This window comes from Shimia abyssi (genome assembly GCF_003014475.1).
GTDB lineage: Bacteria > Pseudomonadota > Alphaproteobacteria > Rhodobacterales > Rhodobacteraceae > Shimia > Shimia abyssi.
The window spans coordinates 115,344-173,014 of the sequence record NZ_PYGJ01000007.1; the positions used below are offsets into that span (position 1 = coordinate 115,344).

The following is a 57,671-nucleotide window of genomic DNA, read 5'->3' on the forward strand; positions in this document are numbered from 1 at the left end:
CGATTTGGCCGTCTGCAGCAAGCGTCGCGAGAAGGTCACTGTTATACTGGCGTTCGCCAAACACACAGTTGACCGCCTCGCGCTCCATCTCTTCTGTCAACTCAGCCACACGTCCCGCGCTGGCTGCCGTGCCATCGCCTTGCAGTAGGGAGCCTGTGAGGCTGAGGTCAAAGCGCCTTTCGAAATACTGATACGCATCGTGCATCACGAGGAACCGGGCATCTTGCACCGGGGCAAGGGTGGTTTCGATCTTATGTGTCAGGGCTTGCAAGTCCGCGAGGAGTGTTACGGCGTTTGTGTCGTAAATTGTCGCGTTTGATGGGTCCATTTCGGATATTTGCATTGCAATCGCCTGAACCCAGACCTGAGCATTGACCGGATCGAGCCACGCGTGCGGATCGATACCATCATGATCATGGCCGTGTTCGTCGTGATCCGCATGATCGTCATGCTCTGCGTGATCGTCATGCTCTGCGTGATCGTCATGCTTTGCGTGATCGTCATGCTTTGCGTGATCGGCGTGGTCGTCATGCTCTGCATGGTCGTCATGCTCTGCATGGTCGTCGTGATCGGCGTGGTCGTCGTGATCGGCGTCGTGGTTTTCGTGTTCATCGACACCTGCGAAGACTGCGCCTTCGCGGAATTGATAGGTGGTTGTTTCAGGAACGGCCAACAATTCCATGTGAGTCGCATCTGGCGCGATCGACTCGAATGAATCGACCAGACCAGGCGTGAGCTCTGGCCCGATGAACACCACCAGATCGGCAGTTTGCAGCGCGCGCGCTTGAGAAGGGCGCATGGAGTAGTGGTGCGGCGAGATCCCCGGTTCGATCATCAGTTCGGGCGTGGCGACGCCCTGCATGATACTGGCGACCAGTGAATGAACGGGCGCGATGTCGGTGACAACTTTGGGCGGCTCGGCAAATGCGGCCGCAGGGATCATTGTCGCGGACAACAGGAAAGGGAAGCTTCTTTTCATCTCGGGGTCTCTCGATGCAAAATTTGGATCTGGCCTTAAGTGAAATGTTATACTATATCAAGACGAAAGTGAGCAAAGGATCGACATGTCAGAGATCGGCTTTGGTAAACATGATCACAGCGCATGTATCTCGGGCGCGCTGGAAGCGGCGGAGCAGGTGTGCTCCGCGCAGGGATTGCGGCTGACCAAGGGGCGGCGGCGCGTTCTGGAGATTTTGGTTCAAGAGCACCGGGCCATGGGCGCCTATGACATATTGGCGGTGCTGAGCGATGAAGGCTTTGGCGCGCAGCCCCCGGTGGTGTATCGCGCGCTGGAGTTTTTGGTGAGCAACGGGTTTGCCCACAAGATCGAAAAGTTGAATGCGTATGTCGCATGCAGCCACCCTCAAGAGGGCGATCATGCGCCGGTTTTCCTGATCTGCAAGAGCTGTGGAATAGTGGCCGAGGGCGACGCCCCCAAGAGGAAGTCGGATTTGCAGCAGCAAGCGCAAGAAAGCGGGTTCGTGATCGAAACCACCGTGATGGAAGCAGAAGGGCTGTGCCCGACATGCGTGCCCGGAGGCGAGGCATGAGCCTTGTTTCGCTGACGGGCGTAAGCGTGGCGCATGGCGACCATCAGGCGCTGGAGAATGTCGATCTGGCGATCAGTCCGGGCGAGATTGTCACGATTGTCGGGCCAAACGGGTCGGGCAAAACCACGTTGTTGCGGTGCATCATTGGCGCCTTACGACCCAACAAAGGCCGGGTTGAGCGCGCGCGGGGCGTGCGCATCGGCTATGTGCCACAGGGGTTGTCGATTGATCCGACCCTGCCGCTGAGTGTGAAACGGTTCCTGTCCCTGCCCCGCCGCCGCCGTGACGCAGACGTCAGTGCAGCATTGGAACAGGCGGGTGTTGCCGGGTTGGAAGATCGGCAGATGTCGGCATTGTCGGGTGGCCAGTTTCAGCGCGCGCTGTTGGCGCGGGCGTTGCTGGAAAAGCCGGAGCTGCTCATTCTGGACGAGCCAACAACTGGGTTGGATCAGCCGGGTTCAGCGGATCTTTATGGGCAGATCGAACAGGTGAGGCGCGACACAGGCGCGGCGATCCTGATGGTGAGCCATGAATTGCATGTGGTAATGAGCGCGAGCGACCGGGTGGTGTGCCTGAACGGGCATGTCTGTTGCCATGGAACGCCGGAAATCGTGGCGTCGGCGCCTGAGTATCGCGCGCTGTTCGGGACCGGTACACGCGGCGCGCTGGCGCTCTATCGTCACGAGCATGATCATTCGCACAGCCATGACCATGAACATGATCACGGGCATGATCACGGGCATGACCATCACAAAGACCACCAGAAAGACCGCGGAACACATACTCATGCTTGATGATTTTTTTGTGCGCGCGATGCTGGCGGGTGTTGGCGTTGCGTTGGCTGCGGCCCCTTTGGGGTGCTTTGTCGTGTGGCGTCGAATGGCCTATTTTGGGGATGCGACGGCACATGTCACCATTTTGGGTGTGGCGTTGTCGCTGGCGCTGGGGATGTCGGTGTTTTATGGCGCGCTGGCGGTGGCGTTGGTTATGGCACTGGTGGTGTCAAACCTGACCGGGCGCGGCTATGCGATGGATACGATGCTGGGTGTGATGGCGCATTCTGCGCTGGCGTTTGGCCTCGTGGCGGTGTCGTTTCTGAGCGGGGTGCGGCTGGACCTGATGGCTTATCTGTTTGGCGACATTTTGGCCGTAGGCAAAGGTGATCTGGCGGTGATCTGGGGGGGGGCGGCGCTGGTTGTGGCGTTGATGGCGTGGCGTTGGCAGGCGTTGCTGACGGCGACATTGAACCCTGATCTGGCATGGGCCAGCGGCATTGATCCCAAGCGCGAGCAGATGGTTTTGACATTGGCGCTGGCGGTTGTCGTGGCGGTGGCGATCAAGGTTGTCGGGGCGCTGTTGATCGTTGCGTTGTTGATCATTCCGGCGGCAAGCGCGCGGGTTCTGTCGCGTGATCCTGAGACGATGGCCGTGGGTACGGCGGTGATTGGAGTGGCCTCGGCGATGGCGGGACTGTGGGTTTCGTTGCAGTATGATACGCCTGCCGGACCTTCGATTGTGTGCGCGGCGGCGTGTTTCTTTGCCGCGAGCGCGACATTTGGGCGATTTTCGCTGAGGCACTAGGCCAGCCCTACGACGGGTGTTGCGCGCGAGAGCACGGGGCGGCGCACCATCAGCCCTCGGCGGGCTTCTTCGGCATGACCCAACCGCAGCGGGTGTTGGCATAGGTGTTCTGACGATGGAATGCCGTGCATCCTGTGTCGTTGGTTTGTGGTTCTGATCCGGTGCAGACGTCAGAAACATTGGTGCGGATTGACGGCGGGTTTGTGGGACAATGCAGACGCTCGAATTTCGTGCACGAATGTCGGCTTCTGGGAACAAACTGTTGCATGTGCTACTCATTAATTTGAGCGGAAGCGTGGAAGAGTAATGATGGATAATTTCAAAAACAAGAAGGTCGTGGTTATCGGTGCCGGTATGGCTGGGCTGATGGCAGCTTCTGTACTCTCGCCATACTTCGAAGACGTAGTCATCATTGAGAAGGATAACCTTCCGAGAACGCCACACGTTCGAAAAGGCGTTCCTCAGGGCGCACATGTTCACACATTTCTCGGATACGCCGTCGAGGCAATGGAAGACTTTCTGCCAGGAATCATGGACGAACTTTATGAGGCCGGGGCGGTTCGGATACGCCGGAATCTAGACATTTGGTTCCATGATGCTGCTGGTCCGACACCAATTCGGGACGCGGGGCTTCTGACACCATCTGTGACTCGACCATTACTGGAGCATGTGACACGGCGGCGAGTTCTAGCCTTGCCGAATGTCAACATTCTTGAAGGAACCCGGTTTTCCAAGTTTTGCACCGGCAACGCTGGCGAGGTCACGGGCGTGGAAATACTAGCCAACGATGACAAGTCTTCGATCAGTACGTCCCTGGTTGTTGATTGCTCCGGCAGGGCGTCAATTCTGCCTCGAATGCTGGCTCATGAGGGCTATGGCGACGTCAAACGTCAGGAACTAGGAATAGGTATGGCGTACACGTCAGGCCTTTTCCAACCGCCTGCCGGATTGGCGAAAGACGCTTGGGCCTGCCTTATGTTGGCCATCCCGCCCAACACCCGCGCAGCTTATCTTACACCCGTCGATGGAGGCCATTGGCTTGCCACCATGTATGGTCGCGGCGGTGACATAGCACCTCGCGAAGCGGAGGGTTTCGTTGAGTGGACAAAAGGGCTCGCCCACCCCGTGATTTACGAAAAGCTGAGCCGCGCTGAGCCGGTTTCGGAATTTCGGACCTATAAAATCCCAAAAGGGATTTGGCATCGCTATGACCTGATGGGACGGTTCCCATCAGGGGTAATCCCTATGGGTGAAGCCTTCACGAGCTTCAACCCGATGTATGGTCAGGGAATCAGCTTGTCAGCAGGCCAAGCACGAGCATTGCGCTCTGCGTTGGCCGGAGGATTGGATGGGCTTGCACCGCGATATTTCGAAGGATCTAAGCCGCTCAATCAAGTTGGTTGGTCTGTCATGGAAACCCGTGACCTTGAACACTCAAGCACTGTCGGCGAACGCCCTGCAGATATAAAAAGCCGTTGGAAGATGGGAGCAGTCATCCGAGAACTGGCCGAGACGGACGCCGAGCTTCATCGGTTAAGTGTACATGTCACGCACTTGTTGGAACATCCCAGTGTGCTTTCACGACAAGACATTGTCGATCGTGCCCTAGAGCTGGGAAATTAGGATCGTATGGGTGGTAAAAGCGGCCCTTTGTAGGACGTGCAGCATTGAACAGAATGTGTTCGAAGCGGTCTTGCGACGGCGCAGCGGATCATGTTTGAACCGCGTCCCAAAAGCCGCCGTTGCTAAGGCCCAGAAGCTTCATTCTTTTCAATCAGGTGACGTGGTATCCGTTCGTTTGGCGGTTCAAAGCGGTCATCAGACGACGAGGCGCTGAACGACAGCCTTGAACCCATAGCAGCCGGATTGAAGCCGCGGATTTCGCTAATGCGGCACCAAAATCTACCAACGCAATCAGTTGCATCGCAGCAAGGAAAGCGGACCTTCGTCGCTGGTGAAGCAAAATCTTTGGAGCCTATTACCGAGTTGTGGACTGAGCGGAAATTCGCAAAAAAGTAACTTCAGAATGTAGGCCTATTCGAAAACTTTTGGCCGCCGCCGCGATTCTTCTACATAGTATGAATACAAGCTTGAGGAGTCTGGAATGCCCAAGATCAACCGCCGCAAATTTCTAGGAGCAGGACTTGCTGGTGCGACGGCCTTAACACCACTCAGCGCTGCGATTGGACAGTCCGGTTCGCTTTCTGAGTTGGGAGCAGCAATCGTACCACTTCCTGAGGTGACGGTTTACACCGCCAGAGAAATATTGACGCTTGATCCGGCAAAGCCCTCAGCTGAAGCCGTCGCCGTCGTAAATGGCCGCATCCTTTTGGTTGGTAGTCTTGAAGACGTTCAAGGCATCCTCAAAGGGCAGCGCCATAAAGTCGATACAACGTTTGCCGACCATGTCATTGTGCCTGGTTTTATCGCCCAGCATGACCACCCGTTACTGGCGGCTCTCACGATGTCTTCGGAAATCCTTTCGATCGAAGATTGGGTTTTACCCACGGGCACAGTCCCTGCGGTAAAGGACAAAAGGGATTTCACCGAACGGCTAACAAGAGCAGTCGAGCAACGTAGCGACCCATCTGAGCCAGTCGTTTCATGGGGGTATCACCCGGCCTTTTATGGGCCGCTTACGCGGGAGGATCTTGACGCAATAAGTTCGACTCAGCCGATACTGGTTTGGGCGAGGTCGTGTCATGAGATGATACTGAACAGTGCCGCACTGGAAATGGGCGGTGCCACGCAAGACGTCGTCGACGGGTTTGCAGCCACGGAGCAGGCGCAGTCCAACTTTTCGGAGGGACGGTTTTGGGAACAGGGATTGTTTGCTGTGTTGCCCTTCATCGCTTCAATAGCTGCAACGCCAGAGCGGTTGCAGTCCGGTTTGGAATTGACCCGTGACTACATGCACGCCAAAGGCATAACGTTTGGAAACGAACCCGGTGGCATTCTGGCCAAGCCGGTTCAGGATGGCATCAACGCCGTTATGTCCAGTCCTGACATGCCCTTTCGTTGGTCCTTCATGCCGGACGCTAAAACCTTGGTCGACACTTATCCCGATGATGCTCAGGTGATTGTAGAAACCGAAAAGTTAGAAAACTGGTATGGGGGCATGACCAGCCTTGCGCCCAAGCAAGCCAAGCTGTTTGCCGACGGAGCAATCTATTCGTTACTCATGCAGGTGCGCGATCCGTATCTGGATGGGCACGAAGGCGAATGGATGATGGACAAAAGCCTGTTTGATAGAGCATTCCGTATCTACTGGGATGCTGGTTACCAAATCCATGTGCACGTAAACGGAGACGCTGGGCTTGATCGCGTTCTGGACGCACTCGAAATGAATCTGAGACGCAATCCGCGCTATGACCATCGGACCGTTCTGGTTCATTTCGCGGTTAGCGCAGAAGAACAGGTGCAGAGAATTTCGGACCTTGGCGCCATCGTCAGTGGCAATCCATACTACGTCACTGCCCTTTCAGACCAATATTCTGCTGTCGGCCTCGGGCCGAAAAGAGCGGATGCGATGGTACGTCTGGGCGATGTTTCGAGGGCGGGAATCTCCTGGTCATTGCACTCGGACATGCCGATGGCACCCGCCGATCCGCTGTTCCTGATGTGGTGTGCCGTAAACAGGGTGACTGCTTCCGGTCGTGTCGCGGGACCGGATCAACGGGTCAGTGCTGAGGAAGCCCTTCGAGGTGTCACGATCGAAGCCGCTTATTCCTTGAAACTTGAAGATGAGATCGGCAGCATCGAACCGGGGAAACGCGCAAACTTTACCATTCTCGACGACAACCCGGTTGCAGTGGATCCAATGAAGATCAGGGACGTTAACGTCTGGGGAACCGTGATGGAAGGGCGGGTTTTTCCAGTTGAAAAGGCAGAGAGGAAAGCGTCGTTGATGCCTCCGGTCGGTGGAGATGGCAACATAGACGCTGACTTTGCACGAGCGACACTTGAGCATGCTCTCAAAGTTGTCCACACACATCTTTAACTCTTGTTTTTAGGCGATCAGGTGTCGGAAGAGTTTGCCCAGGATGGGCACGAAGCGGGCTTGCGGCGATGCAGCAGGTCGCATTCCTACCCGGTCCCAAAAGCGGTCAATGCGAGAATTGAAATGATCTTGCCATTGCCGCAGCTTAGCCTCCTGGGCCGACATTCGGCTTACGGAAGCCGTCTTTCGAGAAATATGAAGACCGACCGCTTAGAGCCCAATATACAAGTTGCTGCGCTCGTTTCGTATGTCCGCAAAGCTGTAGAACCCAATCCATTGGGATGGCATGGTTTTTTAAGGAGGACATTAATCGGCACGGTCGTTCGTCTGACATTTACGGCAAAAGTGCCAAAATTAGGCGATGGGCAATCGTTCCCGCGGGTCGAACCAATTGAAGGTCCTTTGCGACCGCGATCCTGTGATCAGACCAGTCTGGCACGCAGCCAATGCCTCAATCCTTGAGTGCCGCGTGCACCAGCGCCTTAAGTTGGGGCCGTGTTGGATAAGAGCTGGACGGGGAGAGCTGGGTAAAAAAGACCACCGAGAGGTCATGGACCGGGTCAATCCAGAAGAAGGTTGAGGCCATGCCACCCCAGCTAAAATCACCAACGCTGCCAACCGCCCGGGCGCGTCCCGGATCGAGCACGACAGCGCCGCCAAGGCCAAACCCCATGCCGTCCATCGGTTGCTCGGCAAAGCTGGACGGGCCCATCGAGGCGATGTCGCCGGGCAGGTGGTTGGACATCATGAAGCGGGTTGTTGACGGGCTGAGCAGGTGTGCTTCGCCCAAGGCCCCACCGCTGCGCAACATTTCGGTAAAGCGCAGGTAGTCGCCAATGGTGCCGACAAGGCCACCGCCGCCGGAATACATCGACGCGTTCAGAAAGGGCGAGTCTGTGGGCGTGTCGGTCAGACGCAGAGTGTCTGCACCGGTTTGGGCCGAATTGAGGTCAAATGCGTCACCGGCAAGCGGGGTATATAGCGCGGCGAACCGATCCTGAGTACCCGGCATGACGGAAAAGCCGGTTTCGCTCATACCAAGCGGATCGAGGATTTCGGTACGCAGGAACATGTCCAGCGACTGGCCCGAGACCACCTCGATCACGCGACCGAGGATGTCGATTCCGACGGAATATTCCCAGCGCTGTCCGGGGTGAAAGGCGAGCGGCAGGGTGGCGACCTGATTGGCCATGTCGCTGAGCGGCCCTTGGCTGGGTCCAAAAATGAGATCCTGCGCCTCCATCGCGGCGGGCAGGACACCGGGGTTAAACGGGTAGCTGAGACCGCTGGTGTGGGTGGCGAGCTGGTGCAAGGTAGGTATGGCGCAGGGTTCGGTCTGGTCGATGCGCGAGGCGTTGGGGATGAGCGCGTGGCAATCAGCGAACGCGGGGATGAAATCAGACACGGGTGCATCAAGATGGAACAGTCCACGTTCGGCCAGCATCATCAGCGCGACAGTGGTGACGGGTTTGGTCATCGAGTAGATGCGGGCCACGGTATCGCGGGCAAACGGCAGGTCAGCATCGATGTCGCGCAGGCCGGTTGCGTGGTCGAACACGATATCACCCTGTCGGGCGATCAGAACAGAGCAACCGGGATATTTACGATCCGCCACCAGCGCCCCCATCCAGTCGCGGATGCGGTTCAGGCGGTCGGGATCGAACCTATGGTGGGCTGGGCCTGCGGTGCCGATCATCTGTTGTTTCCTCGTATGATATGTCGTGCCGGGGCAAGAGTGCCCGCCGCGCGCGCGCGCGGCAAGCCGGAATTGAGGATGTCAAATTTGTAGGCCGTGCGGCGCCGGGGTTTAGGACTTTGCAATCACAAGATGCCTAAACTCTTGGAACATGCAGAGGAATTGCCACATAGTAACCTGAGTGTGTGCGAGAGGGGAACTGATGCGGTTTATCGCGATCTTGTTGGCGATGGTTCTGGGACTGAGCGGAGCGGCGCGGGCCGAGGGGCTGACGGTATATGTGTTTGGCAACAGTCTGATCCATCATTTGACAGACAGTGACGAGACAACAGCGCCGCATTGGATGGCGTATATCGCAGAGGCCGATGGGCAGCCGTTTGCCTTGGATGGGCAATGGGGGTTCCTGCGCGATTTTGCCAAAGACGAAACGCCGCAAGCCAATTGGCGGTTTCGCAACGTGCCGCGCGGCTGGACGCGGCAGTTTCGCAATTTCGAGGATGTCAGTTGGGACGTCGTGATGTTCAATCCGGCCAATTTCATTCAGTACAAGAGCGCCGCACAACCATATGACGGCACCAATGATGATGGCAGCTCGCCCTTATCAGCCAGCCTGAAGCTGATCGACCGAATGACGGCAGAGGCCACGCCGGATCGATTTGTGCTATATGAAGGCTGGGCGGACATGGGCAGTTTCGTATCGAGTTTTCCACCGAACCGGCGGCAGATGCGGCGCTATCAGCGCTATAACGCGGGAAAATACCACGATTGGTACGTGGACTATTTGGACCAGATGCGCGCCGAACGGCCCGATGTGCAGATTGACATGATCCCGGTGGCCACAATCTTGGCAGGGATGATAAATGGTGGCGTTTTGGATGGGATCGACCCGCTGGCGCTGTATTCAGATGACTCGCCGCATGGGACAGCGACGTTGTATTTTCTGGCAGGCGCGGTTGCCTATGCGGGACTTTATGAGCGGCCATTGCCCGATACCTTCGAGGTGCCAGAGAGCATTGACGTGGTGGTCAGAGAGAATTTTGCGGCCATTCGCGATGTGATCCACGAGGCGTTATTGAATGACGAACAAGCAGCTGCGGCTGCGCCAACGCCGGTTGAAGTGGCCACGGGTGATGCGCTTGAGAGCTTTCCCACCCCTGCCCCGGTGCCCGGTGCCGCCAATCGGACTCAGCAGGGCGAGGCCGGATTGGGACTGGCGGACCCGGCTTTGGCGATGGGGCTGAGCGTGGTTGCGGACTGGTCGACCCAACAGCCATTTATTGACCGGATGAAGACAGCGCGTACGTGGGTTGGGCATTTGCCGGACCGGCGTTGGGGTGGCGTGACCACGGATGATCTGTTGGATCGCGGGCTGATGGATGAAGAGGGCTGGGTCTGGGGTATTCCAGAAGATATCGACGCGGTAGAGGCGCTGTTGCTGACGGATCAGCAAGCTGAGGCTGCGGGGCTGGCGGGCCGGTATCGGGTGACATGGCAGGGTCAGGGCGAGTTGAGCGTGACCGGGCGGGCCCGCGTCATTCGGCGCGAAGAGGGCAATGTCTGGTTTGAATACACCCCCGGCGACGGGCTGGTTGGCATTCGGATCGAGAGCACCGATCCGGACGGTACGGGTGATTACATCCGCGACATTCACGTGGTGGCCGAAGCGCATGTAGCGCTGTTTGAGGCAGGGGCCATGTTTAACCCGGATTGGATAAACGTGGTTAATGATTTGCGCATGGTGCGGTTCATGGACTGGATGCGCACCAATGGATCCACGCAGGACACATGGGCCAACCGCCCGCAGGTTAGCGATTTCACCTGGACGTGGCGCGGGGTGCCGGTCGAGGTGATGGTGCAGCTGGCCAACGAGATCGGCGCGGACCCGTGGTTCAACATGCCCCATCTGGCGGATGAGATGTATGTGCGACGCTTTGCCGAATATGTGCGCGATCATCTGGATCCCGGCCTGATCGCTTATACTGAATATTCCAACGAGGTGTGGAATTGGGGGTTTTTGCAGGCGCAATACGCGATGCAGCAGGCCGAGGCAATTTGGGGCGAAGACGCAAGCCATGATGCGTGGATGCAATATGCCGGGCTTCGCGCCGCCGAGATGGGACGTATCTGGGCCGAGGTGTTTGGGCGCGAAACCGAAGACCGCGTTGTGCGGGTCGCCGCGACGCATACGGATTGGCCCGGTTTGGAAAAAGGGCTGTTGGAGGCACCTTTGGCCGTCAAAGATGGCGCGTCACCGCCACATGAGTTTTTGGATGCCTATGCCGTCTCCGGCTATTTCGGCATAGAGTTGGGCATGGATGACGGCGCGCCATTGATGATCGAACGGATCAAGGCAGCGGAGGCCAAGGCGCGCAAAGCTGGAGAAGATCAAGGCCTGCAACGCGCGGCGTTGGACGCGTATATCGACATTCATCGATATGACGGGATGCACCGGGAAACGGCCGAAGTGCTGCGCAAGGGGAGCCTGACGAGGATGCTGGAAGAGATCCTGCCCGGCCAGGTCAAGGCAGCTGGGCGGCATGGGCTTTCGCTGGTCATGTATGAAGGTGGCAGCCACGCGGTGGGTGTTGGCGAATGGGCCAACAAGGACGAACTGACCGCATATTTTGAAGATTTCAGCGCCAGTGATGAGCTGGGTACGCTTTATGATGAGCTGTTGGCGGGGTGGACGCGATTGGGCGGCGGCCCGTTCAATGCCTATTCAGATGTTGGCCCCACCAGCAAGTGGGGCAGCTGGGGGCACAAACGGCATTTGTGGGACAGCACGGCGCGATTTGAGGCGCTGATGGCCTATAACCAGCAAGGCACGCATTGGCGCAATGACCGGGCCGAGGGTGTGTTTCAGCACGGTGGCATCTTTACAGGCACAGATGGGCCGGATCGTTTGACGGGCACGCCCAAGCGCGATGATCTGTTGGGCGGGCGTGGTGACGATGTGCTGGTGGCCAATGGCCCCGGTGACAGGTTACATGGCGGGCCGGGGACGGATCAGGCGCTGTTGCCGGGGGATCGGTTTGACTACGCCTTTAACCGTCAGGGGCCGCATATCCGCGCGTTGGGGATTGTCGGCGATTACCTGTTGACCGACATTGAGACGGTTGGATTTGCCGACAACGAGGGGTTGGAGCTGTTGATTGAGGAGATGTTGTAGCCAAAGGAGGCATTGACCCGCGTTTGGCCACAGTTTCTCCTCAAAAACCGCCCCCGACTCTGATAGCTTTGCGCAAAACGGCAAGGCAGAGCACACGTGATCAGCATTATCATCCCGGCCAATAACGAAGCCGCGCATATTGGCGCGTGCCTTTCGGCTGTGCTGGCCTCAGACGGGCCGGCAGAGGCCCAGATCGTCGTGGCCGCCAATGGATGCGATGACGAAACGGTGGCAATTGCACAGGGGTTTCAGGCGACGACGCAGAGTAGGGGTTGGTCCCTGACGGTTCTGGATATGCCTGCCGTGGGCAAGATGGGCGCTCTGAATGCCGGAGACACGGCTGCAAGGTGGCCCATGCGGGCCTATCTGGATGCAGATGTCTTGGTAGATGCGGATTTGATGGCGCAGATTGCGGGCACACTGGACACAGAGGCGCCGCGTTACGCCAGCGGGCAATTGCGTTTGGCGCGCGCACAGAGCTGGGCCACACGCGCCTATGGGCGCATTTATGCGCGGGTGCCATTTGTCACCAATGGGGTGCCGGGTGCGGGGTTATTTGCCGTAAATGCAGCAGGGCGTGCACGATGGGGCGCGTTTCCCGAAATTATTTCGGATGACACCTTTGTACGACTGAGCTTTGCCCCTGAGGAACGCGTTGGCGTGGCGGCGGGCTACGACTGGCCGCTGGTCGAGGGGTTTGGCCCGCTGGTGCGCGTAAGGCGGCGGCAAAATGCTGGCGTGGACGAGTTGAACCGGCTTTATCCGGCGTTGCAGGCCAATGACGACAAGGTCGGGCTTGGGCCAGCGGGGGTACTGGGGCTGGCGGTGCGCGATCCGGTTGGTTTTTTGGTATATGCCGGCGTGGCGTTGATTGTGAAATTGTCCCCGAACCGGGGATCAGGATGGGAGCGCGGACGATGAGCCGGTTGCGTGCACTTTTGCACGGTCAGAATCTGGCGGAACGCGCGATGCGCAGTTCGGCGCTGACCGTGCTGGGCTATGGCGGCGGGCAGGCCATTCGCCTGATGTCGAACCTGATCCTGACGCGGCTGTTGTTCCCCGAGGCATTTGGGTTGATGAGCCTTGTGTGGGTATTCCTGCAAGGGCTGACCAATGTGACCGATCTGGGCATTACGCAGTCGATCCTGCAATCCAAACGCGGCGAGGAGCGCGCGTTTCTGGATACGGCCTGGACGCTGCAAGTGATCCGGGGCGCGCTGATGTGGGTCGGCACGGTGCTGCTGGCCGCACCCGTGGCGGCATTCTACGACGCGCCAGAGCTGCGCGAGTTGCTGCCTGTTGTGGGGCTGACCCTGTTTATCATGGGGCTGATCCCGACCAAACGTGACACTGCCAACCGCAAACTGGTGTTGGGGCGAATGACAGCCATCGACCTGAGCGCACAAATGAGTGGTCTGGTTGTCGGTGTGGGAGTCGCATGGGTGACAGGATCGGTCTGGGCGCTGGTGGCCAGCGCGGTGGCGGCCAACCTGGTGCACCTGTTGCTGATCGTGTTCTGCCTGCCCGGCCCGATCAATCGCCCCATGTGGGAAAAGCCCGCCGTGAGCGAGCTGGTGCATTTTGGCAAATGGATTTTCCTGTCCACCGCCGCTGGGTTCTTGCTGAGCCAAGGGGACAAGATTGTGCTGGGCAAATACCTGAGCCTGAAGGCGCTGGGGATTTACAATATCGGGTTCTTTCTGGCCTCGTTCCCGGTGTTGCTGGGTGGGATGGTGGCCCGCAAGGTCATGATCCCGGTCTACCGCGAAAAGCCCCCTAAGGAGAGTCGCGAGAACTTTGAAGCGATCCATCGGTTGCGCATGATGTTGTCGGTGGGTTTGTTTGGGTTGCTGGTTGTGTTTGCGGTGCTGGGTGTTTGGCTGGTGTCGGTGCTTTATGATCCGCGCTATGCGCTGGCGGGGGGTGTTGTTGCGCTGTTGGCGATTGTTTCGATCCCGCAGATGGTGACGCTGACCTATGATCACGCTGCGCTTGCTGCCGGGGATTCGCGCGGTTTTTTTGTGGTCACAACCATTCGGGCCGCTTTGATGATGGCGGGGCTGTTGATTGGCGCGGATCAAGCGGGGTTGACCGGGGCGCTGGTTGGCCAAGGCATTGGTATGATCCTTGCTTATTTGCCGCTGGTGCAACTGGCAAAACGGCACGGCGCGTGGGATCTGCGCCACGACGGGGTTTTCTGGGCGACAGGCGCATTGATTGCAACTGTATCATTGTGGCTCAACTGGAGCGCGATTTTAGCCCTATCCGCCCTCAATTTGCCTTGATTCTACCTTTGTGGCGCACGGTTCCAAACGTATCGTGGAAGGGATGAAAGTATAGCAGGAGTCCATCCTGCAACGTTTTGATGGCATATTGAGAGCGGGTGTTTGGCGGTGAGTGATCCGGTGGGTACGACGGTAAACGACACAGATATTGCAATTGTGGGCATGGCCGCCCACTTGCCCGGTGCGACGGGGATTGATGCCTATTGGGCAAATCTGCGCGATGGGATCGAATCCATCACCCGGTTGGATGACGCGACTCTGGAGGCCAATGGCGAGAGCCTGGCCCGGATGAAACACCGCAATTATGTGCCCGCCGCTGCCATGCTGGACGGGTTTGCCGATTTTGATGCTGATTTCTTTGGGCTGTCCCCCAAGGAAGCGGCGATCATGGACCCGCAGCACCGCCAGTTTCTGGAAGTGAGCTGGGAGGCGCTGGAGAATGCAGGGCATATGCCCGAGCATTTCAAAGGGCCGATAGGAGTTTTTGCGGGCTGCGGCATGGGCAGCTATTTCTATTTCAATATCTGTTCGAACCGCGATCTGGTGGACAGCACGGGCATGTTCCTGTTGCGCCACACCGGCAATGACAAGGATTTCCTGTCGACCCGGCTGAGCCATTTTCTGGACCTCAAGGGGCCCAGTCTGGGGTTACAGACGGCCTGTTCAACGTCACTGGTGGCGGTGCATTACGCCGCCCAGGCGATTCTGAACGGCGAATGCGACATGGCGTTGGCGGGGGGCGTGACAATCGAGCTGCCGCATGGGCGCGGTTATGTGTTCGAAGAGGGCGAAATCCTGTCGCCGGACGGGCATTGCCACGCGTTTGACCATCGCGCGCAGGGCACGGTGTTTGGATCGGGCGCGGGTGTGGTTGTGCTGCGCCGACTGGCAGATGCGATTGCCGATGGCGATCACATTTGGGCGGTGATCAAGGGATCAGCGGTGAACAATGACGGCTCGGCCAAGGCCGGATACCTCGCGCCGTCGGTGGATGGACAGGCGGCAGCGGTGGCCGATGCGCTGGCGATTGCGGATGTGACGGCGGACACCGTGGATTACGTGGAATGCCACGGCACCGGCACCTACCTGGGCGATCCGATTGAGGTGGCCGCGCTGAGCGAAGCGTTTCGTGAGACGACAGAGGCCACCGGGTTTTGCCGGATTGGATCAGTCAAAACCAACATTGGCCATCTGGACACAGCTGCCGGGGCGGCGAGCCTGATCAAGACATCGCTGGCGCTGCACCATGGGCAGATGCCGCCAACATTGGGCTATGAGGCCCCCAACCCCGCCATCGACTTTGAGACCAGCCCGTTTCGCGTCAATGACCAGCTGACCGACTGGGTCAGCCATAGCGGGCCGCGTCGGGCGGGTGTGAATTCATTGGGTGTGGGGGGCACAAACGCGCATGTGGTCGTTGAGGAGGCCCCTGCCCGCCCTGCATCAGAACAATCGGACTGGCCTTTCCAACTGCTCGTGGTCTCGGGCCGGTCCACCAAGGCGTTGGACGCGAATGCGGCCCGCCTTGCGCAACATCTGCGCACCCATCCAGAGCAATCGCTCGAGGATGTGGCGCATACGCTACTGAACGGGCGGCGCGCGTTTGAAAAGCGCCGCGTTGTTGTGGCCGAGAGCCATGAACAGGCGGCTGAGCTGCTGGAGAGCGGCAATCCGCGTCGCGTATTCAACCATGCTGCGGATACCGAAAACCCAGAAGTCGTGTTCATGTTCCCCGGCGGCGGAGCGCAATATGTGGGCATGGGGCGTGATCTTTACGAGACCGAGCCGGTGTTTCAGGACTGGATGGATCGCGGCTTTGACGTGCTGGCGGGCAAGGGTGGCGAAGAATTGCGACGCTTGTGGCTGGCACAGGGCGAGGAGGACTCGGCAGAGGCCGAGGAGCGGCTGCGCCGCCCGTCGCTGCAATTGCCGCTGATCATGATGGTCGAATATGCGCTGGCTCAGCTGTGGATCAGCTGGGGTGTGAAACCCGGCGCGCTGATCGGGCATTCCATGGGCGAAAACACCGCTGCCTGTCTGGCCGGTGTAATGTCGTTCGAGGACTGCCTAGGGCTGGTGCAACTGCGCGGGCAATTGTTTGATACAGTACCTGCGGGGGGCATGCTGAGCGTGCCGCTGCCACTGGCCGAGATTGAGACCTATCTGGGCGAGGATCACGATATTGCCTCGGTCAATGCGCCAGCTTTGACGGTGATTTCAGGACCAGACGCGGCGCTCGATGATCTTGTTGCGCGGCTGGCGGCGGACGAGATTGACACACAGCGTGTGCCAATCAACATTGCTGCCCATTCGCGCATGTTAGAGCCGATTTTGACCCGGTTTGGTGACTATCTGCGCGCGATCACATTGAATGCGCCAAGCCTGCCGATCATTTCAAACCGCACCGGTGCGGCGCTGTTGGCGGGTGAGGCAACGGACCCTGAGTACTGGGTTCAGCACCTGCGCAACACGGTGTTTTTTGCCGATGGGATCACAACGCTCGCACAGGAAAATGCGCGGGTGTATCTGGAAGTTGGCCCCGGCAAAGCGTTGTCTTCCTTGGTCAAAATGCATGGTCAGGTGAAGGCGGATAAGGTCTTGTCCGCCTTACGCCACCCGGACGACCAGATCGCTGATGACGCCTATTTCCTGACCGTGTTGGGCCAGTTGTGGGCCTGTGGTGTGGACGTGGATTTCGAACAATATTGGGGCGGCGTGCCGCGTCAACGGGTTGTTCTGCCGTCTTACGCGTTTCAGCGATCACGCTATTTCATAGAGCCGGGCGTGGCGCAGGCGGATGCGCCTGACACGGCATTAATGCGGTTGGAGGACATGGGCGACTGGACCTATGCCCCGGCCTGGACACCCAAGCTGGCCGAGTGTGAAATTGACGTCGAACACGAGCTGGGCAGTGTTGAAAAACACTGTTGGTTGATTTTTGTGGATGAGGGCGGCACGGGTGCCGCGCTGGCCGAACGTTTGCGCGGTGCGGGGCAGGATGTTGTCACTGTCACCACCGGGGACGCCTTTGCCCAGACCGGGCCGGACGCCTATGTGCTGGCTCCGGAACGCGGGCGGGATGGCTATGACGCGTTGATGCAAGAGCTGGTGGGGCACGGGCGTGTGCCGGACCGGATCGTGCATATGTGGCTGTTGACCGAGAGCGAGAGCCACCGCCCCGGATCCAGCTTTTTCCATCGCAATCAGGAACAGGGGCTGATGAGCCTGTTTTTCCTGGCCCAAGCGGTGAGTGACGAAAACCTGCCGCGCCCGTTGCATTTGACGGTGGTCAGTTCAGGCGCGGTGCAGGTGCGCGGCGAGGCGTTGCCCTATCCCGAAAAGGCGACTGTTCTGGGCGCGGTGCAGGTGATCCCGCGCGAATTACCGGGTGTGACCTGTTCATTGCTGGATGTTGAGCCGCCTGCCCGCAAAGGGCATGGGGCATTGGCGTTGCGTCTGTTGGAAGACGTGATGGCCGCGCCAAGGGATTTAATCGGCGCTTGGCGAGGTGAGAAACGGTTTGAGCGTGGCTATCGCAAGGTGGCGATGGACGCGCGGGACACACCGGTCTGGCAACAGGGCGGGACGTATTTCATCACCGGCGGCTTTGGCGGTATAGGCCTGACACTGGCCGAACGGATGATCCGCGATGCCGGGGCCAATGTGGTGCTGGTGTCGCGCGATGGATTGCCCGACCGCGAGAGCTGGGCCGATTTCCTGCGCGGACATGGGCCAATGGATCGCACCGCGCAGCGCATTCGCGCAGTAGAACGGCTGGAGAGTCTTGGTGGCGACGTGCTGTGTTTGGCGGCGGATGTCTGCAACCTGGACGAGATGCAGGAGGCCGTGGCGGACGCAACGGCGCGGTTTGGAGCGATCAACGGAGTGATCCATGCCGCTGGTGTGATTGATGACGGCCCGCTGCTGGCCAAGACAAGCGCCGGGATTGACGACGTGTTGGCCCCAAAACTGCACGGTGTGCAGGTGTTGGAGACGCTGTTCCCTGATGGCAGCCTTGATTGGCTGGTGTTGTTTGCGTCCTGCTCGACCGCGAGGGCGCCTGCGGGGCAGATCGATTATGTGGCCGCGAACGCCTATCTGAACGCGTATGCGCAGGCCAAGGCGGGCGGCAAGACGCGGGTTTTGGCCATCAACTGGGGCCTGTGGGCCGAGGTTGGCATGGCGGCCGAGGCCGTGGCAGCGCGGCGCGGGGATATACCCCAGCTGGTGTTTGAAAAGCTGGACGCGCCGTTGCTGGATGCGGCTGGATTTGACGCGCAAGGCAACCGGGTGTTTACGGCGACCTACGACACCAGTCGCTGGGTTCTGGACCAGCATCGCACCGGTGATGGTCAGGCGGTGATGCCGGGCACGGGTTATGTCGAGCTGGCGTTCGAGGCACTTGCGGTACAGGGCGAGACCTGGCCGTTTGAGATGCGCGATTTGCTGTTCCTGCGGCCTTTGCAACTGGATGACGGCGTGACGCGCGACCTGCGTGTGCGATTGATCCGCAGCGCCGAAGGCTATCGGCTGGAAGTCCAGAGTGCGTGCCTGTTTGAAGGGCGCGAAGGGTGGCAATTGCACGCTGAGGCGCGGCTGATCCCGGTGCCGGATGCGCAAAGTGATGCGTTTGATTTTGACGCGGCCAAGGCGCGATGCGAGGAGACGCAATGTGGTTGTGGTGCGGCGCTGGTGTCGCCGCAAGAGGCGCATTTGCAGTTTGGCCCACGCTGGAAAGTGCTGCGCGGCACGGCGATCGGCGCGGGCGAAGGTGTTGCCCGGCTTGAGCTGGATGAAACGTTCGCTGAAGACAGCTGTGTGTTGCACCCCGGTTTGATGGACATTGCCACTGGGTGGGCGATGTCGCTGATACCCGGCTATGGGCAGGAACATCTGTGGGTGCCGGTGGGCTATGATCGGTTGCGCATGTTGGCGCCGTTGCCAGCGGAGGTACACAGCCATGTACGGCTGGCCGCGGGCAATGCCGACGACGGCATGGCACGGTTTGATGTGACAATTGCCACTCCAGACGGTCGCGTATGTTGCGAAGTCGAAGGGCTGTCGATCCGGCAAGTGGAAACAGCGGCGGGCTTTGCGCGGGCACAGCCGCTGCGCGTGTCTGAAGTGACATTTGATGACGCCGCAAGTGATCAGGCCCCGCTGTCCGCAGCAGAGGAGCGACTGGCGCATAACCTGTCACAAGGTATTCCGCCGAAGCAGGGCGCAGAGATGTTCGAACATGCGCTGCGCTGGAACGGGGCGCAGGTGGTGATTTCGTCGCTCAACCTGCCATCGATGATCGCACAGGCCAAGGCCGGTGTGTCCGAAGACAAGGGCGATGGGCAGGCGTTTGAGCGGCCCGAGCTGGACACGGATTATGTCGAGCCGACAAATGATGTCGAGCGCACTCTGGCCGGGTTCTGGCAGGATTTGCTGGGTGTCGACAAGGTGGGCATTCGCGATAGTTTCTTTGACCTTGGCGGGCATTCCCTGATCGCGGTGCGTCTGTTTGCGATGGTCAAAAAGGCATGGCGGATCGAGTTCCCGATTTCGGTGCTGTTTGAGGCACCAACGGTTGAAAAATGCGCCGCCATGATCTCTGAGCGGCTGGGGCCGCAGGCCGAAAGCGCCGAAGAGGGCGCGACCGCGACCGAAGAGGTGCCCCCGGCACGGCGGTTCACCCATCTGGTGCCGATGCATCAGGGCGAAGGCGGCAACAAGACGCCATTCTTCCTTGTCGCCGGGATGTTTGGCAATGTGTTGAACCTGCGCCATCTAGCGCATCTGATCGGCGCGGATCGTCCATTCTACGGCCTTCAGGCGCGCGGGCTGTTTGGCGAAGACGTGCCACATGATGATCTGGTGCAGGCCGCAACGGATTACATTGCCGAGATGCGACAGGTCCAGCCGCATGGCCCCTATCTGTTGGGCGGCTTTTCGGGTGGCGGGATCACCGCCTATGAGATCGCGCGACAGTTGGAGACGGCGGGCGAGACCGTGTCGCTGGTGGCCATGCTGGACACACCTTTGCCTGTGCGCCGCCCGCTTAGCCGGGGTGACCGGATGCGCATTCAGCTGCAAGAGGTCAAGGCCAAGGGGCCTGCCTATCCAGTGATCTGGGCCAGAAACCGGATCGCCTGGGAGATGGAAAAACGCCGCGCGCCAGAAGAGACAGCGCAAGAGTCTCAAGGCCAGCAATTCCACGACGCCGAGATTGAGGCCGCGTTCCTGCGCGCTGTAGCGGACTATCCCATTCAGGGTTGGCAAGGCAACCTGGTGCTGTTCCGCCCACCGCTTGCGGGCAAGTGGGACATGGGTGACGGGCGTCTGGTGGACAAAGACCGGGCCTATGTCTTTCACGACAATGATTGGGGCACACTGGTGCCAGATGTGCGCGTGTTCGAGGTTCCTGGCGACCATGACAGCATGGTTTTGGAACCGAATGTACGTGTGTTGGCAACACGGATGAAACGAGTGATCGAGGCGGCGGAAAAATCCGCGCCACCACGAGATCACAAGGAGGCCGCAGAATGACTGTTCCCAGTCTTTTGACCATTATCCTGAACTTCAGGACGCCCGAAATGACACTTCAGTCGGCCGAGGCGGCCTTGCGCGAGATGAAGGATATCGACGGGCATGTCGTGATCGTCGACAATGACAGCGGCGACGGTTCGTTTGAGGCCATCCAACAGGAATTGTTGCGCCCTGAATGGCCGCATGAGCGGATCGAAGTGATCCAGTCGGGCCACAATGGCGGCTTTGGTGCCGGAAATAATTTTGGCATTCGCTACGGCATGGAGGAACATGCCTATGACTATGTCTATATCCTGAACTCTGACGCTTTTCCTGACGCAGGCAGCGTCTCTGCCTTGCTGGACCACATGCAGGCCAACCCCAAAACCGGGTTGGCGGGCAGTTATATCCATGGGCCAGACGGCGATCCACACCTGACTGCGTTCCGCTTTCCGTCAATCTGGGGCGAGCTGGAAGGGGCGGCGCGCGTGGGGGCGGTCAGCAAGATGCTGGAGAAACACATCGTTCCATTGCCGATCCCTGACAAAACAACGCAAGTCGATTGGCTGGCAGGCGCGTCAATGATGATCCGGCGCGAAGTGCTCGCCGAGATTGGGCTGTTTGACGAAACTTTCTTTCTCTATTTCGAGGAAACCGATCTGTGCCTGCGCGCCGCGCGCGCCGGGTGGACCACCGATTATGTACGCCATAGCGAAGTCACGCATATTGGCTCGGTTTCTACCGGTATGAAAACCTGGACCCGGATGCCGAGCTATTGGTTCGACAGCCGTCTCTACTTTTTCCGGCGCAATCACGGCGGCCTTTATGCCGGTGTTGCGACGCTGGCCCATGTGGCCGGTGCCCTGCTTTGGCGATTGCGCCGCGTGATCGGGCGCAAGCCAAAACGCGATCCGGCATGGTTCCTGCGGGACCTGATTACGCATTATTTCAAGTTCTCTCTCAAATCCCAAACGCGCGAACGTAACAGGATACCCAAGTTTCCGTTTTCAGCCGAGCCCGCCTCGGGGGGAGAAATGCTATGAGCCTAGATACAATTTCCGCAAACGCCCCGATGAACGCCGTTTTCATCGGCAATGAGAGCCTATTGATCCAGTGTGCCACCCTGTGGCGCGATACAGGCGGTGGGATCGGCGCGGTGGTAACGCGCGCGCCTGAGATTGCCGATTGGGCAACGGATGCTGGTTTGCGCGTCGTGTCTTCGGACGCGGATCTGGTTGGTGAATTGCGCGATGTGGCATTTGACTGGCTGATGTCGGTGGCCAATCTGGACATGCTGGACGAGGCCGTTTTGGCCCTGCCGCAGAAGGGTGCGGTGAATTTCCATGACGGGCCGTTGCCGCGTTATGCCGGGTTGAATGCACCGGTATGGGCGCGGGTTGCACAGGAACCGCGCCATGGCATCACGTGGCACATGATCGAGGCTGGGGCGGATACAGGCGACATTCTGGTGCAGCGTATGTTTGACGTTAGCCAAGCCGATACGGCGCTGACGCTGAACACCAAGTGTTACGCTGCCGCGATCGAGAGCTTTCCCGAGGTCATTCAGGCCCTGGCAGATGGGTTGCCAGCGCGGCGCGCGCAGGACATGTCGCAGCGCAGTTACTTTGGGCGCGGATCTATGCCTGCTGCTGCGGGGCGGCTGGATTTCCGCTGTGACGCGCAAGAGGTGGTCGCGCTGGTGCGCGCGCTGGATCACGGCGAATATTTCAACCCGATCACCGCACCCAAGCTGGTCGCGGGCGGCAGGGTTTTGCTGGTGCATGGCGCGGAGCTGGCCGAAAGTGCCGGGCGCGGAGAGCCGGGCGCGGTGTTGGGTGTGAGTGATGACAGCGTGACTATCGCCTGTGGGCGCGGCGCGGTGGTTTTGACGGGGTTGAGCGACACCGATGGTGCGACAGAAACGCCTGCGCAGGTGATCCGGGTGGGCGAGCGTCTGCCAATGACGGATCGTGCGGCGGCAGATGCATTGCGCATGGTGATGACGCAGGCCGCCGAGGCAGAAGCGTTTTGGCGCAAACGGTTGCAAAGCTATGTGCCTGCAAGCCTGCCATTGGTGCGTGCGACCGGAGATTTGCCGGACATGCGGCGCAGGGATGTAACCCTTGCGGGCGCGGACGCGATGACGGCACTGGCCCTCTGGGCTTTGCGTTCGGGCGCGCCGGAACGGTGTGATATCGCGTTTCGAAGCGCCGAAATGCCCAAGGCTGCGGGGTATCTGAACGATTGGGTGCCGCTGCGCATTGGGGCCGAAATTCTGCATGGGACGGTGCGGTCAGCCCGCGAAGAGATCTCGCAAGAGGCGATGAGCTGCACCCGAAAGGGTAGTTTTGCCCGCGATCTGGTGGCGCGTGATCCCAAGCTTTCTGCCCCTGTCCTGCCCGATATCGCGGTCAGCCATGATGGTGTGATCGAGGGCGCAGCGCTGTGTTTTGAGATCACTGCGTCGGGATGTGTTTTGCATTTTGATGCGGCGCGAGTATCCCAAGACCATGCCGCGCGGCTGACAACGCGGCTGGAGTTACTGGCCGGTGCCATGCGGGACGAGGCCGATGCCGGAACGCTGCCGATCCTGTCGGATGCGGAGCGTATAGAGATACTTGAGGCATGGAACGCCACCGAGGCGGCGTTTGACCCAGATTTCACTATGCAGGCCCAGTTTGAGGCGCAAGTGGCAAAAACGCCCGACGCGCCGGCGCTGGTGTTTGAACATGAGGTTCTGAGTTATGCTGAGCTGAATGCGCGGGCCAATCGCGCGGCACATGTGCTGCGGGACATGGGTGTGACGCGCGGATCGCTGGTTGGATTGTCGCTGCGACGCTCAACAAATCTGGTTGTTGGCGCGCTGGCGATCCTTAAGGCGGGCGGAGCATATGTGCCGCTGGATCCGGCCTATCCAGAGGATCGGATTGCTCATTACATCAAAGATTCCGGTTGTGGCGTGATCGTCACGCAGGCGGCGCTGGCCAAGGCGCTGCCTGACGCTCAGGCGCAGGTGTTGGAGCTGGACACAGACACCCGCCTGAGCGCAGCACCAGATGACACCCCCGCGCCGGTGTCGGCGGGGGGCGATCTGGCTTATCTGATTTACACCAGTGGATCGACCGGCACACCCAAAGGGGTGATGGTAGAACATGGCAATGTGGCCAATTTCTTTGCCGGCATGGACGCGCGTATTGACCATGCGCCCGGCGATACATGGCTGGCGGTCACGTCGCTGAGCTTTGATATTTCGGTGCTGGAGCTGTTCTGGACGCTGGCGCGTGGGTTCAAGCTTGTGCTGTCCGGCGACGAAACCTCGACCCAGATTTCCAACGGCCGCCTGCCTGCGGCAAGCGGTGGGATGGAGTTTTCGATCTATTATTGGGGCAACGATGACGGGCACGGCTCCAAGAAATACGAGACCTTGCTGGAGGGCGCGAAATTTGCCGACGAGCATGGTTTCTGTGCGGTCTGGACACCCGAGCGGCATTTCCATGCCTTTGGCGGCCCCTACCCTAACCCATCGGTGACGGGCGCGGCGGTGGCGGCGGTCACCAAACAGATCGGTGTGCGTGCCGGGTCTTGTGTGGCCCCGCTACACCACACTGCGCGCATCGCCGAGGAATGGGCGGTGATCGACAACCTGACCAATGGGCGCGCCGGGCTGGCGATTGCCAGTGGATGGCAGCCGGATGATTTTGTGCTGCGCCCGGAGAATACGCCGCCCCGGAATCGGGATGTGATGTTTGAGCAGATGGCCGATCTGCGCAAGCTGTGGCGCGGGGAAGAGGTGGAATTTGCGCGCAAGGAAGGCTCGATGCATTCCGTACTTACGCAACCGCGCCCGGTGTCCAAAGAGCTACCACTGTGGGTGACAACAGCGGGCAACCCCCAGACATGGAAAGACGCGGGCAGCAACGGGTGCAATGTGCTGACCCACTTGCTGGGCCAGAGTGTTGAAGAGGTGGGTGCAAAGATTGCGCTGTATCACGATGCGCTGCGCGAGGCGGGACATGACCCGGATGATTTCACCGTAACATTGATGCTGCATTCATTTCTGGCGGAAGATCGCGACACCGCGCGCGAGATCGCGCGGGAACCGATGAAGGATTACCTGCGCTCCGCCGCCGGGTTGATCAAATCTTATGCCTGGGCCTTTCCGGCGTTCAAGAAACCTGAAGGGGTGAAGAACGCGTTTGAGTTGGATCTGGGGATATTGTCAGAAGACGAGCTGGAAGAGATTCTAGATTTCGCGTTCCTGCGATATTTCGAAGAAAGCGGACTGTTTGGCACGGTTGAGGACGCGCTGGATCGGGTGGAACAGGTCAAACGCATTGGCGTGACCGAGATTGCCTGTCTGATCGACTATGGCATCGACACGAACACGGTGTTGCAGGGGCTGCGGCCCTTGGCCGAGGTGTTGCGGCGCACAAATGAGGGCGGAGAGCTGGACCCCGAGGATACGTCGATTGCGGCGCAGATGCTGCGCCACGAGGTGAGCCATCTGCAATGCACCCCGTCAATGGCGCGCATGATTGCGATGAATGACGAGGCGCGGTTTGCGTTGCAGGGTGTAAAACACCTGATGGTCGGGGGCGAGGCGCTGCCCGGTGCGTTGGTCGCGGACCTGAACGCGGCGACCCGGGCCGATGTGCAGAATATGTACGGGCCAACCGAGACGACAATCTGGTCCTCTACTGCGATGGCAGAGGCCAGCGAGGGTGTGGCCAATATTGGTGCGCCGATCGCCAACACACAGCTTTATGTGCTGAACGAGGCGGGCGCACCGGTGCCCGTGGGTGTACCCGGAGAGCTGTTCATTGGTGGCGCAGGCGTGACACGCGGCTATTGGCGGCGCGAGGCGTTGACGGCGGAACGGTTTGTCGAGAACCCGTTTGGTGAAGGGCGCATGTATCGCACCGGTGATCTGGTGCGTTGGCGCGATGATGGGCGGCTGGATTTTCTGGGTCGGGCAGACCATCAGGTCAAACTGCGCGGCTATCGTATTGAGCTGGGCGAGATCGAGACGCGGCTCGAAGAGCTGGTCGGGATTGATCAGGCGGTTGTTTTGCCGCGTGAGGATACGCCGGGTGATGTGCGCCTTGTGGCGTATCTGCGCGGTAATGCTGTGCCGGGTGACACCGATATTCGCGCAGCCCTGCGCGAGACCCTGCCAGAATTCATGCGGCCACAACATTATGTGACATTGGCCGACTTCCCGTTAACACCGAACAAAAAGGTCGACCGCAAGGCACTGCCTGCACCGGAGGCAACGCGCAAGCTGAGCAAAGCCGCGCCAGAACCGGCAGCGGTGGTTGTTGAGAGCGGAACCGATAGCGATCTGGCACAGGTGGTGGCGGATGTCTGGGCCGAGGTTCTGGGCGTGGCGCAGGTCTCGGGGACAGACAATTTCTTTGACCTTGGCGGGCATTCGCTCTTGGCGGTGCAGGCGCACCGGGCCTTGCGCGAACGCACGGCGGCCAGCGGGCTTTCGATTACTGATATATTCCGTTATCCGGTGCTGGGTGCGCTGACTTCGCGTTTGCAAGAGCTGACAGGCGGTGGGAAATCTGGTGATGCACCCGAAACGGCGTCTGCCGAGGACGTTGCAGAACGTGCATCGAGCCGCGCCGAAACAATGTCTAAACGTCGTGCCATGCGCGCGCGGCGTCGTGCAGGGGCCCAATGATGACATCAGCCAATCACCTGACCGTATTGGAAAACCAAGCCCAAAGCTGGGCGCCACAGGATGTGGGGGTTGCCGTGAGCGATCCCACGCGCCCCGCGCCGCCGGTTTGGCCACAAGAGGCGTTGACTATTGCGCGCGCAGTCCCGGCGCGCAGACGCGAGTTTGCTGCGGGGCGTGACGCGGCGCGGCGCGCGATGAACGCATTGGGGCTGGACGCCCAAGCGGTGCCCGGTGGAGCAAACCGCGCTCCACAATGGCCCGTTGGGTTAACCGGCACAATTAGCCATGACGCCACAAGCTGTGTCGCGATGGTGGCCTTGTCAGGTCAATTTCGCGGGCTGGGTGTGGATGTCGAACCCGACGCGCCCTTGCCAGAGGATCTGCTGCCGGAAATCTGTGTTCCGGCTGAACGTGCTTGGTTAGAAGCGCAACCCGCAAATGAACGGTATCGATTGGCGCGTCGGATTTTCTGCGCCAAGGAAGCGGTCTATAAGGCGCAATTCCCGGTAACGCGGCTGCTGTTTGGGTTTGACGCGGTCGAAGTGCAGCTAAATGCACAAGACAACCGGTTTGTCGCCACATTTCGCCATCATATTGGCGCGATCCGGGCAGGCAACGTGGTGTCAGGGCGTGTTGGCGCGGTGGCAGGCCATGTTCTGGCGGTGGTCGCATTGGGTGCGCAGGCAGGATCACAAAACGCGGATTTCCCCGTTTCAGCCATTGGATAACCACATTCACTCGCCACATTAAGGTGAACAGAGCGCATATAACGAGTCGCGCCAACGTCGTTTGAGGACCGGGTATGGACAAGATCCAGACACTTGCCGAATTGCTAGGCATGCTGCGCAGAAGGTTTCTTCTGTGGGCGTCGGTCATTTGTGTCGGCGTGCTCATCTCTTTGTACTACGTGCTGCAATTGCCGCAGCAATTTGAAACGTCTGCCACGATCCAGATTGAACAGCCGCCCATTCAAACCAGCGATACCTCGGCCGGGGCGCTGAATGCGGCGATGCTGCAAAAGTTGCAGATCATCGAACAACGTGTGATGGCACGGGACAATCTGTTGGCGATCATTGACAAGTTTGCGCTCTATGCAGATGCGCCGGGACTGTCCGATACGCAGAAAGTAGGGCTGTTGCGCGAGGCGTCACGTGTGAGACACATCACCAACCCCGATTTCCGCTGGCGGCAGGACATTTCCCCGTCGGCGTTGTTGGTCACGGTTCGGATGAACGACCCTGTGTTGGCGGCAAATGTGGCCAATGAACTGGTCAACAACGTGCTGGAACAAGACGAAATGCGCAGCTCTGCGCGAGTGCGCGAGACGCTGAACTTCTTTGAAAGCGAGGAGCGCCGCATTTTGAATTCAATTGCGATCCTTGAAGACGAGATTGCCGAGTTCAAACAGGAAAACGCCGAGCTACTGCCCGGCGGAGTCGAGATTCTGCGCACGCGAGTCGCCGATTTGCAGCAGATCGAGCTGGAATTACAGCGCGAGATAGTATCGATTCAAGACGGTCGCGGCAGCAACAATACGTCGGTACGCGCGCAGCAGGTACGCCGTCTTCAGGAAGAGCGCGAGCTGTACCGGCTTGAGATCGCGGAAATCAGACAGGCTATTGCGGACTCGCCGCGTGTTGAGCAGCAATACAATCGCCTGCAACGCCAGTTGCAGAAGCTGGAAGACCAGTTTGCCGCGATCACCGTGGGCAAGGCTGAGGCCGAAATGAACCACATGCTGGAAACAAGCAGCCAGGTCGATAGTTTTGCGGTGTTGGAAAAGGCGTTGCCACCCGATTGGCCTATTGCGCCATCGCGCAAGCGGGTACTGGGCATGGGCGGGTTGATGAGCGCCGTTGTAGCACTGACACTGGTGTTCTTGGCGGAACTGCGCAGCCCCGTGATCTGGACGCGATCTCAGTTCGAACGACAGCTGGGTATGCGCGCGGTTGTCGCCATTCCGGTGATCGAGCAAAAACGAGAGCGGAAATCCCGTCTGGTGCGTTCTGGGTTTTCACTGGCCGCGCTGGCCGCCGGGTTTACTGCACTGGTGGGCGTCATCTTTAAGTTCGCTCGCTGAGGACATTCTGGGCTGCGCGGCTGTTTCGTGGCGCCGTGATCTTTGTGTGCGCGTGCCTGCCATTTAGGCGGGAGGCGACACAGCGCCGCCGCCAAAGGCTCATCAAGAATTCGGCAAATTGGCTGATTCATGGATCGAATATTCAGGTCATTCATGGCGAAAAAATTCTCTCGGTCCAAATCAGCGCCAAATCGACGCCACAATTCGGCCTCAATTCGCGATTTAGCGACCTCTTTTCACCGAATCATTAGCCGATACATGTTAGTGCCGAAACTGGTCAGCCGCATGGAGTAGAAACAATCGGAGCCGTGGTGATAACACTATTTCCAGATACAGATCAGTAAAACCAACATTAACGGCTTCTTTGAACACCTTCTATTCTTTGACAAAAAATTGACACATGGTTAATTGTTATTTTTCAATATGTTACGCAAAGTCACCGTAAAAATACGGTGGATTTTTCGGAAATTGTGTCTAATGTTTGTTCTTGGGTGGGCGCTTCTTTGAGAGGAGCACCGGAGAAACGAAGTTACGACTGCTTATGCAGATGTCCCTGCTGCCAGGGTTATCATGAACAGTCAAAAAAATGGCCTCTGCAAGAAATGCAGGCGCCTTCAGGTTGGCCTATGGCCGCCAATAGTAGCTACGACTCTATTGCTGCTTTTTGAGCATTTGGGGATGACGCCAATGGCGATCTATTCGCTTAAAGATTTCGAAGAGGCGTATGCGATCATGCCGCCTCGGGAAGGTTTCTATCGCAGCTATGTCAAACGCGTGTTTGACATCGGTTTTGTTGTTGCCATCGCGCTGCCCGTCGCATTTGTTGTAGCGGTGCTGGCGCTGATTATTGCTGCGGATGGAAAATCTCCGTTTTACCTGCAAAAACGCGTGGGGCGAAACGGTAAGACATTTAACATGATCAAGCTTCGTTCGATGGTGCCGAATGCGGAAAAGGAACTCCGAGCACATCTGCGCGCCAACCCAGACTTACGTCGGGAATGGGACGAAAAGCAGAAGCTGAGCAACGATCCGCGCATCACGAGGATCGGCCGGTTCATTCGCAAATCGTCCTTGGATGAGCTACCGCAGTTCTGGAATGTGCTGCGTGGTGATATGTCTGTTGTGGGTCCGCGCCCGATGATGGTAGATCAGACCCAGCTTTATCCTGGTACGGCTTATTACGCGCTGCGCCCCGGTATCACTGGGTTTTGGCAGATTTCAGAGCGGAACGAATGCAGCTTTGCCGAGCGGGCGTTGCATGACACGCATTATCATCGCGCGCTGTCCTTTGGCACCGACCTGACAGTCGTGATGCGCACGGTGTTTGTGGTCGCTGCGGGAACCGGCGTCTGACGCAATCGGGACGGCGCGCAGATCTCGTGCGCGCCGTGATCTGGACCTCTAGCCGTCGCACTTGTGTTGCAATGCCGGCTCAGGTCAGAAATCCGGCTCCCACTTCTGCAATTGCGCCCTATAATGTGCCTATTCGGTTCGTTTCGTAAAAAGGTCGCGCCACATGCCCAACGCATTTGCAAGCCTGATGCTGTTGCTATGGCCCGTGGTCGCGTGGCGTCTGTTTGTGGCTTTGCCGCCGGGCCGGGCGCTAATCTGGTCGTTGCTGGGCGCTTATCTGCTGCTGCCGCCGCCGCCTGCCAATTTTGACTTCCCATTGATGCCAGCACTGGACAAATCCTCGCTGCCAAATCTGTCGGTGCTGCTGATCATTGTCTTTGTGCTTGGCCTGAAACCCAAGCTGTTGCCTGAGTCTTGGCCAGCGCGAGTGCTGATTTTTGTCTTTGTGCTGTCCCCAATTGTGACGGTTTTCACAAATCCAGAGCCGCTGATTTTTACGGAAACATTTATTCGCGGCTTGATCCTTCAGGATGCGATAGCCCAGCCGATCAACCAGTTCATTACGCTGATCGGCTTCATGCTGGCGCGAAATTATCTGCAAACCCGAGAGGATCAGCGCGACCTGTTGATCGCCTTGTTGATCGCCGGGTTGGTCTATTCCCTACCTGTGTTGCTGGAAGTGCGTCTGAGTCCACAGCTTAACAACTGGGTGTATGGGTATTTCCAACACCTGTTTTCCCAGACCATTCGCGGCGGTGGCTATCGCCCGATGGTGTTCCTGTATCATGGGATCTGGCTGGCTTATTTCATGCTGACGTGCCTGTTGGCGGCGATGGTTCTCGTGCGGGGGGATGACGGCGAAAACCGCATGAAATACCTGATCGCGGTGCTTTACTTGGCTGTTGTTCTGGTACTTTGCAAAACGCTCGCGACATTGGTTTATGCAGGGGCGGCGGGTTTGGTTATCATGTTGTTCAGCACAACTATGCAGATGCGGATCGCTGTCGTACTTGCCGCTATTGCCTGTCTTTATCCAGCGCTTAAATCGGCCGATCTGGTTCCGACAGACGCACTTGTGGCGCGCGCAGAAGCGGTATCGCCGGATCGCGCACATTCGTTGGCCTTTCGGTTTGAGAACGAAGACATCCTGTCAGAACGGGCATCTGAAAAGCCGTGGTTCGGGTGGGGGATCTGGGGGCGCAACCACCTGCACCACCCCAAAACGGGGGCGATTACGTCGGTGTCGGACGGGTATTGGGTGATTGCATTGGGGACATGGGGCTGGGTCGGTTTTATCGCGCGGTTCGGTTTGCTGTCGCTCCCCATTTTCCTGCTGTGGCGCCAATTGGCGTTGGAACGCAGCGACGCAAAAAAACGCTCTCGTCGCAGTGCCACCTATACAATGCGCGGCGGTGCCCATGCCAATACCGAAGCTGCATTGGTTGATGTTTCACCTTTTGTTGCGCCACTTGCGGTGATGCTTGGTTTCAATCTGTTGGACTTTTTGCCAAACGCGACGCTCACGCCGGTGACGTGGATTATTTCGGGGATGTTGCTGGGGCATGTTGAATTGTTGCAACGCCAACGGCGAGAGGCGCGCACACCCAACACGTTGCGCACGTTCATGCCGGGCAAAAAGCGCACTGTGCTGTGAATGGCCCCTATTGTGTGCGCGTACCAATCACACGCGCTGGTACACCCGCCACCACGTCTGACGGCGCGACCGATTTGGTCACAACCGCATTGGCTCCAATTTCGGCATGGTCCCCGACGTGGATCGCACCCATCACCTTGGCCCCTGCCCCGACATCGACGTGCCCGCCCAATTGCACCGGACCGGCCAGCGTCACCTGATGCATCAGCTGGCAATTGGGGCCAATCTCAGCGCTAGGATGCACGATGATGCCGTTGGGATGTGGCAGGCGCAGACCGCCGCCGATCTGACAATTGAGGTGCAGTTCAGATTGCGTCACCAGTGACCAGAACCAATGCACTGCCACCCAGTATTTAGACGCAAAACGCGCCACGAGCCCGCCACGATCACGCGCGGATTGATAACGCCGGATGGATCGCAAAAGTTTTGGCCCCGGATCCCAAAAGCGGCGCACATCTTCGCGCGACCAGTCCGGTGTGCTTGCCGATATCTGCTGTTGATCTGTCACGCGCCGCCCTGCCATCAAATTGCCCTGAAATCGTTGTCGCAAAACCTCTGTTGTTTCGCAACTTTACTCTGCATTCGGCTTACCCTTGATGCGACGCGCGCCGCGGTGTTTTGCTAAGGCGCACCATGACAGAAACAGGATAAACCGGCCCATGCGCCAGACCGCCAGCCAAAGCTCTAAGCCGTCACTGCCTGCGCCACACCGGGCAGAGATCGATGGGTTGCGCGCCATCGCCGTGCTGGCCGTGGTGCTGTATCATTTTGGTATTCCAGGGCTGCGGGGTGGTTTTGTTGGAGTGGACATCTTTTTTGTCATCTCAGGTTTCCTGATTGGCGGCATTCTGTGGCGCGAAAAGACCGCGACAGGGCGGCTGTCGCTTGGTCGGTTTTATATGCGCCGTATTCGCAGGTTGGCCCCGGCCTATGTGGCGATGTCGGTGGCGGTGCTGGTTGTAGGCTGGATGGTGTTGTTGCCGTTTGACTATCGCGAAACTGCCAAGGGTGTGATCGCGGCAACGGTCTATTTGTCGAATGTTCAGTTCTTTCGTCAGTCTGGGTATTTTGACGGCGCGGCTGAGGACAAAGTGCTGTTGCACACGTGGTCTTTATCGGTAGAGGAACAGTTCTATCTGTTCCTGCCTTTGGTCTTTCTTCTTTTTTCCAGGTCACGCCGCGCGATGATTGTTGCGCTGGTGGCACTGTTCATCGCCTCGCTGCTGAGCGCCATTCCGATGACCAGCCGATCACAAACAGCCGCATTTTACCTGTTCCCTTTCCGCGCGTGGGAGCTTTTGGCAGGTGTGTTGCTGGCCATCTGGGGGCAGGAACGCGCCAGCGACTGGCGTGTCGGACCATGGGCGAGCTGGCTAGGGCTGGTGCTGATCCTTGGCGGGATTGTGTGGATTCAACCGGGCAACGCGTTTCCGGGCTGGCAGGCAATGGTGCCGGTTCTGGGCACCGTTTTACTTTTGGTGAACGGACAAGACGACAACCCGGTGAACCGGGTTTTGTCGATGCGCGGGCCGGTGTGGATCGGCTTGATTTCTTATTCTCTCTACCTGTGGCATTGGCCCGTTTTCACGCTGTCGACCTATGTGCGCGGCGCATATGGCGTGTTGGAAACGGGCGTGTGGGTTGGTCTGAGTTTTGCGCTGGCGTGGGTGTCCTGGCGGTTCGTGGAACAACCGGTGCGCCGTGCGCGCGACCTGTCGGGCACGGTCTTGCTGGGCGGGGCGACGCTGGCTTCGCTTGTGTTGCTCGGAGCGTCGGCCTTTGTGTTTAAGGCGGACGGGGTTGATGGTCGGTTTGGGCCGGCGGCAGAGGTGCATATTGCGGCATCCAGTGATTTTCTTCAGGATTTCTCGCGCTGTTACGTGCCCGCCGAGGGCCCGTTTGAGGGTATCGAAGTTTGCCCGATTGGTCCAGAAGGACGCGCGCCGCGTGTCTTGATCTGGGGCGACAGCCATGTGCGCGCGTTTTACGAAGGCCTGGCGCAAGCTGCCAACGAGCATCAGCGGGCTGGGCTTGTGATCTGGCGGGCGGGTTGTGCGCCGGTGTTTGATTTGGAAAAGGTCGAGAACAGCGCCACAGACGTGCAAAACCGCGCCTGTCGGGCGGCAAACGACCAGATCCGCAGCGCATTGGCAGGGATGCCAGAGTTGCGCGACGTATTGTTGATTGGGCGGTGGGCCTATTACACGACTGGAACGGGCACCGGGAATGACGTTCATAACACAATTTCGCTGAGCAGTACCGCTGGGCTGGATTTTCCGCAGGATCAATTGTTTGCAGAGGCGATGGGCGCAACGGTGAACGAATTGGCGCTGCTTGATCGCAGTATATACGGCCTGCGCCAGCCACCAGAGATTGCGGCTTATAAAGCCCCTGAGATCGCCCGCGCGCTGGCCCATCGCCGGGTGCGCCCGGAAGAGGCGCGCGAGCTGGGCCGCGTGACGCTGAGCGATGCGCGAAGGCGGGCGAAAAGCGGCGATGCCGCGCTGGAACTTGGCGGGGCGCAAGTGATTGAGACCTGGGATTGGTTTTGCGACGACTTCCTATGTGACGCGGTGCAAGACGGGGTTGGGTATTACTTTGACAACAACCACGTGACAAACGCCGCCGCGCGAAACATGCGCCGGATATTTGACGCCATATTTGAGCAGGCGCGGCCATGAGTGCGCCCCAAGATCAGGTTTGGGATGTGATCGTGATCGGCACCGGGATGGGAGGTGGTACGATTGGGCGTCGCCTGACCGAACGCGGCTTGTCGGTGTTGTTTGTTGAGCGTGGACCGGCGGGTTTGCGCGCCGAGGAACATGGGCTGGATGCGGGGGTTTGGGATCCGCAGGCGCGGATTGTGCGCGGGTTTTGGCCGGATCAAGTTCACGCAAAGGTGGATGGGGTCGAGGCGCGGTTTTATGCGCCGCTTGGGGCCGGGGTTGGTGGATCGTCGGTGTTCTATGCCGCCACGCTGGAGCGCCCGGAGCCGCATGATCTGGATGACAGCCCAGGGATGCCGCACCCGACCGGAGGTTGGCCGGTATCCTATGATCAAATGCGGCCCTATTTTGAGGCAGCGGAGCGGATGTATCACGTCAGTGGCACTGCGGATCCGTTGGGTGAAAATGGTGGACTGCCAATTGGGCCAGAAATGCCTTCGGCGGATCGGGCGTTGTATGACGCGATGCAAAAGGCCGGGTTGCACCCCTATCAGGGGCATATGGCGTTGCGGCATTTGGACGGGTGTCAGAATTGTCTGGGGTCAAAGTGCCCGAAGGCGTGCAAGATGGATGGGCGCTCAGCCGGGGTGGAGCCTGCGCTGGCAAGCGGGTGGGCGCAGCTCATCGACCTCTGCGAGGTCTCTTCGCTGCGCAGCGAAGACGGAGAGGTTGTTTCTGTAACTGCGGTGCGGGATGGCGCGCCATTACAGTTGCGCGCGCGGGCCTATGTGTTGGCGGCGGGCGCGTTGAGTTCCCCACGGCTACTGATGGCCTCGGGCATTGGCGACGGGCCGGTTGGCCGTAACCTGATGTTTCATTTATCCGAGATGTTCGCGCTGTGGCCCGGACGGGCACATAAGGGTAGTGCACCGACTAAGGCGCTGGCGTTTCGGGATGTCTATCGCAGCAATTCCATACGATATGGTATGGTGCAGGCGATGGGGATCGAGGCACGCTATGGCGAGATCGTGCATTACCTGAACATGGCCTTTGATCGCTCTTGGTTAAGACGGTTTCGCGGGTTGCGACAATTGACGCGCATACCGGCGGCGCTGGCGGTGAAGCTGTTTGGTGAGGCCAAGATTTTTGTCGGGATACTGGAAGATCTGCCCTATGAAGGAAACCGGGTAATGTTTGATCCAGACAATCCCGACATGCTGGCGTTTATTTATGACATTGCCCCGGAACTCAGGGACCGGCGGCGCGGGTTTCGCAAGGGAATCCGCAAGGCGCTCAGAGGGTTGCGGGTTGTCTTTTTGGGCACAGGGCCGGATATCAACTATGGCCATCCGTGTGGAACTTTGCGGTTTGGGAGTGATCCAGAAATCAGCGTTCTGGACGCAGAATGCCGGGTGCATGGGGTCGCGAACCTGTGGGTGGCGGATGCGAGCTTTATGCCAACATCAATGGGCGTGAACCCCAGCCTGACCATTGCGGCAAATGCGTTGCGGGTTGGGGATGCGGTGGCAGACCAGTTGATTGGAGGGAATATGCGATGACCAAAACCATACGGACTGGTATGGCAATGGTGACGGGCGCTGGCTCTGGCCTTGGGCGCGCACTGGCGATTGCATTATGCGCCAAGGGGCAGCGCGTGGCCGGGCTTGGCAGAAGGGCCGAAGCGCTGGACGAAACAGCCGAGCTTGCGGGGGATCTGTTCACGGGCATTCCGGCAGATGTAGCGGATTGGGCAGCGGTTGAGGCCGCTTTTGGTCAAATTCGCGAAATCGCGCCGGTGTCGATCCTGATCAACAACGCCGGGGTGTATCCGCATCGCGACATTCTGGACGAGAGCGCTGCGAGCTTTATGCAGACTGTGGACGTAAATCTGGGCGGCATGGTTGCCTGTACCCGCGCGGCGCTGGAGGATATGAGCGCGACGGGACGTGGACGAATTGTGAATGTGTCGAGCTTTGCCGACATTGCGCCAGCTCCCTGTGCAGCGGCTTATAGTGTCTCAAAAGGGGCATGCACGATCTTTTCCCGTGCTTTGGTCGCGGATCTGGGGGATCGGTTGCCTGACATTGTGGTCAGCACATGGATGCCCGGCATGTTGGCAACCGAGATGGGGCATCCGGACGGATTGGCCCCGGATGTGGCTGCGAACTGGGGGGCGGCACTGGCGCTTTGGCATGAGAGATCGTTGAACGGTGCTGTGTTTGAGATGGACCGGGAGGTATTGCCGCCGCGAGGCCTTAAGGGGAAGATTAAGGATGCAGTGTTAATGCGGCGACGCGAGGCGCGACGGATCGCGGTCTAAGATGGTTGCGTAAACGGCTATTTTTTGCGCAGCGCGAGCGCGTTGACTGTAAGCCGTGGCAGGATCGCGAAACACCGTGCATAGCGCCCGGCAAGGCGAGCCGGGTTGCTGAGCAAACGCCAGAGCCATTCCATCGCGATACGCTGCACCCATTCGGGCGCGCGGTTTTGATGACCAGATAGGAAATCGAGGCTGGCCCCGATACTGGCAAACCCCATCTGCGGCGTGACCACGCGGCCCCGCGCGGCCAGAGCCTCTTGTTTTGGGGCGCCAAGTGCAAGAAACGCCAAGCGCGCACCGCTTGCGGCGGCGTCGCGCAACACGGTGTTGGCAGCGGCGCTGTCCGGGTCAAACCCCATGGGCGGGGCGATTTTGGCGGCAATCTCTAGCCCCGGAACCCGCGCCACAAGCGCCGCGCCTGCTTTGTCCAGCGCATCGTCAGTCGACCCGATCAACGCAATCGAGACATTGGCCGCGGCGGCCATCTGGGCCAGAGGCACGACGAGATTGGCACCGGGCATCAAGTCGACGGGCCGATGCGCAAGACGGGACAGCCAAACCACCGGATTGCCGTCAGCCACGACAAAATCCTGTGCCAGATATGCAGCGGCAAAGTCGTGGTCTTGTCCCAGTTTCACGAGATGATCGAGGTTAAGCGTGGCCAACGCAAACCCCTCACCTTCGGTAAATCGCGTATCCACAGCCGCGCGCAACGCCGACATTGTTGCGATGTTGACTGCAACCGGCCCCTCTGGGGTTTGGAATTCCACGGCGTGCTCTGCCCCTTGTTTTGGCGTGACACTAACATTTGCATGCCGCAATGCCACAAAATTTCCTTTGAAATCCCTAGGCTCTGGCGTGGTTGGTCGTATACTTGGGCCAAAGCCGGCTGGCAAAAGGCAATTTGACGTGAGTGGCCCCTTGAAAAACTCTGTTTCGATTATCGGATGCGGCTTTGTCGCGGATTTGTATATGCGGTCTTTTGCACAGCATCCTGAGATTGCGATTACACAAGTGCACGACCATGATCCTGCACGGCTGGACGCGTTTGCGAACCATTGGAACCTGCGCAAGGCCGAAACCATAGAGCGGTTTTTTGGCAATCTGCCCAAAGGGTCGGTCGTGCTGAACCTGACCAATCCGGGGTCGCATTACGACGTGACGCGCGCCTGCCTTGAGGCGGGACATCATGTCTATTCGGAAAAACCAGTGGCGACTGCCATGAGCAATGCATTGGCATTGCACGAGTTGGCGGCGCGTAATGGCTTGATGCTGGCTTCGGCCCCCTGTTCGGTGTTGGGTGAGGCGGCGCAGACGCTGGGCCATGCGATCCGCAATGATGTGTGCGGGCCGGTGCGGCTGATTTATGCCGAGCTGGATGACGGGTTTATCCCGCAGGCACCTTATGGCGATTGGAAGACCGAAAGCGGCGCGATTTGGCCCGCGCGGGATGAATTTTCGGTGGGATCGACGCTGGAACATGCGGGGTATTACCTGACCTGGTTAATCGGCATGTTTGGCAGCGTGCGGCGCGTTGTGGCGGCTTCGGCGGAAACGTTGCCGGATAAGCCTGTGACTGGCACGCCAGATTTTTCGACAGCGACGTTGTTCTTTGAAAATGGCGTCGTGGCGCGCCTGACCTGTTCGATCACGGCGAGCCATGATCACCGCATTCGCGTGTTTGGCGACAAGGGTGTGTTGCAAGTGAAACAAGCGTGGGACAATGACGCGCCGGTGCGATTTCACCGTCGGTTCGTGCTGAGGCGGCGGCTGGTGGAGCATCCGGTGGGCAAACGTGTGCGGCTTGCGGGGCCAACCCACCCAAAGGTGGACCGCTGGGGCGCGGCGGCGATGAACTTTGCGCTGGGACCGGTCGAGATGCTGGCGGCTTTGAACGAAGGGCGGGAGAGCCGTTTGTCTGCGGATTTTGCGCTGCATCTGAATGAGGTAACCTTGGCGATGCAGTCGGCGGGTGACGATGCGGGCGCGCAAGAGATGACGACGCGCTGCGCACCGTTGGACCCGATGCCGTGGGCCTCATGAACGGGCCAATTGTCGTCACCGGCGCGGCGGGGTTTATTGGCAAACATACGGTTACGTATGCCGTAGCTGAGGGGCTGCAAGTCAGGGCGGTTGTACGCAGCGACGCCGGGCTGGATGGGGCCGAAGTGTTTCGGGCCGATATAGGTACGGACGACTTGAGCAACGCCTTTGCCGGGGCGGGCGCGGTGATTCATGCGGCGGCGACGCTAGCCGGGGATCATGCGCGCGACACTGTCGCGGCAAGCCATGCAGTGGTTGCGGCCGTGGCAGCGGCGGAGGTGAAGCACATGGTGCTGGTCAGCTCGCTGGCGGTTTATGATGTCGAAACGCTTAAGGATCATGACACGCTGGATGAAAGCTGCCCGTTGGCGGCGCGCGGGCGGGATGCGTATTCGGCGGCCAAACTTGAGCAGGAAGCGATTTTCCAGACAGGCGCGGAACAGCACGGGTTTACCCTGACCATCCTGCGGCCCGGTGCGGTTTATGGGCCAGGGCGGCTGTTTAATGCGCATATTGGGCCGGGGCTGGGGCCGGTTTTGGCGATGATCGACGGCGGCGGCAAGGTGCCGTTGTGCCGGGTTGATCTATTGGCGGCCTGTCTTGTGCGCGCAGCACTCGCACCAAACGGGGTGGAGGTGATCAATATATTTGACGATGCTCTGCCGGATCGAGATCATTTCCTGAGCGCATTTCGCGAAACCGGCTGGCCCAAGCTGGCACTGCATGTACCGTTGGGATTGGCGCGGCTGGCCGTGCGGATCACGCCAAACGGGCCGCGTATGCCGGGGCTTTTCAACCGGTCAACGCTGGAAGCGCGCCACAAGCCATTGCGTTATGCCAATGCGCGGATGCACAATCGCTTGCAACCGGTCACAATGATGCCTTTTGCCGAAGCTATGGAGCGGGCAATTGAGATGGAACGAGGCCAGACAACGTGAGCACATCAGATCAACCGATTGCCTATCTGACCGGGGAATACCCCCGCGCGACGGATACGTTTATTCAACGCGAGGTGGCCGAGCTGCGCAGCCATGGCCGCGAGGTTCTGACCTGTTCGGTGCGGCGCACGGGTGATGCACATATGGTCGGAGAGGAGCAAAAGACCGAGGCCGCGAACACATTCTACATCCTGTCAGCGGCGCGCCCGTTGCATTTGATGGCCTGTCATTTTGGCGCATTGCTGCGCGCGCCAGGGCGGTATTTTAAGGCGCTGTGGCTGGCGATCAGAACGTCACCCGGTGGCATCAAGGCGCTGATTTTTCAACTCTTTTACTTTGCCGAGGCTGCGGTTCTGGCTGCGCATCTTCGCAAGAACAAAGTACGCCATCTGCACAACCACATCGCCAAGTCATCCTGTACGGTGGCGATGCTGACCTCGGAAATGTCGGGCATCCCGTTCAGTTTCACGCTGCATGGACCGGACATTTTCTTTGCCCCCGATCACTGGCGGCTGGACGAAAAAATAGCGCGGGCGCGGTTTGTGGCCTGTATCAGCCATTTCTGCCGCTCGCAGGCGATGTCGTTTTCTGCGCCAAAACATTGGGCCAAGCTGCACATCATTCATTGCGGCGTGGACCCCGACAAGTACTTAAACACAGAGCACCCGATGGGACATAACCTGTTGTTTGTTGGCCGTCTTGCACCGGTCAAGGGTCTGCCTATCCTGCTGCGCGCGCTTGAGGGGTTGGTGGAACAGTTTCCCGACCTGCATCTGACGGTGATTGGCGACGGACCGGGACGGGCCGCGCTTGAGTCGCAGGTCGAGGCGGCACGTTTGACCAAACATGTGAGTTTTGCCGGGTATAAATCCCAATCCGAAGTGGCCGAAGCGCTGGTGGCGTCGGATTTGTTTGTACTACCAAGTTTTGCCGAGGGCGTGCCAGTGGTGTTGATGGAGGCAATGGCGGCCTCGCGCCCTGTGGTCACGACCCATATCGCGGGTGTACCAGAGCTGGTCACGGACGGTGCCTCTGGCCTGTTGGTATCCCCCGGCGATCCCGAGGCGCTAGCCCGTGCAATTGCCAAGATCATCGGCAACCCGTCGCGCGCCACGGCGATGGGCATCAGTGGGCGCGCCAAGGTGCAATCGGCCTTTGACGTTTCTAAAGAGGCGTTGCGGTTGGGCGCGTTGCTGGATGAGGGTGCACAGTGAGTGCGGTGACCGCCATTGTGATTGGGCGCAACGAGGGCGCGCGACTGGTGGCGTGTCTACAGTCTCTGACCCAGCAGAATGTGCCGATTGTCTATGTCGACAGTGGCAGCCGTGATGGCTCGGTGGATGCGGCCACAAGCGCAGGGGCGCTGGTGGTGGAGCTGGACACGCAGCGCCCGTTTACGGCCGCGAGGGCGCGACAGGCCGGAGTGGACGCGCTGCGCGAAAAAGGGGATTTGCCGGAGTTTCTGCAGTTTGTGGATGGCGATTGTGCCGTGGTGCCGGGGTGGATTGACGCGGCTGTGGCGGCGCTCAGCGGCGACACGCGGCTTGGGCTTGCTACAGGCTGGCGATCTGAGATCCATCCGGAGCGGTCTGTGTATAATGCGCTGTGCGATTTTGAGTGGCACGGACCGGCGGGCGAGATCGATGTCTGTGGCGGCGACATGATGGTACGCAGCGCGGCGTTTGAAGACATTGGCGGGTTTGATACGGTTATGATCGCCTGCGAGGATTTTGATTTCTGCCTGCGCATGGGCAAGGCGGGCTGGGGATTGCGACGGTTGCCCCAGGACATGACACGGCACGACGCCGACATGACGCGGTTTTCGCAATGGTGGCAACGTGCAGTGCGCGCAGGCCATGGATATGGCGAAGCCGCGGCACGACATCCGGGGAGATTTCGACGGGAACTGTTGCGGGCGTGGGTTTATGGCGCGGTTCTGCCAGTGTTGGGGCTGGTTGGATTGGTCGCAAATTGTTGGCTGTTGGCGGTGGTACTGGCAGCTTATCTGCTGAATTTTATACGCACATCCAAGGGGTTGCAAAATGCTGGACTGTCCGCACAGGCGGCACGGGCGCATGGGGCGCTGATTACATTGTCAAAACTACCCAACCTGTTGGGGCTGCTCAAATATTACCGGCGCCGCATGACCGGACAGGACATGCGCATCATCGAATACAAATAACGACCGAGGGTCAGGACCCTTAACAGTTTCGCATTCGCGCCATTCTTTTGACGGCTTTCTCCTGTTATGATGCGACCTTAGAGCAGCTCAGGTAAAAAAATGATCAAAGATCAGCCCGACGATACAGATATGGATTTCGAAGACAACGAGGCGCGGCTACCGGCGGTGCACGACCCAGAAGTCTATTGGGACAGCCTGCCGCTGGCCGAGCCCGATCCCGAGGTTCTGGCACGCAACCATGTCATCAGCGCGGCGCGCAAGCATCCGGCACATGCGGCCTTTGACATGCTGCGCACACGATTGTTGCAGGCGCTGGCTGAGCAGGGCTGGTCCAAGGTGGCCATCACCGCGCCAACACGCGGGTGCGGCAGCAGCTTTGTCACAGCGAACCTTGCGTTTTCCGTTGCCCGACTTGAGGCGACGCGCAGCGTGGTGTTGGACATGGACCTGCGCAAACCATCGCTGCACGAAACGCTTGGCCTTCAGGCGCACCATTCCATGACGGACTATTTGCAAGGGCTGTTGGACCCCGAAGAATACCTGTTGCGGACACATTCAAATCTGGCCTTTGGTTTCAACAATGCCCCCAAGAACGGCGCGGCAGAGCTGTTTCAGGACACGATGACATCGGATGTTCTGGACGAGCTGCATGAATTGTTGAGCCCCGATTTGATGTTGTTTGACCTGCCCCCTGCGCTAGAGTTTGACGACGTTCTGGGCTTTTTGCCCAATGTGGACGGCGTGCTGGTGGTGGCCGGTGGCGGCGTGTCGACGGCCGAGGATATCACCAAGGTTGAACAGATGCTGAGCGAGGTGAAACCGCTGTTGGGCGTGATGTTGAACAAGGCTGAGGGCAAGCTATCGCTCTAGGATCAGGGTGAATTATTCCGGAATGTTGTAAGGCGTAATAACCTGAATTTCGCTGTTCAGGGTGCCCGGAGATGCGGGCGCCAATCCGTGCCGACCCGCGATCACTGCAAATGCGTGACGCATGTCTACCGTCAGATCGTGATGTAACACAAAGCTGAGCGCGCCATTGCGCAAGAGGTCGACATTGTCGGCGTCCAGATCATGCGCGATGAAGTGTTCCGGGCGCTGGCCGGCATGGTCCAGCACGTCCAGAATGGCGCGATTGCCGCCCCCCATGGAATAGACCGCTGCAATTGGGCCCTGCCCTGCGATCTGGTCCCGCAATGCGCGGGTGGTCGCCCGCGTGACACCGGCCCCTCCGGAAAAGGTGAGGATCTCGAAACCCGGGCGCAAGTGACGAAAGACCTGCTCAAACGCGGCGTATCGAGTGGCCTCGCCTTGAAACGCATCCTGACTGAGCGAGGTCAGTATTGTGCCTGTCGTATCGCCCAGCATATTGGCAAGCAGATAAGCCGCGGTTTGACCTGCCGTGGCATTGTCCAACCCGACATAGGCCGAGCGCTGCGAGCCAGGCACATCCGTCACCAACGTGACCACGGGAATACCCGCATTCTCTAGCCGGTTAACCGCATCCTGCACTGGCGGCACATCGCGTGCCTTGAGCACGATCCCCTGACTGCCGCGTTTGCCAATCCGGTCCAGCGCCGCAACAATGCCAGTGTCTGAAAGTTGTTCATGCATCTCGAACCGGGGGCGAAAGACCGCTTGCTGTATGCCCGGCAAAACCGTTTCGCAGGCGGATTTGATCTGACGGCTGAACCGGGCGGGGGCCTCGACCAGTACGTCGACAAACATGCGCCGCCCGCGGGCCGCCAATTGCTGTTCTTGCAGTTCCAGCTCGGCCATTGCCGCGTTAACCCTTGCGCGGGTCTGTGGGCTGACATGGGCGCGGTTATTGAGCACACGGTCCACCGTCGCGGTGCCAAGCCCGGATTGTCGGGCGATTTCTTTTACGGGAAAGCGATGGGTCATTGATGGTTTATTGATGGATTTTTGTCCCAAATCAACCACTGAACTCTTTAGGCTGCTGTCTCATAGGGAGGAATTGCGATGACCATAAACACGACACAGCCAAACGGGTTTTACGCCGAAAGCGCATGTGACCTGAATGATTTCAAAGTGTTGACGGAACAGGTTCTGCGCATTGAGCAGGTGCCCCATGCAAGTGATGTACAAAAGAACATCGCGATTTATGACATGCCCGCCCTGACCGGCGCATTGAGTGACCCAGAGACGCGGCGCGCGTTGATGGCAGAGTGGGCGTGGCTGTTGCATAGCAGCGCAGGGGCGTTTGTGCTGAAACAGGCGCAACCCGATCATGATACAATTGACCGGGCGACGAGGGCTTATGAAGCCATCATTGCCCGCGAAAAGGCCGCCGGGGGTGAGGGCGCCGACCATTTTGCCGCCGCCGGGAACAATGACCGCATCTGGAATTCGCTGCAAAAGCTGTGCGAGGAGGATACCGAGACGTATCTGCGCTATTTCGCGGCCCCTGCCATTGATGCGGCGGCAGAGGCATGGCTGGGCCCGAATTATCAGATGACGGCGCAGGTTAATCTGGTGCATCCCGGCGGACAGGCACAGCAGGCGCATCGCGACTATCACCTTGGGTTCCAGACCGCAGATATCAGCGCCACCTATCCGGCGCATGTGCATGAGCTGTCGCCACTGATGACCCTTCAGGGCGGGATCGCGCATTGCGACATGTCGATTGAGAGCGGGCCAACCAAGCTGTTGCCCTTTTCGCAACTTTATCGCCCCGGATATGCGGCGTGGCGGCGGCCAGATTTCCGTGCATATTTCGAGGAAACTCATGTGCAGCTGCCGCTGGAAAAGGGGGACGCGGTGTTCTTTAGCCCGGCGCTGTTCCACGCTGCTGGCGAAAACCGGTCGGAGGATGTGCATCGCATGGTCAACCTGTTGCAAGTCTCGTCCGCTTTTGGCCGCGCCATGGAAACGGTGGATCGGGTTGGTATGTGCGCGACGCTGTTTGCTCCGCTAAGCGTGGCATGGGCGGGCAAAACCCTGACCGAAGCACAGCTTGACGCGGTGATTGCATCCACTGCGGAAGGGTATTCTTTCCCAACCAATCTGGATCGCGATCCGCCTGTGAATGGCCTAGCGCCCGAAACGCAGACCGCACTGCTCAAGCGCGCGGTTTTGGCAGGGATAGAGCAATCCGAGCTGCGCGCGTTGCTAACCGCACAAGACGGTCGCAAGCGGGCCTAACCGAATTTGTCATCAACAAACCCTTTGAGATAAGGCGATCAAGTGCAAATATCCCCCTATTCAGACCGCCGGGTCCGCCCGGAAATTGTAGGAGGAGTATTATCCACATGAAGACCAACTCTTTTGTCCGGGCCGTTGTTGCCAGTTTCGCGATAGGCGCCGCCAGCCTTGCATTTGCCGAGGATAAAACCGGCACCAACGTGACCGAAGCCGCCGAAGGCGTCCAGGGACCAGTGGCGCAATTGGCAATGGCGCAGAACCTATATGCCTATGGTATGGCTCAGAAAAACGCGCTGGCCGTGTTGACGGCGGCGCAGATCACCATGGGGATCGAAGTGACCGATGTTGAGCGCGAGGTCGAGAACAAGCCGACCGAAGGCGCGGGTGATGTCGCCGAAGAAGGCGAAGGAGCCGACGCGCCTGTGTCAGCCGAAATGATGCTGGCATCGGCCCGCGAACTGGCTGGCGGGGACGAGACCATTATCGGCCTGATCGAAGATGTCGAAGCCGAAGGTGCGCGCGGCCGCATTGGAGGCCCATCGCGGACACTTAGCCGTCTGCGCGCAGGGCGCACCGATGTGTTCCGTGTACCGTTTTATGGCGGCAGCCTTGCCGAGCTGGCCATTGTGGGCGACGGCGACGCGGATCTGGACCTGTTGGTGACAGATGAAAATGGCAACGTGATCTGCCGCGATGTGAGCTATTCGGACAAGCTCTACTGCTCGTGGACGCCGCGCTGGGACGGGTATTTCCTGATTGGCGTGGTCAATCAGGGCCGTATCCGCAACAGCTATTACATTCTGACGAACTAACCCATTCGTCAAACCTCGTGAAAAGGCGCCCGACATTTTGGGCGCCTTTTTTTTGTGCATAAACACAGCCATTATTCGGCGGGTGTGTACCAGATTGGTGATGTGTAGGCGCGTTCCTGAGTAGAGGTTGGCACATCGTCTGGAATGTCATCGCCAAAGCGAATCGCGTCATAAACCGTCCAACGTGGTGTCGGGATCTCGAGGACACGGGCGTAGTAGAATGCGCGCTGTGTTGGATCAAAATCCGGATCACTCCAGACCGTAATCAACTCGGGCGCACCAATGCTGTTTGTGAATGTACCGGTGGCTGCATCGACAGTGTTTCCCACTGGTGGCACCTTGCCCGCGGCATCCGGTGTGCGACCATCCGACCACGCAACATCATAGACCATTTCTTGCGTTTCACCGTCTGCGTCGACCCAGCCTTTGACCATCTGGACACGATCAAGATTGCCGCTGTAGGGATCTTTTAAGGCCGCAACCAAGAAGCTGGGTGCATTGGCGCCTTCTGGTGCCTCTGGTAAATCGCCCCCCATGGGAACACCCTTGTCATAACCCACCTGCGCCGGAAGCCGCGAACGCGCGTCATCGTCGTCAAATGTCCATCCGCCAAACAGGCGCACAGTGATGCGGCTGCCGGTTGTGCCGTAGACTTCTTTTCGCTCCATCGCGTCAAAAATCGCTGCGCGTGTGTTATCTTCGGCCCAGACCGCCGCATAGCCGGATGCAGCCATTTCCCAACCAAGTATGCGGGTCGTGTCAAATTCGCCGACGATGTGCTGCCAGCGCCCCGGCTCTGGCTCGACACCTGAGTGTTTACCAAAAAAGTTGTCTTCTTGCGCGGTGGCAAGCGCAGTGTGGCTGTCGGTTGAACCCACAACGCCAAATTTATATGGGTTACTGGCGAATTTCTCTTCGAGTTTGAGACCGTTTTTTAGCGCCTCGCGAGCATATTCATATTGCAGCATCCAGTCTTCCTTGGGGGTTGGTCCAAGGTTGGATTTATCCCATGTTTCATAATCTGCAAATTCGTCGTTAGGGCTGAGCACGGGGTGGGTTTCGCCATCTCCTTTGATCTGGGTAATTTCGTAAAGCGGCTCCCATTTGGCGCGGCGTTCCGCGTAATCACCCGTTAGCGGCTCGCCTGTTGCCGGGTTGGTTTCGACCGGGAACATCAGACCGTTTGAAACATTGCCATTGTGAGCCAGAGCAAAGACGCGACCACCTGTCTTTTCCTCGTATTGCTCCATCCACGTCCAGAGATCTTCTGGGTTAAAGGTCTCGGCGGTTGTGAAAGGCAATACCTGACGTGCGCGAATGGCATCGTCGCGGTAGATCACATTGCGGTGCAAGTTGTTGCCAGCCTCGGTCGAGGTCCATTCATAACCGATAAAGGCGGTAAAGGTGCCCGGGTCGTCAAAGGCATCAGCCGTCGCTGTGAAATCGTCCCAGATCGACTGCACAAAACGGCGATCAGTTGTCGCCGATGGCAAAGATTCTCCGGTAATACCCGCAAATGTTTCGATCACTTCCATGGTTGCATCCAAGGCAACCTCACCGCCTTCGTTCAGGCGCTCGTGCCAATCGCGCAGCGTTGGATCGCGCATCAGGGTTGCATTGCCATCGACAATCTCGTTCATAGCGCCCATCGCGTCAGAGTGATCAGAGACAACCAGCCAATCAAGCGGGCGTGAGAGTTTCACCTGCAATCCGTGTGATGTGGTGACTTCTTCGCCGCGCGCAAACCGATAGGCCTCAGCCGGGCTGAGCAACACGCCAAACCCGCGCGCATCCAACGAGTTTGCAGTGTGTAGATGCGTATCGCCCCACAATGGCTGGGTCGGGAAATTTCTGCCTGCGTAAGGGGAAAACGCGTCAGGTGCCGGGTCGCGCATGTCATCAACGGATATGGTCATCTCACCAACTTGCCCACCGTTGGACGCCTCTTGCGCATGCGCGCCAGAGGCACAGGCAAGAACGCTTGCAATTGCAATCAAACACTCGGTCTTCATGACGTAATTCCTTTCAATTCAATGACTTGAATTCTGGGACTCACTCCTAAAACGAGGAACGCTTTCGGGAGAAGTTCATTCGAATTATACCACCTGTGCCTGCAAAAGTCATCAAGGATGGCAAAATACATTCAAATATCCGCATAATATAAACTGACGCTCAGACACATGTCGGTTCACGCAAAAAAGGCGCTCGTCAGCACGAGCGCCTTTTGTCGGAGAAGGCTTTAGAACAGCCGTGTCAGTTCCGCGAAATCGTCGCGTTTAGCCAGTCGACATAGTTTGCAGTGCGGGTGTAGGCCGAGAAAATGGCGTTTTCGGCGCAGGTTTTGCTGTCTTGCGCCGACAGGCCCCAGCTGACCACGCCAGCCTGAATGAACGAACCGTCATTGAGCGGCACAACCAGCGGACCGCCGCTGTCGCCCTGACAGGATGTCTTGCCACCTTCAAACGTGCCTGAACAGATCATGTTCGGGGTCAGGGGTGCAGGTACGCGGCCAACAAAGTCTGACCACGCGGCCTCGGCTGTGCCCTGATCCATGCCAAACACCTGTGCGGCATAACCAAACCCTTTCACCGCCTCTTCGGCACGTGCCTCAAGCAGCAGGCCATTGCACATGTCGCGCTCGAGCATCTGGATCTGCACTTCGCGCAGGCGATCTGGGTTTTGCGCGCCTTCGATCAGGCCCCATCCGGTGACATAGGTGGTCACGCCGGGCTGTTCGAGAACATCGCCAAATTCGGCATCCGGTACCTTGATCGTCTGATAGGGCGCGCGCGGGGTGCGGGCCAGTTTGATCAGGGCGATGTCATTGTCGAACTCGGTGCCGACATAATCGGGATGCCGGAAAACAGCCTCAACCGGGATCATGTCGCCATTGCCTTCGGACAGGTGGTTGGTGCCAACGACGATATTAAATCGTTCAGCCGGGATGTCGCGATACGTGCCCTCGTCATCGGCCATGTGGATACAGTGGGCGGCGGTCAGAACCCAGCGATCCAGCACCATCGAGCCGCCGCAGAACTGGATATCGGGTTGCAGCGGATAGCCACCAACAACCAACGCCACCTGCCACGGCCAGGCTCCATCCTCGGAAACCTTGCCTCCGATTACCTTGGATCCGCTTTCCTGTGCGGCAACTTCCTTGGCGCGCTCGGCTTTCCTTTGGCTTTCAGCAAAGGAAAAGGGTGACGCAAATACCGGATCGACGGCTGCGTCATCGCCAAAGGATTGCGCGCCCGCCGCTCCGCCAAATGCGACGGCAATGGCCATGAGTGGAGTCAAAAGCTTGGTTTTCATATATGTTCTCCTGTCTATTCATCTTCCCGAGGCAAAACCTCGAATCCAAATCGGGTGACTTTTAGGGGCGCGATGGCCCCGGTGAGCGAAAAATTGCGGGTGGTAGCATCGGTTGAGGCGGCAGCGCCCAGGAAACTTTCCAGTGGCGAGACAGTCCCCGCACGGGTGGACGCGCCATCAGCGAGGGCGGTCAACACCACACGCGGCGCGTCCGGGTCAACCGGCACAGCCAGTACAATCAACTCCTCGAGCCCACTGGCGAAGGCCGCGTCAGGCGCACTGTCGTTGACGATGCGCATACCGATAGATTTTTCGCCACCGGATTCGATGCGGTTGGAAAGCGACGGCTCAGGCCAGAGAGCAGAGACGTGGAAATCGCGGTCGATATAGAGCACCGTCACATCCTGAGCCTTGCGTGACAGGTTGGTGAGGTTGATCCAAAGCTGATCGCAATGGCGCAACGCGCCTCCATCGCCAACCGGCTCTGCCCCACGCGGTTTGGCGCATGTGTCGCCGCGTGTCGGTGTGGGGCGGCGCTCCAGCGCGACCTTGAGGCCGGTGCCGCCAATCGAGAATCCACCGGATTTGACGCCGTTTAAAGCGGCGGTCATGCGGTGCACCCGGCCAATACGTTCGAGCCACAAGGCCAGTTGTTCCTGAATGTCTCCGTCGCGGTCATAACGAAAACGCGGAGAGCTTTCCGGCCCGTTTGGATCGACCACCCCATCGCGCCCAGTAAGCGCAAGCGTGCCGTCCATCAGAACCAATGCGGCGTCAAATCCGGCCTCGGCGAGGCGCACGCCATCGACCAGATCATCCCCAGCCAGCGCATCAAATGCTTCGGTCATGGGGCGGTATTCATAGCCGTCATGGTCGAGCGCCGCGCGAGGTGGCGCGATGGCCATCATGGGCGGAAAACCCGGCGAGAGTTCCACGGCATAGCCATCGGTAGGTGTCACAAAACCATCCCGGCCCTTAAGTTTGGCCTGAGTCGGGTCAACGGACACTACCTCTACCTGCCCCAAAGGTTCCCCTCCGGCAGCTGCGTCGTAAACCGCATAGACCGCGCCGGGCGCGATGCCCGAAAGCGCGCCACGTTGCAGCTGGCCGTCTTTGAGCGGCAGGCGGGTTTGCGCATTGCCGTCGCCGAACACGGCGCTTTCGAGTAGGGTGCCTTCGCCGTCCGGGGTTTGTGTGGCCGTGGCTGACGACTTGCGCATCTGATCACGCGCGGCTTGCAGCCATTGGCCATAGCTCAGCGCGCCGCCGGTTTCGAGAATCTGGGCAAGGTTGCGAGTAAAATCGCCGTACCAGTTCGCCGGATCTTGGCCGTCGCCCAAGGGATATTCAAAGCTACGCTGGTCAGATTGCGAGGAGTAAAGGAAAACAAACTCACCACTAAGCGAGGAACCGGTGTCGTGCGCTTCTCCTGGTTCAGGTTCTCCGGGCACGCCCAGCGCCGCCGGGTCCACGTAGCGCGCAGCACCCGCCGCGCCGTCGAGCGCGCGAAAGCCGGTGCCGGAATGACACGCGTCGACAATGGCCACAAGCTGCGCGCCGCGCGACAACAAGTCTGCAGACCATGCGCGGAATTCGTCATCCACCAGCGCGTTTTCAACCGCGCCTATGCTGGCCTGCCAGTTTTTGGCATCCGCAGGCAGGAAAATCTGGTCATAACCGCCCTGTTCATCGCCGTTGGCGTCCGGCATTTGCGAACCGTGGCCAGAGAAGTAGAAGATCGCGGTATCGCCCGCTGCGCTGTCGGCACTTAGCTCTGCCATGGCGGCCATGATTGCAGCGCGGGTTGGTTTGCCCTCGCTCACCCCATCGGGTGCGGCGTTCAGACCTTCGCTCAACACGGTTATATTTTCCGGCGCAATCCCGCGCGACATCAACGCGCGCAGCATCAGGGCAACGTCATTACGCGGACCTTTGAGATCGGCATCAAGGTGATAATAGTCACTGATCCCCACCAATAGCGCGCGGGTGTCTGCGCGGGTCTGCGCGGCGCTAAAGGACAGAAGCCCCGCGCAGAAGGCTGTTATGATCAGCCTAGTGAAATAACCTTGTTTCATTGGATTTCGCATCATAATGCCATTACGATACCGGGGTTTGAGAACGGATCAACCGTTGCGAAAAACGTGACGGGATTTGTCATCCATTTTGGTCCGGGGTGATTTGGCGCGGTTTGATTTCGCGCGCACCAGAGACCGGTTCGGCGGATTTAAGGCTGCGCAGAAAGCCGTTAAATTCGGCATTAAGCCGAGTCGATTGACGGGCGGCAGCGATGGCAAGGTCAACTTGTTCTTCGGGCAGGCGCAGGCGGGTCGGGATTTCGTCAAGCTTGTCCCGCATGTCCTTGGGCAGTGGGTCAAAATTGACTTCTCCGACAAAGAGTTTCACGTCCTGACAATCCCAACCGTCGAGCGACCCTCGCAGTTTCTGCACCTCGGGCAGTGACAGACCACAACGCCAATCCACCAGATCATTGTGCCAGCGATCCAATGAAAGGCGCATGACATCAAAGCCAACACGGGTGGCCGCGCCCATGGAGCTGTTGGCAATGGACATGGCCAGCTCTACGCCACCCGGCCCTTCGATTTTTTGGGTCCAGGCGTAATCCTGTTGCACGCCTGCATTGGCGACAAGAAACATCATGCGCCGCATCTGTACGGCTTGTTTTGCCGTAAGCGGGCCAAAGTCGTTTTGCGATTTGGCACGGGCCACCGACAGGCCGGTGGTACCAAAATTATCCGTAACCGCCCCATCAAGCAGTTTCACATAGCGCACTTTTTCAGGGTCACGATAACTTTCTAACGCGCGACCATAGGCACGCAGGGCCGAGGTGGCTTCGGGGTTGTTGCGGGCTGAGGTCAGCCAATCGGGTTCGCGGTAGTCACAGTCTTGATGGCTTTCGAGCACGATAGGAGAGAAGACCAGTGGAAAGGCAGCAGAGGCGGCGACGGCCTCAGAAAGCGGCAAGCTGTCAAGATCGCTGCACAAGGCGGCAAAGGTTTCGGGCGAAAACAGGAACGGCGTGTTATTGGCCACGTCGCTCGCGTTGATCCACGTTTCGATGCCGGATTTTTGCAGATCGGCAAAGGTGGCGTTTTTGAGGATGGTTTCATCAAGAAACCGGGCGAATGTGGTACGGTTGTTGGCACCGCCTGATATGCCCTTGATCAACACGGAAGGGTTGGCCGGGTTGTTGGCCATATAGGTTTCCGCATCCTTGACCAGATAGGTGTCGCGATAAGTGTCCAGCCCTTTGGGCCCTCTGAGACCATAATAGGCCGCCGTGACCGATCCGCCGGATACGCCAGACACAAGGCGCACGTATTTCAACAGCCCCTTGGCGCGCAGCTCCTCTAACATCCCATAGGAAAAGGATGACGCGCGCGTGCCACCGCCGGAAAACGCCAGACCAATAAAGACGTCATCCACCACATAACGCGTTTGCGTGACTGTACCGCCCGGCGTGCCATCCTTGGACGCGGCGTTGATTGGCTCATTTACTGCTGCCGAGCATCCGGCGATAAACATACCGGCGCCCAATGCGGCCATTCGAAAAAATTTTGTCGTCAATGTCCCGCCCTGTGCAGACGTTCTTGCTTACATTGGGTCAACCTTAGGCCAAAGGCTTTCGACCGCAAACCCTTTGTTTTGTGGCAAAATGCGTAGCTTGGCCCCGTGGCGGGCCGAGATGGCGCGTACTAGGGCAAGGCCGAGGCCATGGCCAGTTGCCCCATGTGCCGGGGTACCGCGTTCGAATTGGTTGAATAAGCGGTTGCGGATATCGTCACTCACACCCGGACCGGTGTCTGACACGGTCAGGCAATGCCGGTTGTCTGAATGCGAAAGAGTCAGTGTCACAAGATCTCCGGGCGCGGTGAATTTGAGCGCATTGTCCAGCAGGTTGGCGAGCAGTTGCGAGATGAGCGAACGATCGCCCAGCACCCACAAGTCTGGGGCAATATTGGCCGTCATGGCGCGCGCCTGATCCTCGCCCATTGGCTCGTAGAATTCAAAGATCTGCACACAGAGTTCAGAGAGGTTGACCGGCACCAGCCCCGGCTTGTCCCCGGTTGCGGCCTCGGCAGAGGCAATGTCGAGCAGTGCCTCAAACACCCGCACGGTATCAGACAGCTCTCCTTTGAGCGCGGCCACAACTTCTTCCTGCCCCTGCACCTGATCCAGCTCTTGCCGGATACGGTTCAGTGGCGTGCGCAGCTCGTGGGCGATATTGTCCGACAGGCGCGCGGTGGCGTTTTGCAAGGACTCGATCCGGTCAAGCATGTCATGCACATGCGCCTCAAGCCGTCCAAATTCGTCGTCGCTGCGCGCGCCCGGTATTCGTGCACCCAGCTCACCTGTTGCCACCCGGTCGGCCAGCCGGTTCACGCGATCAATCCTGGTGATAACAAGGCGGCTGACCAGCCAACCGGCAGCCATGCTAAGCGCAATCATCGCCACCACCGCCCAGCCGATGGTGACGCGCATATCCGCCATCAAAGCCTCTCGTTGAGCCAACGATGTGGCCACCAGAATTGGAAAGCCGCCAGGCAGATCTCGGGCGACGCCCATATAGGCGCTGCGCCGACCATTCGGCAGCGTATAGTCGAACCATTGCACCGGATCCGCGGTAAAGGACTTGGCCGTTGTTTCAACGCCATCCGGCCATGTCGAAATGTTGCCACCCAAAAAAGTGTGCTGCTTGTCGAGAAGCAGAAAGACGCGGTCATACCCGGTTTGTGTTTCGGCGCGGAATGCCATCGCTTGGCGCAGCGCTGGAATACGGCGCTGATCATATAGCGCGGAATAGCCATCCAGATCGGCCTGCAATGCCTCGATCTGGCGCGCGTCAAAGGCGCGGGCGACTTGCGCGTATTGGAACCATAGCCCCCCCAATGACACCAAGACCATCACCCCAGCGATCAAGACCGTCAGGCGTAAGCTGGCGGATTTGACGGAGCGTTGGGACACGTCAGGCAGCCTCGGGTGCGGTGGGAGAGAAGATGTAGCCTTCTCCGCGCGCGGTGTGAATATAAGTGATGCCGGTTTCGGCCTCGAGCTTGCGACGCAAACGCGAGATATGTACATCCACCACGTTGGTGCCGGGATCAAAATGCAGGTTCCATACCTCGGATAGCAACTGCATCCGCGTCACCGCCTCGCCCGCGTTTTGGGCAAAGAATGTCAGCAGGTCGAATTCTTTGGGTGTGACCTTGATATGGGTCTGGCCAAAATGCACCGTGCGCGCCTTGAGCCGCACCTCTAGGTCGCCAAACACCAGCAGGTCATTGTCGCTGGTCTGCATCCGCACCCGGCGCAAGAGCGCCTGAATGCGGGCGCGCAGCTCGTCGCCGTCAAACGGTTTGGCAAGGTAATCATCTGCCCCGCGCTCTAACCCTTCGATCTTGTTTGCGGCCCGGCCCAGCGCGCTCACCACAAGCACCAGCGCGTTTGATCCGGCCCCGCGCAGCTTGGCAATGGCATCAATCCCGTCACCACCGGGCAACATGCGGTCAACGATAATTACGTCAAACCGCCCGCCCATCGCAGCCGAAAGCCCCGCGCCATAGGTCACGTCCACTTGCGTGTTGCAGCCCAGAGATTGCGCCACACCGGCAATGGTTTCGGCGCTGACGGGATCATCCTCGATGATCAGAATGGAGGGTTTGGTCATAACAAAATTCCTTGGCCCCAAGATCAGAAGAGAACGACCGCTTCGTCAAGTACATTTGCACCGGACACGGGCCGCATCCTTCCGGGGCGCGCCCATGGGTCGAGCACAATATGCTTGGTCGACCCATCTGAGACGCGCACGAGCAGAAGGACGGGGCGGGTGATGCGCACCTGCTCGAAGGTTGTGTTTGTCACCCCCGCCCCGTTGACCGCCAGAATGCGGTCTCCTGCCTGTAACCCTTCGTAATGCGCGAGACTGAGCTCGGTGACATCCTCGATCACGCCATCCGCGCCAATCTGCATTCCGGTTTCGTCAAAGCGGTATTCGGTACGTTTTGCTGGTTCACCACTGCGCACTGGTGTGGTGGGGGTATCTGTGGCTGTTCGAACCCGCAGTTCGACATGTGCACCGCCACGGATAACCAACAGATCAAAGCCCCCCTGCCCCACGACGGCTTCCAAAGCAAAGGCAAGATCACCCACGCGCATGATCGGCTGACCATTCACCGCGCGCAGGATGTCGCCCGGTTGCACCCCCGCACTGGCAGCCAAACTACCGGCCTCGACCGAATCCACCAGAATGCCTTCCCGCGTTTCAAGCCCGAGAGCCGCGGCAATCTTGGGATCAATCGGGCGTGTGCGCAGGCCAAGGCGCGGTAGGTCAATATCACCACCACCCTCGAGACGGGCAACAGCGGCGACCAGCGTTTCGGTTGGGATCGCATATGCAATGCCGATAAAGTTGCGAAACCCGTCGGCGATCTGGCTGTTCATCCCAATCAGATGCCCGGAGAAATCGAGCAGCGGCCCGCCCGAGCTTCCGGGATTAACCGCTGCGTCGTGCTGGATCATACGCACGGGCACGTTGGCCTCGATCTGGCGCTCCATAGCCGAGACGATGCCCCGGCTGAGCGAAAAGTCGACGCCATACGGCGCGCCAATGGCATATACGACCTGTCCCAGCTCAGTCGCCTCGCCTTCGGGTGGCAGGATATATGTGTCTGAGGGCGAGACCCGCAAAATTGCGATGTCGCGCACGGTATCGCGGGCGACCACTGTGGCGACCTCGCGATTGCCATGAACATCAACGATCAGAACCGTGCCCGCACTGCCCACCACATGGGCATTGGTGACGGCCAGTCCGGGGCGCAGAAAGCGAAAGCCAGAGCCAAGCAACCTCTCTTCAAGATCGTCGGAGCGGATCACAAATGTCGCCTCGATCGCGGGGCGCATAAGAACCATCGCTTTGGACGCCTGAGGCACCATGAAAAGCCACATGGGCAGTACAAGCAACAGGATCGTTTGGGGCAGTATTCGCATTACGGTCTCCTTGGTCCGGGTTTCCTTCAACTTAGGCAGGCCGGGGTCGTAAGGCTCATGACAAATTCGGTTAGAAACGGGAATTGAGCAGAATTTCGTTGCTTGGCGCGGAGGTGGCTCCTTAAGTTAAGGGCAAGGAATTTTCACACACTCCACGTTTTTCAGGAGGATTTCATGAGGCTCAATGCCCTTTTTCTGAGCGCAGTTCTTTGCGCACCGGCCGTTTCAGCGACGGCGCAAACCAGCGCAATTTCATCCTTGCGCACTTCGGCGGATCTATTCGCGATTGCTCAGGAACAGCGCGATCCGTTGATGATGATCGCCGCTGCGAAGTTGCGTAAAACCGTTTCGTTGCGGGCCACGGAACGCGCGCCCACAGGGGGTACTGCTGAGGCTGGCAGTGCGCTGGACTGGCGCGATATGCTGAAGGCCGCATCCGCAATCGCAGCGGATGACGAGATGATGATGGAGTTGATCGAGGATGTCCGTGTCGAGACCACCAAAGGGGTCGCGGACGGGCCGGTCTACAGCGTAGTCACCATCGGACCGCGTGGTACGGATGCCTATGACTCGCTGCCCTTTACCGGCGGCGCTTACGCTGAGGTTTACATTGAGGGCAAGGGCAACTCTGACCTGAATCTCTACGTCTATGACGCACAGGGGCGGCTGGTGTGTTCGGACACGGATATCAGCGACATCGCCTATTGCGGATGGCGCCCCGCCACCACCGGTAGTTTCAAGTTGGAAGTACGCAATAAGGGCGAGGCGGAGAACCGCTATGCCCTGATCACCAACTAAGGGAGGGTGACATGTTTCGATCTGTTCTGATGGCGGGTGTTGCGAGTTTGGCCCTGGCCTTGCCTGCGATGGCGCGCGAAAATCATGCGATCCTGATTGGTGCCTCGACCTATACCAATCTGAATGAGCGGTTCTGGCTGCGTGGGCCAGCGAATGACATTGGTCTGGTCCAACAGTTCCTGACCACCTCAGCCAGCAGCCCGTTTGAGGCGGACAATATCACCGTTCTGGCCGATGGGGTCGACGGAGCCACGGCACCAACGCTGGCCGCAATCCGGGCGGCCTTTGCCCAGTTGGCAAGCGAGGTGCAGGCGGGGGATTTTGTCTATCTGCATTTTTCCGGCCACGGATCACAGGCCCCCGCAATGGACCCTGACAGCGAACTTGATGGATTGGACGAGCTGTTCCTGCCGGTCGATATCGGCCCGTGGGATGACACCGTTGGCACAGTGGAAAACGCGCTTGTGGATGACGAAATTGGCCAGATGATCGATGGGTTACGTGAACGTGGCGCAACCGTTTGGGCGGTGTTTGACAGCTGTCATTCCGGCACCGCCACCCGCGCCGCGCCCACCGGCGATGACGAGGTGCGCCTGCGCAAGCTTTCACCATCTGCGCTTGGCATTCCTGACGACGCACTGGCCGATGCCGAGGCCACAAGCCGCGCACTGCCTGATCCGCGCGCCCGACCCGACAGCCCGGTGAGCAGCGATGCCGAGGGCGGATTTGTGGCCTTTTTCGCCGCGCAAACCAACGAAACCACCCCGGAAAAACGCCTGCCGAAAGGCAAGAAAGGCCGCCGCAGTCAGGGGGTGTTTACCTTTGTGCTGTTTGAGACGCTGGCGCAAAACCCTGGAATCACC

At 59.0% G+C, this 57,671-nt stretch carries 39 protein-coding genes (2 of these 39 cut by a window edge); 27 read left to right on the forward strand and 12 right to left on the reverse strand.

Features of this window, described 5'->3' with window-relative positions; all coding sequences use genetic code 11:
* A protein-coding gene (locus tag CLV88_RS12645) for a zinc ABC transporter substrate-binding protein (protein ID WP_106608771.1) crosses the window boundary here: on the reverse strand, positions 1-979 show its 5' portion. It extends 116 nt beyond the left edge of the window; the window shows 979 of its 1,095 coding nt (coding positions 1-979); its start codon is at positions 977-979; its stop codon lies off the left edge, out of view.
* An 85-nt stretch (positions 980-1,064) separates the two neighbouring features.
* Here CLV88_RS12645 and CLV88_RS12650 point away from each other — a divergent pair, with 85 nt between their 5' ends.
* From CLV88_RS12650 to CLV88_RS12670, 5 genes are all read left to right on the forward strand, one after another.
* Positions 1,065-1,550: a transcriptional repressor gene (locus tag CLV88_RS12650; RefSeq protein WP_106608772.1), complete on the forward strand. Its 486-nt coding sequence runs from the start codon at positions 1,065-1,067 to the stop codon at positions 1,548-1,550.
* Entirely contained in the window at positions 1,547-2,344 is a 798-nt protein-coding gene (locus CLV88_RS12655) for a metal ABC transporter ATP-binding protein (protein ID WP_106608773.1), read from the forward strand. The genes CLV88_RS12650 and CLV88_RS12655 overlap by 4 nt, the downstream gene beginning before the upstream one ends.
* Positions 2,337-3,131, forward strand: coding sequence for an iron chelate uptake ABC transporter family permease subunit (locus CLV88_RS12660; RefSeq protein WP_106608774.1), 795 nt, complete (start codon positions 2,337-2,339; stop codon positions 3,129-3,131). Before CLV88_RS12655 ends, CLV88_RS12660 begins: the two co-directional genes overlap by 8 nt.
* A gap of 306 nt (positions 3,132-3,437) precedes the next feature.
* A complete protein-coding gene (locus tag CLV88_RS12665; protein WP_106608775.1) occupies positions 3,438-4,754 on the forward strand; it encodes an FAD-dependent oxidoreductase in 1,317 nt (438 codons plus the stop codon).
* A 481-nt stretch (positions 4,755-5,235) separates the two neighbouring features.
* Positions 5,236-7,131, forward strand: a complete 1,896-nt coding sequence (locus tag CLV88_RS12670; RefSeq protein WP_106608776.1) for an amidohydrolase — start codon at positions 5,236-5,238, stop codon at positions 7,129-7,131.
* Between the two features lie 451 nt (positions 7,132-7,582).
* Here CLV88_RS12670 and CLV88_RS12675 read toward each other — a convergent pair whose 3' ends face one another.
* Complete coding sequence (locus CLV88_RS12675) at positions 7,583-8,827, reverse strand: serine hydrolase domain-containing protein (protein WP_207797059.1); 1,245 nt, start codon at positions 8,825-8,827, stop codon at positions 7,583-7,585.
* A gap of 202 nt (positions 8,828-9,029) precedes the next feature.
* Here CLV88_RS12675 and CLV88_RS12680 point away from each other — a divergent pair, with 202 nt between their 5' ends.
* The 10 genes from CLV88_RS12680 to CLV88_RS12730 all read left to right on the forward strand — a co-directional run bounded on the left by CLV88_RS12680 (position 9,030) and on the right by CLV88_RS12730 (position 31,570).
* Positions 9,030-11,996 (forward strand): type I secretion protein, encoded by a 2,967-nt coding sequence (locus CLV88_RS12680; protein ID WP_106608777.1) that lies wholly within the window; start codon positions 9,030-9,032, stop codon positions 11,994-11,996.
* Between the two features lie 96 nt (positions 11,997-12,092).
* The gene (locus CLV88_RS12685) at positions 12,093-12,917 is read left to right on the forward strand and encodes a glycosyltransferase family 2 protein (RefSeq protein WP_106608778.1); all 825 of its coding nucleotides are present in this window, start codon (positions 12,093-12,095) and stop codon (positions 12,915-12,917) included.
* Positions 12,914-14,281: an oligosaccharide flippase family protein gene (locus CLV88_RS12690; RefSeq protein WP_106608779.1), complete on the forward strand. Its 1,368-nt coding sequence runs from the start codon at positions 12,914-12,916 to the stop codon at positions 14,279-14,281. The genes CLV88_RS12685 and CLV88_RS12690 overlap by 4 nt, the downstream gene beginning before the upstream one ends.
* A 108-nt stretch (positions 14,282-14,389) precedes the next feature.
* Positions 14,390-20,815, forward strand: coding sequence for a type I polyketide synthase (locus CLV88_RS12695; protein WP_279338349.1), 6,426 nt, complete (start codon positions 14,390-14,392; stop codon positions 20,813-20,815).
* Positions 20,812-21,837: a glycosyltransferase gene (locus CLV88_RS12700; RefSeq protein WP_106608780.1), complete on the forward strand. Its 1,026-nt coding sequence runs from the start codon at positions 20,812-20,814 to the stop codon at positions 21,835-21,837. Before CLV88_RS12695 ends, CLV88_RS12700 begins: the two co-directional genes overlap by 4 nt.
* The gene (locus CLV88_RS12705) at positions 21,834-26,483 is read left to right on the forward strand and encodes a MupA/Atu3671 family FMN-dependent luciferase-like monooxygenase (protein ID WP_243403658.1); all 4,650 of its coding nucleotides are present in this window, start codon (positions 21,834-21,836) and stop codon (positions 26,481-26,483) included. The genes CLV88_RS12700 and CLV88_RS12705 overlap by 4 nt, the downstream gene beginning before the upstream one ends.
* Positions 26,483-27,211: a 4'-phosphopantetheinyl transferase family protein gene (locus tag CLV88_RS12710; RefSeq protein WP_165798889.1), complete on the forward strand. Its 729-nt coding sequence runs from the start codon at positions 26,483-26,485 to the stop codon at positions 27,209-27,211. The genes CLV88_RS12705 and CLV88_RS12710 overlap by 1 nt, the downstream gene beginning before the upstream one ends.
* Before the next feature lie 74 nt (positions 27,212-27,285).
* Positions 27,286-28,563 (forward strand): GumC family protein, encoded by a 1,278-nt coding sequence (locus CLV88_RS12715; RefSeq protein WP_106608782.1) that lies wholly within the window; start codon positions 27,286-27,288, stop codon positions 28,561-28,563.
* A 687-nt stretch (positions 28,564-29,250) separates the two neighbouring features.
* A complete protein-coding gene (locus CLV88_RS12725; RefSeq protein ID WP_106608823.1) occupies positions 29,251-29,916 on the forward strand; it encodes a sugar transferase in 666 nt (221 codons plus the stop codon).
* A gap of 163 nt (positions 29,917-30,079) precedes the next feature.
* Positions 30,080-31,570, forward strand: coding sequence for a hypothetical protein (locus tag CLV88_RS12730; protein WP_106608784.1), 1,491 nt, complete (start codon positions 30,080-30,082; stop codon positions 31,568-31,570).
* A 7-nt stretch (positions 31,571-31,577) separates the two neighbouring features.
* Here CLV88_RS12730 and CLV88_RS12735 read toward each other — a convergent pair whose 3' ends face one another.
* A complete protein-coding gene (locus tag CLV88_RS12735) occupies positions 31,578-32,093 on the reverse strand; it encodes a serine O-acetyltransferase (protein WP_106608785.1) in 516 nt (171 codons plus the stop codon).
* A gap of 136 nt (positions 32,094-32,229) precedes the next feature.
* Between CLV88_RS12735 and CLV88_RS12740 the strand changes: the two genes are divergently transcribed.
* The 3 genes from CLV88_RS12740 to CLV88_RS12750 are packed head-to-tail and all read left to right on the forward strand — an operon-like array spanning position 32,230 to position 36,556.
* On the forward strand, positions 32,230-34,251 hold the full coding sequence (locus CLV88_RS12740; protein WP_106608786.1) for an acyltransferase family protein: 2,022 nt from the start codon (positions 32,230-32,232) through the stop codon (positions 34,249-34,251).
* Complete coding sequence (locus CLV88_RS12745; RefSeq protein WP_106608787.1) at positions 34,248-35,795, forward strand: GMC oxidoreductase; 1,548 nt, start codon at positions 34,248-34,250, stop codon at positions 35,793-35,795. Before CLV88_RS12740 ends, CLV88_RS12745 begins: the two co-directional genes overlap by 4 nt.
* Positions 35,792-36,556 carry an SDR family oxidoreductase gene (locus CLV88_RS12750; RefSeq protein WP_106608788.1) on the forward strand — a complete coding sequence of 255 codons (765 nt, stop codon included), beginning with the start codon at positions 35,792-35,794 and terminating at the stop codon, positions 36,554-36,556. Before CLV88_RS12745 ends, CLV88_RS12750 begins: the two co-directional genes overlap by 4 nt.
* 17 nt (positions 36,557-36,573) lie before the next feature.
* On the opposite strand, the gene CLV88_RS12755 is transcribed toward CLV88_RS12750, so the two are convergent.
* Complete coding sequence (locus tag CLV88_RS12755; protein ID WP_243403659.1) at positions 36,574-37,326, reverse strand: WecB/TagA/CpsF family glycosyltransferase; 753 nt, start codon at positions 37,324-37,326, stop codon at positions 36,574-36,576.
* Positions 37,327-37,477: 151 nt separating this feature from the next.
* Between CLV88_RS12755 and CLV88_RS12760 the strand changes: the two genes are divergently transcribed.
* From CLV88_RS12760 to CLV88_RS12780, 5 genes are all read left to right on the forward strand, one after another.
* Positions 37,478-38,599 carry a Gfo/Idh/MocA family protein gene (locus CLV88_RS12760; RefSeq protein ID WP_243403660.1) on the forward strand — a complete coding sequence of 374 codons (1,122 nt, stop codon included), beginning with the start codon at positions 37,478-37,480 and terminating at the stop codon, positions 38,597-38,599.
* Positions 38,596-39,537 (forward strand): NAD-dependent epimerase/dehydratase family protein, encoded by a 942-nt coding sequence (locus tag CLV88_RS12765; protein WP_106608791.1) that lies wholly within the window; start codon positions 38,596-38,598, stop codon positions 39,535-39,537. The genes CLV88_RS12760 and CLV88_RS12765 overlap by 4 nt, the downstream gene beginning before the upstream one ends.
* Positions 39,534-40,751, forward strand: a complete 1,218-nt coding sequence (locus tag CLV88_RS12770) for a glycosyltransferase family 4 protein (RefSeq protein ID WP_106608792.1) — start codon at positions 39,534-39,536, stop codon at positions 40,749-40,751. Before CLV88_RS12765 ends, CLV88_RS12770 begins: the two co-directional genes overlap by 4 nt.
* Positions 40,748-41,719, forward strand: a complete 972-nt coding sequence (locus CLV88_RS12775) for a glycosyltransferase family 2 protein (RefSeq protein ID WP_106608793.1) — start codon at positions 40,748-40,750, stop codon at positions 41,717-41,719. Before CLV88_RS12770 ends, CLV88_RS12775 begins: the two co-directional genes overlap by 4 nt.
* 99 nt (positions 41,720-41,818) lie before the next feature.
* Positions 41,819-42,589, forward strand: coding sequence for a P-loop NTPase (locus tag CLV88_RS12780; protein WP_106608794.1), 771 nt, complete (start codon positions 41,819-41,821; stop codon positions 42,587-42,589).
* Positions 42,590-42,601: 12 nt separating this feature from the next.
* Here CLV88_RS12780 and CLV88_RS12785 read toward each other — a convergent pair whose 3' ends face one another.
* Complete coding sequence (locus tag CLV88_RS12785; RefSeq protein ID WP_106608824.1) at positions 42,602-43,621, reverse strand: LacI family DNA-binding transcriptional regulator; 1,020 nt, start codon at positions 43,619-43,621, stop codon at positions 42,602-42,604.
* 78 nt (positions 43,622-43,699) lie between these two features.
* Between CLV88_RS12785 and CLV88_RS12790 the strand changes: the two genes are divergently transcribed.
* Together CLV88_RS12790 and CLV88_RS12795 are read left to right on the forward strand one after the other, a co-directional pair.
* Entirely contained in the window at positions 43,700-44,881 is a 1,182-nt protein-coding gene (locus CLV88_RS12790) for a phytanoyl-CoA dioxygenase family protein (RefSeq protein WP_106608795.1), read from the forward strand.
* 107 nt (positions 44,882-44,988) lie between these two features.
* Entirely contained in the window at positions 44,989-45,693 is a 705-nt protein-coding gene (locus CLV88_RS12795) for a hypothetical protein (protein ID WP_106608796.1), read from the forward strand.
* A 71-nt stretch (positions 45,694-45,764) separates the two neighbouring features.
* On the opposite strand, the gene CLV88_RS12800 is transcribed toward CLV88_RS12795, so the two are convergent.
* From CLV88_RS12800 to CLV88_RS12830, 7 genes are all read right to left on the reverse strand, one after another.
* The gene (locus tag CLV88_RS12800; RefSeq protein ID WP_106608797.1) at positions 45,765-47,705 is read right to left on the reverse strand and encodes a DUF3604 domain-containing protein; all 1,941 of its coding nucleotides are present in this window, start codon (positions 47,703-47,705) and stop codon (positions 45,765-45,767) included.
* Between the two features lie 241 nt (positions 47,706-47,946).
* Positions 47,947-49,005, reverse strand: a complete 1,059-nt coding sequence (locus tag CLV88_RS12805) for a serine protease (RefSeq protein WP_133169962.1) — start codon at positions 49,003-49,005, stop codon at positions 47,947-47,949.
* 14 nt (positions 49,006-49,019) lie between these two features.
* A complete protein-coding gene (locus CLV88_RS12810) occupies positions 49,020-51,080 on the reverse strand; it encodes a caspase family protein (RefSeq protein WP_165798890.1) in 2,061 nt (686 codons plus the stop codon).
* Positions 51,081-51,159: 79 nt separating this feature from the next.
* The gene (locus CLV88_RS12815) at positions 51,160-52,590 is read right to left on the reverse strand and encodes a patatin-like phospholipase family protein (protein WP_165798891.1); all 1,431 of its coding nucleotides are present in this window, start codon (positions 52,588-52,590) and stop codon (positions 51,160-51,162) included.
* A 27-nt stretch (positions 52,591-52,617) separates the two neighbouring features.
* A complete protein-coding gene (locus tag CLV88_RS12820) occupies positions 52,618-53,988 on the reverse strand; it encodes an ATP-binding protein (RefSeq protein ID WP_165798892.1) in 1,371 nt (456 codons plus the stop codon).
* Between the two features lies 1 nt (position 53,989).
* Entirely contained in the window at positions 53,990-54,691 is a 702-nt protein-coding gene (locus CLV88_RS12825; RefSeq protein ID WP_106608801.1) for a response regulator transcription factor, read from the reverse strand.
* Positions 54,692-54,714: 23 nt separating this feature from the next.
* The gene (locus CLV88_RS12830; protein WP_106608802.1) at positions 54,715-56,010 is read right to left on the reverse strand and encodes a trypsin-like peptidase domain-containing protein; all 1,296 of its coding nucleotides are present in this window, start codon (positions 56,008-56,010) and stop codon (positions 54,715-54,717) included.
* A 174-nt stretch (positions 56,011-56,184) separates the two neighbouring features.
* On the opposite strand from CLV88_RS12830, the gene CLV88_RS12835 reads away from it, so the two are divergent.
* Positions 56,185-56,808, forward strand: a complete 624-nt coding sequence (locus tag CLV88_RS12835; RefSeq protein ID WP_106608803.1) for a hypothetical protein — start codon at positions 56,185-56,187, stop codon at positions 56,806-56,808.
* Positions 56,809-56,819: 11 nt separating this feature from the next.
* Positions 56,820-57,671: the start of a caspase family protein gene (locus tag CLV88_RS12840; RefSeq protein ID WP_106608804.1), read on the forward strand. Its footprint extends 1,251 nt past the window's final position; 852 of the gene's 2,103 nt are visible here — the first part of the coding sequence; the start codon lies at positions 56,820-56,822; its stop codon lies off the right edge, out of view.

Bases quoted from the DNA above. Each gene is read 5' to 3' on its own strand.
- CLV88_RS12650 (WP_106608772.1), top strand. From the start codon at position 1,065: ATGTCAGAGATCGGCTTTGGTAAACATGATCACAGCGCATGTATCTCG.
- CLV88_RS12795 (WP_106608796.1), top strand. From the start codon at position 44,989: ATGAAGACCAACTCTTTTGTCCGGGCCGTTGTTGCCAGTTTCGCGATA.
- CLV88_RS12750 (WP_106608788.1), top strand. From the start codon at position 35,792: ATGACCAAAACCATACGGACTGGTATGGCAATGGTGACGGGCGCTGGC.
- CLV88_RS12715 (WP_106608782.1), top strand. From the start codon at position 27,286: ATGGACAAGATCCAGACACTTGCCGAATTGCTAGGCATGCTGCGCAGA.
- CLV88_RS12730 (WP_106608784.1), top strand. From the start codon at position 30,080: ATGCCCAACGCATTTGCAAGCCTGATGCTGTTGCTATGGCCCGTGGTC.
- CLV88_RS12835 (WP_106608803.1), top strand. From the start codon at position 56,185: ATGAGGCTCAATGCCCTTTTTCTGAGCGCAGTTCTTTGCGCACCGGCC.
- CLV88_RS12705 (WP_243403658.1), top strand. From the start codon at position 21,834: ATGAGCCTAGATACAATTTCCGCAAACGCCCCGATGAACGCCGTTTTC.
- CLV88_RS12700 (WP_106608780.1), top strand. From the start codon at position 20,812: ATGACTGTTCCCAGTCTTTTGACCATTATCCTGAACTTCAGGACGCCC.
- CLV88_RS12825 (WP_106608801.1), bottom strand. From the start codon at position 54,691: ATGACCAAACCCTCCATTCTGATCATCGAGGATGATCCCGTCAGCGCC.
- CLV88_RS12805 (WP_133169962.1), bottom strand. From the start codon at position 49,005: ATGAAAACCAAGCTTTTGACTCCACTCATGGCCATTGCCGTCGCATTT.
- CLV88_RS12780 (WP_106608794.1), top strand. From the start codon at position 41,819: ATGATCAAAGATCAGCCCGACGATACAGATATGGATTTCGAAGACAAC.
- CLV88_RS12660 (WP_106608774.1), top strand. From the start codon at position 2,337: ATGCTTGATGATTTTTTTGTGCGCGCGATGCTGGCGGGTGTTGGCGTT.
- CLV88_RS12680 (WP_106608777.1), top strand. From the start codon at position 9,030: ATGCGGTTTATCGCGATCTTGTTGGCGATGGTTCTGGGACTGAGCGGA.
- CLV88_RS12690 (WP_106608779.1), top strand. From the start codon at position 12,914: ATGAGCCGGTTGCGTGCACTTTTGCACGGTCAGAATCTGGCGGAACGC.
- CLV88_RS12735 (WP_106608785.1), bottom strand. From the start codon at position 32,093: ATGGCAGGGCGGCGCGTGACAGATCAACAGCAGATATCGGCAAGCACA.
- CLV88_RS12785 (WP_106608824.1), bottom strand. From the start codon at position 43,621: ATGACCCATCGCTTTCCCGTAAAAGAAATCGCCCGACAATCCGGGCTT.
- CLV88_RS12655 (WP_106608773.1), top strand. From the start codon at position 1,547: ATGAGCCTTGTTTCGCTGACGGGCGTAAGCGTGGCGCATGGCGACCAT.
- CLV88_RS12670 (WP_106608776.1), top strand. From the start codon at position 5,236: ATGCCCAAGATCAACCGCCGCAAATTTCTAGGAGCAGGACTTGCTGGT.
- CLV88_RS12675 (WP_207797059.1), bottom strand. From the start codon at position 8,827: ATGATCGGCACCGCAGGCCCAGCCCACCATAGGTTCGATCCCGACCGC.
- CLV88_RS12810 (WP_165798890.1), bottom strand. From the start codon at position 51,080: ATGAAACAAGGTTATTTCACTAGGCTGATCATAACAGCCTTCTGCGCG.
- CLV88_RS12710 (WP_165798889.1), top strand. From the start codon at position 26,483: ATGACATCAGCCAATCACCTGACCGTATTGGAAAACCAAGCCCAAAGC.
- CLV88_RS12790 (WP_106608795.1), top strand. From the start codon at position 43,700: ATGACCATAAACACGACACAGCCAAACGGGTTTTACGCCGAAAGCGCA.
- CLV88_RS12830 (WP_106608802.1), bottom strand. From the start codon at position 56,010: ATGCGAATACTGCCCCAAACGATCCTGTTGCTTGTACTGCCCATGTGG.
- CLV88_RS12800 (WP_106608797.1), bottom strand. From the start codon at position 47,705: ATGAAGACCGAGTGTTTGATTGCAATTGCAAGCGTTCTTGCCTGTGCC.
- CLV88_RS12725 (WP_106608823.1), top strand. From the start codon at position 29,251: ATGGCGATCTATTCGCTTAAAGATTTCGAAGAGGCGTATGCGATCATG.
- CLV88_RS12665 (WP_106608775.1), top strand. From the start codon at position 3,438: ATGATGGATAATTTCAAAAACAAGAAGGTCGTGGTTATCGGTGCCGGT.
- CLV88_RS12740 (WP_106608786.1), top strand. From the start codon at position 32,230: ATGCGCCAGACCGCCAGCCAAAGCTCTAAGCCGTCACTGCCTGCGCCA.
- CLV88_RS12745 (WP_106608787.1), top strand. From the start codon at position 34,248: ATGAGTGCGCCCCAAGATCAGGTTTGGGATGTGATCGTGATCGGCACC.
- CLV88_RS12765 (WP_106608791.1), top strand. From the start codon at position 38,596: ATGAACGGGCCAATTGTCGTCACCGGCGCGGCGGGGTTTATTGGCAAA.